The organism is Candidatus Campbellbacteria bacterium (genome assembly GCA_028817035.1).
In the GTDB taxonomy this organism is placed as follows: Bacteria; Patescibacteriota; Minisyncoccia; order Phycocordibacterales; family JABAAK01; genus JAPPQH01.
On sequence record JAPPQH010000005.1, the window covers coordinates 1 to 57671 of the forward strand.

At 41.0% G+C, this 57671-nt stretch carries 55 protein-coding genes, 9 tRNA genes and 1 rRNA gene (1 of these 65 running past the window's edge); 8 read left to right on the forward strand and 57 right to left on the reverse strand.

Translation table 11 applies throughout. The features are described from left to right. Positions 1-80: 80 nt before the first annotated feature. From OXU73_00460 to OXU73_00490, 7 genes are all read right to left on the reverse strand, one after another. Positions 81-153 (reverse strand) — tRNA-Thr (locus tag OXU73_00460). A 28-nt stretch (positions 154-181) separates the two neighbouring features. After that, positions 182-631 (reverse strand): DUF1360 domain-containing protein, encoded by a 450-nt coding sequence (locus tag OXU73_00465; GenBank protein MDD9867799.1) that lies wholly within the window; start codon positions 629-631, stop codon positions 182-184. Between the two features lie 95 nt (positions 632-726). Then, positions 727-1704 carry a hypothetical protein gene (locus OXU73_00470; protein MDD9867800.1) on the reverse strand — a complete coding sequence of 326 codons (978 nt, stop codon included), beginning with the start codon at positions 1702-1704 and terminating at the stop codon, positions 727-729. Between the two features lie 135 nt (positions 1705-1839). After that, complete coding sequence (locus OXU73_00475) at positions 1840-4584, reverse strand: peptidoglycan-binding protein (protein ID MDD9867801.1); 2745 nt, start codon at positions 4582-4584, stop codon at positions 1840-1842. Between the two features lie 222 nt (positions 4585-4806). Beyond that, positions 4807-6459 (reverse strand): CTP synthase, encoded by a 1653-nt coding sequence (locus tag OXU73_00480; protein MDD9867802.1) that lies wholly within the window; start codon positions 6457-6459, stop codon positions 4807-4809. Positions 6460-6466: 7 nt separating this feature from the next. Beyond that, on the reverse strand, positions 6467-7399 hold the full coding sequence (locus OXU73_00485; GenBank protein MDD9867803.1) for a permease-like cell division protein FtsX: 933 nt from the start codon (positions 7397-7399) through the stop codon (positions 6467-6469). A gap of 7 nt (positions 7400-7406) precedes the next feature. Beyond that, a complete protein-coding gene (locus tag OXU73_00490) occupies positions 7407-8090 on the reverse strand; it encodes an ATP-binding cassette domain-containing protein (GenBank protein MDD9867804.1) in 684 nt (227 codons plus the stop codon). Positions 8091-8784: 694 nt separating this feature from the next. On the opposite strand from OXU73_00490, the gene OXU73_00495 reads away from it, so the two are divergent. Next, positions 8785-8858, forward strand: a tRNA-Ile gene (locus OXU73_00495). Between the two features lie 293 nt (positions 8859-9151). Here OXU73_00495 and OXU73_00500 read toward each other — a convergent pair. Further along, the gene (locus tag OXU73_00500; protein ID MDD9867805.1) at positions 9152-9667 is read right to left on the reverse strand and encodes a hypothetical protein; all 516 of its coding nucleotides are present in this window, start codon (positions 9665-9667) and stop codon (positions 9152-9154) included. Between the two features lie 308 nt (positions 9668-9975). Here OXU73_00500 and OXU73_00505 point away from each other — a divergent pair, with 308 nt between their 5' ends. Next, entirely contained in the window at positions 9976-11433 is a 1458-nt protein-coding gene (locus tag OXU73_00505; GenBank protein ID MDD9867806.1) for an FAD-dependent oxidoreductase, read from the forward strand. Positions 11434-11706: 273 nt separating this feature from the next. On the opposite strand, the gene OXU73_00510 is transcribed toward OXU73_00505, so the two are convergent. Then, positions 11707-13163: ribosomal RNA gene (locus tag OXU73_00510) — 16S ribosomal RNA — on the reverse strand. Positions 13164-13429: 266 nt separating this feature from the next. On the opposite strand from OXU73_00510, the gene OXU73_00515 reads away from it, so the two are divergent. Together OXU73_00515 and OXU73_00520 are read left to right on the forward strand one after the other, a co-directional pair. Beyond that, on the forward strand, positions 13430-13765 hold the full coding sequence (locus tag OXU73_00515; GenBank protein ID MDD9867807.1) for a hypothetical protein: 336 nt from the start codon (positions 13430-13432) through the stop codon (positions 13763-13765). 107 nt (positions 13766-13872) lie between these two features. After that, positions 13873-14085: a hypothetical protein gene (locus OXU73_00520; GenBank protein MDD9867808.1), complete on the forward strand. Its 213-nt coding sequence runs from the start codon at positions 13873-13875 to the stop codon at positions 14083-14085. A gap of 304 nt (positions 14086-14389) precedes the next feature. Here OXU73_00520 and ychF read toward each other — a convergent pair whose 3' ends face one another. From ychF to uvrA, 13 genes are all read right to left on the reverse strand, one after another. Continuing rightward, positions 14390-15481 (reverse strand): redox-regulated ATPase YchF, encoded by a 1092-nt coding sequence (gene ychF / locus OXU73_00525; protein MDD9867809.1) that lies wholly within the window; start codon positions 15479-15481, stop codon positions 14390-14392. Between the two features lie 3 nt (positions 15482-15484). Beyond that, on the reverse strand, positions 15485-16069 hold the full coding sequence (locus OXU73_00530; protein MDD9867810.1) for an NAD(P)H-dependent oxidoreductase: 585 nt from the start codon (positions 16067-16069) through the stop codon (positions 15485-15487). Positions 16070-16071: 2 nt separating this feature from the next. Continuing rightward, complete coding sequence (locus tag OXU73_00535; GenBank protein ID MDD9867811.1) at positions 16072-16581, reverse strand: hypothetical protein; 510 nt, start codon at positions 16579-16581, stop codon at positions 16072-16074. A gap of 3 nt (positions 16582-16584) precedes the next feature. Beyond that, positions 16585-16812, reverse strand: a complete 228-nt coding sequence (locus OXU73_00540; protein ID MDD9867812.1) for a hypothetical protein — start codon at positions 16810-16812, stop codon at positions 16585-16587. Between the two features lie 22 nt (positions 16813-16834). Beyond that, positions 16835-16908, reverse strand: a tRNA-Ala gene (locus tag OXU73_00545). A gap of 76 nt (positions 16909-16984) precedes the next feature. After that, positions 16985-17266, reverse strand: a complete 282-nt coding sequence (locus tag OXU73_00550) for a hypothetical protein (protein ID MDD9867813.1) — start codon at positions 17264-17266, stop codon at positions 16985-16987. Between the two features lie 45 nt (positions 17267-17311). Next, positions 17312-17394, reverse strand: a tRNA-Leu gene (locus OXU73_00555). An 80-nt stretch (positions 17395-17474) separates the two neighbouring features. Continuing rightward, positions 17475-17559, reverse strand: a tRNA-OTHER gene (locus OXU73_00560). A 284-nt stretch (positions 17560-17843) separates the two neighbouring features. Beyond that, the gene (locus OXU73_00565) at positions 17844-18338 is read right to left on the reverse strand and encodes a type II secretion system protein (GenBank protein ID MDD9867814.1); all 495 of its coding nucleotides are present in this window, start codon (positions 18336-18338) and stop codon (positions 17844-17846) included. A gap of 50 nt (positions 18339-18388) precedes the next feature. Beyond that, a complete protein-coding gene (locus OXU73_00570; protein ID MDD9867815.1) occupies positions 18389-18958 on the reverse strand; it encodes an exonuclease domain-containing protein in 570 nt (189 codons plus the stop codon). 86 nt (positions 18959-19044) lie between these two features. Then, complete coding sequence (locus OXU73_00575; GenBank protein MDD9867816.1) at positions 19045-19623, reverse strand: hypothetical protein; 579 nt, start codon at positions 19621-19623, stop codon at positions 19045-19047. Positions 19624-19659: 36 nt separating this feature from the next. Beyond that, positions 19660-20874: a UvrB/UvrC motif-containing protein gene (locus OXU73_00580; protein ID MDD9867817.1), complete on the reverse strand. Its 1215-nt coding sequence runs from the start codon at positions 20872-20874 to the stop codon at positions 19660-19662. Positions 20875-20883: 9 nt separating this feature from the next. Then, positions 20884-23472 carry an excinuclease ABC subunit UvrA gene (gene uvrA, locus OXU73_00585; GenBank protein ID MDD9867818.1) on the reverse strand — a complete coding sequence of 863 codons (2589 nt, stop codon included), beginning with the start codon at positions 23470-23472 and terminating at the stop codon, positions 20884-20886. A 147-nt stretch (positions 23473-23619) separates the two neighbouring features. On the opposite strand from uvrA, the gene OXU73_00590 reads away from it, so the two are divergent. After that, positions 23620-23757 (forward strand): hypothetical protein, encoded by a 138-nt coding sequence (locus OXU73_00590; GenBank protein ID MDD9867819.1) that lies wholly within the window; start codon positions 23620-23622, stop codon positions 23755-23757. 209 nt (positions 23758-23966) lie between these two features. Here OXU73_00590 and OXU73_00595 read toward each other — a convergent pair whose 3' ends face one another. From OXU73_00595 to OXU73_00635, 9 genes are all read right to left on the reverse strand, one after another. Then, positions 23967-24317, reverse strand: coding sequence for a hypothetical protein (locus OXU73_00595; protein ID MDD9867820.1), 351 nt, complete (start codon positions 24315-24317; stop codon positions 23967-23969). Positions 24318-24374: 57 nt separating this feature from the next. Next, complete coding sequence (uvrB, locus tag OXU73_00600) at positions 24375-26396, reverse strand: excinuclease ABC subunit UvrB (protein ID MDD9867821.1); 2022 nt, start codon at positions 26394-26396, stop codon at positions 24375-24377. Next, positions 26396-26920 (reverse strand): FKBP-type peptidyl-prolyl cis-trans isomerase, encoded by a 525-nt coding sequence (locus OXU73_00605; protein ID MDD9867822.1) that lies wholly within the window; start codon positions 26918-26920, stop codon positions 26396-26398. The genes uvrB and OXU73_00605 overlap by 1 nt, the downstream gene beginning before the upstream one ends. A 52-nt stretch (positions 26921-26972) precedes the next feature. After that, the gene (gene lysS, locus OXU73_00610; protein ID MDD9867823.1) at positions 26973-28499 is read right to left on the reverse strand and encodes a lysine--tRNA ligase; all 1527 of its coding nucleotides are present in this window, start codon (positions 28497-28499) and stop codon (positions 26973-26975) included. Between the two features lie 32 nt (positions 28500-28531). Next, positions 28532-29674: a DUF3179 domain-containing protein gene (locus OXU73_00615; protein ID MDD9867824.1), complete on the reverse strand. Its 1143-nt coding sequence runs from the start codon at positions 29672-29674 to the stop codon at positions 28532-28534. A 43-nt stretch (positions 29675-29717) separates the two neighbouring features. Then, complete coding sequence (locus OXU73_00620) at positions 29718-32192, reverse strand: ribonucleoside-diphosphate reductase subunit alpha (GenBank protein ID MDD9867825.1); 2475 nt, start codon at positions 32190-32192, stop codon at positions 29718-29720. Between the two features lie 9 nt (positions 32193-32201). Beyond that, positions 32202-33182: a ribonucleotide-diphosphate reductase subunit beta gene (locus OXU73_00625; protein ID MDD9867826.1), complete on the reverse strand. Its 981-nt coding sequence runs from the start codon at positions 33180-33182 to the stop codon at positions 32202-32204. A 154-nt stretch (positions 33183-33336) separates the two neighbouring features. Continuing rightward, entirely contained in the window at positions 33337-33645 is a 309-nt protein-coding gene (locus OXU73_00630) for a hypothetical protein (protein ID MDD9867827.1), read from the reverse strand. Positions 33646-33663: 18 nt separating this feature from the next. After that, entirely contained in the window at positions 33664-34254 is a 591-nt protein-coding gene (locus OXU73_00635) for a redoxin domain-containing protein (GenBank protein MDD9867828.1), read from the reverse strand. Between the two features lie 54 nt (positions 34255-34308). Here OXU73_00635 and OXU73_00640 point away from each other — a divergent pair, with 54 nt between their 5' ends. Continuing rightward, entirely contained in the window at positions 34309-34947 is a 639-nt protein-coding gene (locus OXU73_00640) for a DNA-3-methyladenine glycosylase (protein MDD9867829.1), read from the forward strand. A gap of 585 nt (positions 34948-35532) precedes the next feature. On the opposite strand, the gene OXU73_00645 is transcribed toward OXU73_00640, so the two are convergent. The 9 genes from OXU73_00645 to pilM form a co-directional block, all read right to left on the reverse strand. Continuing rightward, a complete protein-coding gene (locus tag OXU73_00645; GenBank protein ID MDD9867830.1) occupies positions 35533-36021 on the reverse strand; it encodes a hypothetical protein in 489 nt (162 codons plus the stop codon). A 29-nt stretch (positions 36022-36050) separates the two neighbouring features. Continuing rightward, complete coding sequence (locus OXU73_00650; protein MDD9867831.1) at positions 36051-36623, reverse strand: prepilin-type N-terminal cleavage/methylation domain-containing protein; 573 nt, start codon at positions 36621-36623, stop codon at positions 36051-36053. 131 nt (positions 36624-36754) lie between these two features. Continuing rightward, positions 36755-37957, reverse strand: coding sequence for a type II secretion system F family protein (locus OXU73_00655; GenBank protein ID MDD9867832.1), 1203 nt, complete (start codon positions 37955-37957; stop codon positions 36755-36757). A gap of 71 nt (positions 37958-38028) precedes the next feature. Further along, positions 38029-39102, reverse strand: coding sequence for a PilT/PilU family type 4a pilus ATPase (locus OXU73_00660; GenBank protein MDD9867833.1), 1074 nt, complete (start codon positions 39100-39102; stop codon positions 38029-38031). Next, the gene (locus OXU73_00665) at positions 39092-41419 is read right to left on the reverse strand and encodes a GspE/PulE family protein (protein MDD9867834.1); all 2328 of its coding nucleotides are present in this window, start codon (positions 41417-41419) and stop codon (positions 39092-39094) included. Before OXU73_00665 ends, OXU73_00660 begins: the two co-directional genes overlap by 11 nt. Positions 41420-41423: 4 nt before the next feature. Continuing rightward, complete coding sequence (locus OXU73_00670) at positions 41424-41723, reverse strand: hypothetical protein (protein ID MDD9867835.1); 300 nt, start codon at positions 41721-41723, stop codon at positions 41424-41426. Then, positions 41720-42292, reverse strand: coding sequence for a hypothetical protein (locus OXU73_00675; protein ID MDD9867836.1), 573 nt, complete (start codon positions 42290-42292; stop codon positions 41720-41722). Before OXU73_00675 ends, OXU73_00670 begins: the two co-directional genes overlap by 4 nt. Positions 42293-42297: 5 nt before the next feature. After that, positions 42298-43317, reverse strand: coding sequence for a hypothetical protein (locus OXU73_00680; protein MDD9867837.1), 1020 nt, complete (start codon positions 43315-43317; stop codon positions 42298-42300). A gap of 80 nt (positions 43318-43397) precedes the next feature. Continuing rightward, positions 43398-44555: a pilus assembly protein PilM gene (pilM, locus tag OXU73_00685; protein ID MDD9867838.1), complete on the reverse strand. Its 1158-nt coding sequence runs from the start codon at positions 44553-44555 to the stop codon at positions 43398-43400. 35 nt (positions 44556-44590) lie between these two features. On the opposite strand from pilM, the gene OXU73_00690 reads away from it, so the two are divergent. Continuing rightward, positions 44591-45247 (forward strand): phosphoribosyltransferase family protein, encoded by a 657-nt coding sequence (locus OXU73_00690; protein MDD9867839.1) that lies wholly within the window; start codon positions 44591-44593, stop codon positions 45245-45247. Between the two features lie 74 nt (positions 45248-45321). Then, a tRNA-His gene (locus OXU73_00695) sits at positions 45322-45393 on the forward strand. A 233-nt stretch (positions 45394-45626) separates the two neighbouring features. Here OXU73_00695 and OXU73_00700 read toward each other — a convergent pair. The 17 genes from OXU73_00700 to ruvX form a co-directional block, all read right to left on the reverse strand. Then, complete coding sequence (locus OXU73_00700; GenBank protein MDD9867840.1) at positions 45627-47048, reverse strand: hypothetical protein; 1422 nt, start codon at positions 47046-47048, stop codon at positions 45627-45629. Between the two features lie 183 nt (positions 47049-47231). Next, on the reverse strand, positions 47232-47417 hold the full coding sequence (locus tag OXU73_00705) for a hypothetical protein (protein MDD9867841.1): 186 nt from the start codon (positions 47415-47417) through the stop codon (positions 47232-47234). Positions 47418-47525: 108 nt separating this feature from the next. Next, positions 47526-47798 carry a hypothetical protein gene (locus tag OXU73_00710; protein MDD9867842.1) on the reverse strand — a complete coding sequence of 91 codons (273 nt, stop codon included), beginning with the start codon at positions 47796-47798 and terminating at the stop codon, positions 47526-47528. Between the two features lie 119 nt (positions 47799-47917). Further along, positions 47918-48004 (reverse strand) — tRNA-Leu (locus OXU73_00715). A gap of 266 nt (positions 48005-48270) precedes the next feature. Further along, positions 48271-48540: a hypothetical protein gene (locus OXU73_00720; protein ID MDD9867843.1), complete on the reverse strand. Its 270-nt coding sequence runs from the start codon at positions 48538-48540 to the stop codon at positions 48271-48273. A gap of 63 nt (positions 48541-48603) precedes the next feature. Then, positions 48604-48846, reverse strand: coding sequence for a hypothetical protein (locus OXU73_00725; GenBank protein ID MDD9867844.1), 243 nt, complete (start codon positions 48844-48846; stop codon positions 48604-48606). A gap of 24 nt (positions 48847-48870) precedes the next feature. After that, the gene (gene rplS, locus OXU73_00730; protein MDD9867845.1) at positions 48871-49494 is read right to left on the reverse strand and encodes a 50S ribosomal protein L19; all 624 of its coding nucleotides are present in this window, start codon (positions 49492-49494) and stop codon (positions 48871-48873) included. A gap of 48 nt (positions 49495-49542) precedes the next feature. Beyond that, complete coding sequence (locus OXU73_00735) at positions 49543-50268, reverse strand: RNA pseudouridine synthase (protein MDD9867846.1); 726 nt, start codon at positions 50266-50268, stop codon at positions 49543-49545. A 12-nt stretch (positions 50269-50280) separates the two neighbouring features. Then, positions 50281-50355 (reverse strand) — tRNA-Val (locus tag OXU73_00740). A 114-nt stretch (positions 50356-50469) separates the two neighbouring features. Further along, on the reverse strand, positions 50470-51444 hold the full coding sequence (locus OXU73_00745) for an ABC transporter substrate-binding protein (protein MDD9867847.1): 975 nt from the start codon (positions 51442-51444) through the stop codon (positions 50470-50472). A gap of 71 nt (positions 51445-51515) precedes the next feature. Next, positions 51516-52280, reverse strand: a complete 765-nt coding sequence (locus OXU73_00750; GenBank protein MDD9867848.1) for an ABC transporter permease — start codon at positions 52278-52280, stop codon at positions 51516-51518. A 2-nt stretch (positions 52281-52282) separates the two neighbouring features. Beyond that, positions 52283-52975 (reverse strand): ATP-binding cassette domain-containing protein, encoded by a 693-nt coding sequence (locus OXU73_00755; GenBank protein MDD9867849.1) that lies wholly within the window; start codon positions 52973-52975, stop codon positions 52283-52285. A gap of 75 nt (positions 52976-53050) precedes the next feature. Continuing rightward, positions 53051-54094, reverse strand: a complete 1044-nt coding sequence (locus tag OXU73_00760; GenBank protein ID MDD9867850.1) for a mechanosensitive ion channel — start codon at positions 54092-54094, stop codon at positions 53051-53053. Positions 54095-54101: 7 nt separating this feature from the next. Then, a complete protein-coding gene (locus tag OXU73_00765; GenBank protein MDD9867851.1) occupies positions 54102-55055 on the reverse strand; it encodes a calcium/sodium antiporter in 954 nt (317 codons plus the stop codon). 41 nt (positions 55056-55096) lie between these two features. Beyond that, positions 55097-56209, reverse strand: a complete 1113-nt coding sequence (locus tag OXU73_00770) for a hypothetical protein (GenBank protein ID MDD9867852.1) — start codon at positions 56207-56209, stop codon at positions 55097-55099. Positions 56210-56578: 369 nt separating this feature from the next. Next, positions 56579-56665 (reverse strand) — tRNA-Ser (locus tag OXU73_00775). Positions 56666-56805: 140 nt separating this feature from the next. Next, positions 56806-57671: the 3' portion of a Holliday junction resolvase RuvX gene (gene ruvX / locus OXU73_00780; protein MDD9867853.1), read on the reverse strand. Its footprint extends 226 nt past the window's final position; only the last 866 of its 1092 coding nucleotides appear in the window; its start codon lies off the right edge, out of view; it ends in the stop codon at positions 56806-56808.

Consider the following 57671-nt stretch of genomic DNA (forward strand, 5'->3'; position numbering starts at 1 on the left):
TTGCCGAGCCTGCGAGGCAAGTCAAGCGAGTGGCGAAGCCACGAGCGATAATAAATAGAAGCGAACGAAGTGAGCGACTGAGCCACCTGTCGGGATCGAACCGACGACCTTTGCGTTACGAGTGCAATGCTCTACCAACTGAGCTAAGGTGGCAGGTTTTTAATATTATAAATCTTTTTTATTAATCTTTCTTTAGGGCTTTTTGTTTGTTTCGCTCTGCCTTCCAACCAGTCAAATTCGCAAAAAGCTGTATGAGCGTGGCAAGTCCTGCGAGCGCCGCCACATAAAGTAGAAAGGTTGTGAAAGGCGTGAGGTAAAACAAAACCACCGAGACAAGTGTCATCCAAATACCAGCGCACCACGGACAAGAAACTATGTCAGACAAGAGTGTCCATAAACCACCCTTACCGCTGTTTGTGATTATGGAGTTTCTATAAACAGATGTTATGGAGTCATATACAAAAAGCCTTGTGAGTCTGAATGACCCCAAAATTATAATCACCGTTTCAAACAGCGTTGGAGAATACCAAGAGCCGTTTATAGTAACGAGATAAAAAACTATATACGATACGAGTATAAAAACAATGAAAAAAACAAGCGACCACCATCCGTATTTTGAGTCTCTTTTCATACTTTCAATATATGAGAGTTATCAAATTTTGTCAATGTCAAAGAAATCACCCGTCCGAGAGGCTCGGACGGGTGTATGTGCTAAGCAACGAGTTGTTACTCAACAAGGGAAACGGGAACGGAGAGTATGCCTTCAAGAACTTTGCCATCTATGGAGCAGTTGGAGTATTCGACATCATTTTCAAGTGCCACAAACTCAACAACGCCATTCATGTAGATTTCGATTTCCTTGATTCCAGAAGCAATCATCCTTGGGACGATATCATTGGTACTACCACCAAGGACTCCATATCCTCCTAAGCCCTTCTTTTCCCAGCATTTGTTGTCGATGAGGTTCTTCAGCTCCTTTGCTTGGTTTTCAAAACCATTCTCTTTGCCGATACGACCTCCATTTTTGTGTACAGAAGTGCAGCAGTCAGCATCCGTTATGACTACCTGACCATTTGCGTGGAACCAACAACCCATGTATCCTTCCTTCAAGAGCAGTTCCGCCAAGCGATATGCTTCTTCCAGCATTTCTTCTTCAGACAAAGGGTTTTTCTTCCATTTCCCAGCCATCAGAAGTTTGTGGATTTTCTTCATCTTGGCTCTGTTTTTTCTTTCGCTCTCTGCCTCTTTGTACATAGCCTCAGTCGGGTCCACTCCATGCTTCTTGCAAAAGGCGATTATCTCGGATTCTTCCATCTTAACAATCGGCAAGGTTTTCAGCGGAATGATTTCCACTTCATCCGACTCAGAACCCTCGCTGATGGCAGCATGCCCAAAGTGTGTTTTTGTGTCTTCCTTGCCACTACCCTCAATGACTTGCTTGTTGGTTTTGTTGGACTGGTCTACCGAATCAGAGGGTGTAGAAAACATGACCTGTATGGACAGTTGCTTTTTGTGCCATTCAGAATCCTTATCCGTAAGATACCGTTTGACGACATCCCCTCCGTGACCATGCTTTTTGAAGAAAGCACTGAGTTGTTCTTGTGTCATCTTGATTGTTCCTGGTGCAGAACATAACATCATAACAAACACCTCCTTTTTTCTAAGAACAATTCCTCTGAACAATTCAAAGGATTCCAACCTCATTATACCAAAAAATTTCCAGAAGTAAACAAGCAAAGACCCCGCGGAGAACGGGGTCTTTGCTTTTTAACGCGCGTTTGTTTTGGGGAGAAACCAAGGTGGCCACACATGGCTCCTCCTCTTCCCTATCTTTCTTGTTTATTTAACAAGAAAGTATTCTTGCGCTGCTCGGTCAATTAATTCGTTTAATCTCTCAAGCAGACTTTTGTTTTCGCTAAGTCCAACTCGCCTTACTCCTCCGCCCACGATCTTTTTAGACCGAGTTGTAGAGCTTGTTTTACTTTTGCGTTTGTTTTTGACTTTTTCGTCTGCGGAAGAATCACCGAAGTGTTTCTTGTACACTTTGTCAAAGTGTTTTGCAGATATAGGACCGAATACTCCTGTTGAAGGAATACCGAACCTTTTTTGACATTTGACTAATGCTCTCTTTGTGAGTGGACCAAAGTATGTGGTTTCCTCACCTTCTGAGCCGTATCCTTCCTCTGCAACCGTACAACCTTCAATGTTGAGTAGTTGCTGTAGAAGTTTGACATCTTCGCCATAGACACCTTCAAGCAAGCAACGATCAAATACTTCTGAGTGTGGGAATTCATCCCTAACTACTGGGGTAGATGGTCTGCTTGGTGTAAGTGGTCTTGGTTTAACGACTTGAGGGGGAACTACTGGTGCTACAGGAGTTGAATAATCCATGCGAGGTGCACAAATCCAGTTGAATGGATTTGGTACATCTTCTTGCACACAGTCGTGTCCTCTTCCGCCTCCGCCTCGTCTGGTTGGTCTCCTATCATCACCTCCTCCTGTGACTATTCCGACATTAATTCCTGGAGTAGATGTTGTAGGATTTGGATCTGGATTTGGGTTTGGGTTTGGGTTAGGATTTGGGTTGGGATTTGGGTTTGGCGTAACTCCGCCTCCGCCGCCTCCGCCGCCGCCTCCACCTCCGCCACCTCCACCTCCTCCGGTAGAAGCTTGGATTGTGCTTGTGACTGGCGTTGAGACATTGTTTGCAGCTGAGTTGTCAGTTGCTCTGGCACAGATTTGTTGTTCTGACGATGTTCTTGTAACAGTAACAGTTGCAGTCCTTGTGGTACTTGCTGAAGTGCCTGAAAGACCTGAAACTGCTGTGTAACCTGTTGTTCCACAACTTGCTGATGAAGCAATAACTTTGTACTCTGCTGACAAAACACCGCTTGTATCTGTTGCAGTAATCGCTACGCTTGCCTGAGTATTACTTGGCAATGTAACAATTAATCCAACTTGTGGTGCGTCAGTGTCTGCTGTGCCTCCGCCTCCACCTGAAGTAGAAGCTTGGATTGTGCTTGTGACTGGCGTTGAGACATTGTTTGCAGCTGAGTTGTCAGTTGCTCTGGCACAGATTTGTTGTTCTGACGATGTTCTTGTAACAGTAACAGTTGCAGTCCTTGTGGTACTTGCTGAAGTGCCTGAAAGACCTGAAACTGCTGTGTAACCTGTTGTTCCACAACTTGCTGATGAAGCAATAACTTTGTACTCTGCTGACAAAACACCGCTTGTATCTGTTGCAGTAATCGCTACGCTTGCCTGAGTATTACTTGGCAATGTAACAATTAATCCAACTTGTGGTGCGTCAGTGTCTCCACCTGTTCTCGCAGGAACGGGAATGTCGTCAATAGCAGGGTTACCTGCTGCATCAATAGACCTCAAACAAATTTTGCTTATTTGAGCTTGCTGATTAACATCCACCCTTCCAGTTCTTACAGATGTCCCTCTACGAGTTCGGGAATCGTAATTACCAGATAGAGTTATGTCCTGATTGTATGCTAATGAACTTGCAGATGGACATGCCTGACCTTGCGAATTCACTATTGTGTATTTCGCATCTCTGATACCAAATCCGTTGGTATCTGTTACCGTAAATGCCAATCTGGACACACCCGGTGACGGTGATGGAAGTGGGGTGTTATATCCGCCAATTACTGGAGGAGTTGTATCAATTCCTCCCAGTCTTCCTGAGGTCACCCTGTAGTACACATTTCCAGAGTCAGCGGTAAGTCTAAGACAAAAATGCTTGTTGTTGTCATTCTCGCTGTCCTGATGAAGTGTATCAATCTGAGTCTCTCCACCTGACAATGTTGTAACCACTACTCCTACAAATGAGCTGGTTGAGCTACACTGTGAAGTGCTACTAACCAAAGTATAGCCTGCACTGGTTATCCTTTCAGAAAACTCTCCACTATTAATTGTAATCCTAGTCCTGGCTCTTGTACGAGGTGTCTGCGGAAGAACGATGTTTATAACAGTAGCATGTGTTCCACCGTGAATTCTCTGAGAAGGTGGTAATTGAGCAGGTTGTGCTTGCGGAACTGCTGGCTGTTGCTGTGGCTGTTGAACCTGTTGTGCTTGTGGAACTGCTGGCTGTTGAGTAGCAGATGGTGACTGGCTCAATTGAGCAGGCACTTCTGGTGTTTCTTCAGCTGGTTGTTCAGTTTCCTCTGCTGGTTGTTCAGTCTTTTCAGCAACTTTTTCAGTTTCCTCTGCTGGCTGTTCTGCTGGCTGTTCTGTCTCTTCAACCGCCTCTTCGGCTGGCTGTTCAGTTTCCTCTTGATTTACTTGTTCGTTTTCAACGATGTCGTCCGCCTCATCTTCTTGTTCAGTTACACCTTGTGGTGCGTCCTGATTTTCAAGAGAATCCGCATCGTCGTTGTCAATATTAGGTTGTTGATTTGTTTGAGCACGATCGTCCACGCTTCCCACCACAGTCTCTTTTTCTTCAGTTTTTGTTTCTTTAACTTCTGAATTAGGTGCGAGAGGAGCGGGACTTTGTGCCAATGATGGCACGGCTATTGTGAGTGCAATTAATATACCCACAAAAGCAATTGTCGCGCTCTTTAAATTTGCGCTCATAGTAATAATAACTTTGTTTTTCTTAATTGTTAGACAATAAGACAGTGAAAATATAGAACTGTCTTTGAGATCCAATATAAGATCGTAGAATCTCTAAGAAAGACCATTTGGTAAGAACAATAGAAAAAACAAGGTTATTAATTACCTTATTTATGTAAAAGAACAGTGTATCTATATGTTATCATTATTTCATAAAAAAGTCAATAGCCACAGCAAATAGGGCTATTTTTTGGAGGCAGCAGCCCTTATAAAGCCAACAAACAAAGGGTGTGGGTTGATTGGTCTTGCAAGGAATTCTGGGTGATATTGTGTGCCGACAAAAAATGGGTGTATATTTTGATCAAGCGAAAACGCCTCAACGGTGGATTTGTCAGGGGAATACGCAGACATTATGAGCCCTTTATTTTCAAAACGCTTTATATAAGCATTGTTAAATTCATATCTGTGTCTATGTCTTTCAGAGACATATTGCTTTTTGTATAATTTTCTTAAAAGTGTTTTGTCCTTTACATGCATCTTATACGCGCCAAGACGCATGGTTCCGCCATAGTTTTTGTTTTTGATGTTGGACTTCTGTTCCTTCATCGCGTGTATCACTTTATCCCTTGCTTTTTCATTTAACTCCTCTGAAGTCGCGTTTCTGATTCCCAAAACATTGCGTGCAAACTCAATCGCAGCAATCTGCATACCATAACATATTCCAAAATATGGTATTTTATTTTCTCTCGCGTGTTTTATAATTTTTAACTTCCCTTTGACACCGCTATTACCAAAACCGCCAGGAACCAAAATACCATCATAAGAAGAAATCTGTTTTATCACACTGTTGTGATTCGCGCGCTCAAGATATTTTGAATTAAACCAATCAATTTCCACCTTGACACCAACCGCCACACCAGATGATTTGAGTGCATCACCTACTGATATGTATGCATCTGTGAATTTCTCAGTGCTTCCCAAATATTTTCCTATCACTGCGATTTTTACTGACTTCTTTCTTCCCTTTTGAGATGAAACAAATTTTTTCCATCGGTTTATTTCTTTATTCTGCCGCTTCCTTTCCAGACCCAGCGTGTCAATAAGAAGATCATCAACTCCCTCTTCCCTTAGGCTCAAAGGAACCTCATAAATACTTTCTAAATTAGGCGCAGAGATTACGATATCTACATCTATATTAGAAGATCTTGCAATTTTTTCCTTGTGTTTTTTATCTAAATCTTTTTCACTACGCGCGATTACCACATCTGGACGGATACCAAAAGTATTCAAATCTCTTATTGCTCTTTGTGTGGGTCGTGTCTTGATATCACCCAAAATGGAAGGCATAGGCGAGTAAGTGACAAGTATAAATGCTACCTCATCAGGATAATTCACCTGAAAAGACTTTGCCGCTTCAAGATATATCTGATTCTGATAGTCCCCTATCGTTCCGCCAATCTCTACAATCTGGATATCCGCCTTAGACTTGGTGGCAGAACGAACTATCCTCTGATATGCCTCATCAACCAAGTGTGGTATCGCCTCAACACACCGACCCTTGTATCCAAACGCCCTTTCTTTTTCAATTACACTTTTGTAAAGCATCCCGCTTGTGAGATAGTCATCATTTGTATAGTTTTTGTTTGTAAATCTCTCATAGTTACCCATATCTTGATCACACTCAAGACCAGAATCAAGAATAAACAACTCTCCGTGCTCAAGCGGATTCATCGTGCCGGCATCCACATTAAGATATGGATCAATCTTCATAAGATTCACCCTATAGCCACGAGAAGACAGCAAAAGACCTACTGATGATGAAGATATGCCCTTACCAATACCAGACATCACCCCGCCAATAACAAAAATATATCTCGTTGTGTTTTTCTTGGGCATAAAATTTTTATTTTATATATTTCCTTACTGCGATTATGCTTGATATACAGCCGACAATCACGCCTATGAGAAGCAATATACCAAATACAAATAATGAGTTTGTTGAGTAATATGAAACCAACCCCTCACCGCCAAAGAAATTTTGTGTTATCGTGTTTGCCCACAATGAGAAAAAGTAAAGCGCAATCATTGCTATAAACGAACCAAACACTCCATACAACAAACCCTCAATTATAAAAGGACCTTGACTATAAAATCTTCCTGTCCCAACCAACCCCATAACCGCAATTTCATCCTTGCTTGAATACACAGTGAGGCGAACAGTAAGATAATTTATAATCAAAGCAACAATAACAAGTATTAAAATTATTACCGTCATAATAAGGTCGCTTGTGTCTATTATGTTTGAAAGTCGCTGTATCACTATCTGATTCTGATCCTCAAAATAATCTATCTTGTCTATCACCGTTTCCTTGTCGTCTGAGAAAAGATCTTTATTTTGTATGCTCTCAGATATGCTTTCATAATAAGTTATGTCTGTAGCGTGGACATGCAACCTTGCGCGAAGCGGATTTACTTCAAGTTCATCAAGCCCCTGCAAAAGTTCAGCATCATCTGCGTGTTTTCGCCTGTATTCTGCAAGTGCCTCATTTTGTGACACATAAGACACATCGCTAACACCATCCAAACCCTCTGTGAAAGCCTTAAAATCATTTATTACCGCCTCTTCAGTTGCTGGGACAAAATAAACCGTAACATCAACCTTCTCCCTCACCCTCTCCAAAGCATCATTAAAAAGCGTATTGCCAAGAAGGGACAAACCCACCACAAAAAGCATCGTCGCCATAACAAAAACTGAGGAAAGCGAGATGAAAGTGTTTCTGAAAAAATTAACAAACCCGTAATGTATTATTCTTTTTATGTTCGTTGAGAATGACATATATCAATTACACGGAGTATTCACCCTTATTATTATCACGGACAACTGAGCCATCTTCAAGTGTTATCACGCGACCGCCAACACTTTTTACAACCCCCTTGTCATGCGAGGTCAGAATTATTGTATGACCAAGTTTGTTTATTTGTTTAAGTATATCAATAACCTCATAAGAGTTCAGCGGATCTAAATTACCAGTCGGCTCATCAGCGATTATTATCTCTGGCCGCATCACTATCGCCCTTGCGATTGCCACTCTTTGCTGTTCCCCACCAGAGAGTTGTCGCGGAAAGCTATCTGATTTTTCTGACAGATTAACAAGTTGTAAAACATAAGGGACATCCTCTTCTATTATCTCATCAGGGACACCACACGCCTCCATCACAAATGCGACATTTTCAAACACCGTTTTGTTTTTAAGCAGACGAAAATCTTGGAATATGGCACCAATCTGCCTCCTGTAATCTATAAGTTCCCCTTTTGAAAGATTGTGTATATCAATTTCATCTACAAACACCTCACCAAAAGTTGGCTCCTCCTCCGTCAGCAAAAGTTTCAGGAGAGTTGTCTTGCCCGATCCAGAATAACCAGTCAATGTTATAAATTCATTATTACCCACCCTGAAAGAAACATTGTGAAGGGCGTTTGTATTGTCATATTCTTTTGTTACTCCTTTGAATTCTATTTTTGCCATTTCAAGTATTTTAACCTATTTTATATAGATATGTAAATAAAAACACTCCGCCATTACTGGTAAGGAGTGTTTGTAGCCAAAAATTGACTATTTTTTGGAAAATATGGGGTCCTCTACCTTGGTTAAGAGCGACGTGTTGGGTTTTACGCTACCTTTCCTTTCATTCTGTGAAAAAAAAGAACTTTCGGCAAAGAACCCCACACAAATAGGATATATTATGCCCTTGGGTTTGTCAATTTATTAAAATTGTGTGGGTAGATGTGGGGTCCTCTACCTTTAAAACCCTCACGGGCTCACAACAACTTTCAGACATCGGCAGAGAACCCCACAACAATAAAGGTATATTATGCCCTTGGTCTTGTCAATTTATTAAAATATAGAAAGTGTGCAGGACCTTCTATAGCCTCGTCCTTAGTCGGATGGGTTTGCGGGATGAAACCACCCGACGCACAATAAAAAATCCTGCACGAATAAAAGTGTATTAAACTTTTTTTAATTTGTCAAATTTATTGAAATTGTGTAAATAGAAAATATGGGGTCTCCTACTTTACCGGTTGGCAGAGACGAAATCGGTAAAGCAAAAGACCCCATAAGTAGATGGTATGGCTTACTTTTTAATTTGTCAAACTGATAAAATAAAGACAGATTTTGGTTTTGTACCAGAAACCAATTCTATGCTATCCTTGTAAGTGAAGCGAATGTAGCTCAGTTGGTTAGAGCACTCCACTGATAATGGAGAGGTCGTAGGTTCAAATCCTACCATTCGCACAAACATTTCGCTTAACACACAAAATAAAAGGAGTTCTGGCTCGCTACCGACAGAACCAATCGCGATAGCGATTTGGGTTTTGCGAAGCAAAACTTGGCGGGTGGAGCAGCGAGCGACAGCGAGCGCCGGAACCAAAACAAAAATGTATAATTTCTTTAACATTTTTGTTTTGGTTTGGTACCGTCAAGTGAGATTCCTACCATTCGCACAAACATTTCGCTCTTGTAAAGATTAACGCCCCGAACGAAATTAATCGTTCGGGGCGTGTGGATTGCTCGCCACAACCTTCTCCTCACTTGGGATCCAGTTCTGTGGGATCGCTACCGCCTTCTGCAAGCGGAGGTCCTGCTTGGGGGGTTGTTTCACCAAAATCTAACCCAAAGTCTGTAGGCACAATTGTCCCGTCATGCATTTGTCCTTCTTCATCTCCATTATTTTTCTTTTCCATAAAGTTGATGAAAAAATTGCTCGCACAAAACAAAAGTGCCCCATCAATGAGCGCGAGACCCGACAAAAAAAGCAAGGAGTCATCGTCTTTGAAGAAAGCCCATAAAAGACCAGCGATAAAAGCAAGGAAAGCTGTAAGAAAGCAAAAGTAGGTTAGATGCTCTACAGTTTGCTTAATCACTGTCTCTTCATATGAATCATGGATACACAAACCAAGACGAACAAGGATGTATACACAAAGAGACATTACAAACGCCAAGCTGATTGATGAAATAAAAGGCAAAAGCAGAATTGCTCCACATGCAACCACAGTTGACGGAAGCAACAACGGAAGCAGAAAAGCTTGTTTTTGTTCCAACATATCGTTTTCCTCCTAAAAAGATCACCATTATTACTATACACTATAATTTCCACTTTGACAAAAAGCGAAATTATGCCAAAATGAGATTGGTGAACCTATGGTTCATTGTTCCTCACACACCCCCATCCAAGACCAACGAACACCATGTTGCATCGTGAGCTATATGCCTGCGTTGCGAACATGGTGTTCTTTATTTTTGTCACATCACCAATCCTATCCTACGCATTGACAAACCTTTTAAATTCCCTAATAATCAACATAGGGAATTTTCCCATAAACTGATCTTTGAAACAAAGGAGGAAAAGAGTATGGGTAACCAAAAGAAGAAGATCTACGACATGATTGTCGTGGGAGGAGGAAGTGGCGGCATCGCAGGTGCCATTCGGGCAGGACAACTTGGCAAAAATGTATTGTTGGTAGAGTCAGCAATCTTGGGTGGCACATGTGTCAACCTGGGTTGTGTGCCAAAGAAACTGCTTTTCTCTGCTGCAGACTTTATGTCGTCCGTGAAAAACGCTGAGGAGTTTTTCTCGGTTGAGGAAATCATTTTCAGACAGGAAATTTTCAAGAGCAAATCAAGGAATTATATAGGACGACTGGGTAATGATGTATACCCTCAAAAACTCAACGAGGCAGGGGTTGAGGTTGTTGAAAGTCGAGCACAAAGCATCAGATTGCTCGCCAACAGAAATGGAGTGGAAGTGACGACAGACACACAAAAGAACTTTCACGGCAAAAAAGTCCTCATAGCCACTGGTAGTAAGCCCTATGTTCCCAAAATCAAGGGTGCAGAGCTGGGTATTACCAGTGATGATTTTTGGTTCCTTGAGAAACTCCCCGAAAGCGTTGCGATAGTTGGTGGTGGTTACATAGCCACTGAATTCGCAAACATTCTTCATCGGCTTGGTGTCAAGGTAACCATGCTTATCCGCGGAGAAAATATTTTGCGCGGATTTGATGAGGATATCGTCAGGTTTGTTTCCGAAGAGATGTCTAGTTCAGGCATAACGATCGTCAACAAAGCGAATATCAAGTCGCTGGAAAGGACGAACGGAAAAATCTCTATATGGAACGGACCGACCCCTCTCAATGGGTTTGAAACAGTCATCTGGGCAACCGGACGCATCCCCAACGCAAACTTTGAGGGAATCAAACTCCCTCTGGACGACAAAGGCAAGATACTTGTTGGAAAAGGCAACCAAAAGGTTTTGGGGTCCGAGCGTGTCTATGCCGTGGGAGATGTGTGTAATCGCGGCATGGATTTAACGCCATCTGCCATACATGACGCGAGGCTTCTTATGGAGCTACTCTTCGGCAAGAAAAAGCTTCCCCCTACCGATGCCTTCTCATCCTGTTCAAGCAGTGTTCCAACTGTTGTCTTCAGCACACCGACAATTTGTGCTGTAGGCATAACCGAAAAGGAAGCGAGGGAAAGGTATGGAGAAGCGGTGAATGTGGTTAAGGTCGAGTTTAACAGTCTTGACGGAGCACTTGGAGAAAAGAAGGTGCGCAACACCTACAAGGCTGTTATTGTCGATGAGGAAGGTAGCCCTGAAAATCCTGGGAGCCACATCATAGTCGGTATCCACTTGGCAGGTGGCAAGTATGTTGCGGAAGTGGCACAGCTAATCCCCCTGCTTTTGGAGAAAAAGCTGCAAGACATCAAGCCTGCCCTTGACCACTTGGTCCATCCGACTGCTACAGAGGAGTTGGCAGGAATGATCGTGCGTTACATCTACGAAAAACTTCCTGCTAAGGTCTGCTGAAAGCGAATCGGATGATCTTTATTACTGCCCGCACTCACAGTGCGGGCATTTTTTATAAAAACAAAAAAGATATGCGGCTAAGCATATCTTTTTTGACATATTTTTTTCAATACAAAATACAAAACATCAGTTTATGTTTTCTTTTGTTCCGTCCAACCGCCGATAACGTTATTTCGGAAAAACGGGCACATATTTTGAGACATTAGTGCCATTGTCTCAGCGATTTCTCGCTGATCAACCTATTCACTTACGCGAAAAATTGCGTAAGAAAATTCAGGATATGTTCCACGAACAGCTTCCGCTACCCGTGCCTTGTTACGCCTTAGCCCTTGTTACTGAATTCACCTTAGACCCATAAAATGGGGCGTCGGGTGCTCCCAGCTTCCCTGACTTGGCGGGCGGTGAGTACAAGACTCGAGAACGTATTCACCGCGGCATGATGATCCGCGATTACTAGCGATTCCAGCTTCATGAGGTCGAATTGCAGACCTCAATCCGGACTGAGATTGTTTTATAGGGATTGGCTCCAGCTTGCGCTTTGGCATCCCGCTGTAACAACCATTGAACCGCGTGAGCAGCCCAAGACATCAAGGGACATGCTGATCTGGCGTCATCCTCTCCTTCCTCCCCCGTGAGGGGGCAGTCTCGCCTGACATATATAACAGACAACGAGGGTTGCGCTCGTTAACCCACTTAAGGGAACAGCTCAAGCCACGAGCTGACGACGACCATGCATCACCTGCCTACCCGCCCGAAGGAAATATCCCTTTCAGGATATCGTCGTGTAGGTACTAGTCTTGGTAAGGTTTTTCGATTAGCATCGAATTAAGCCACACGGTGCACCGCTTGTGCGAGTCCCCGTCTATTCCTTTGAGTTTCAAGCTTGCGCTCGTACTACCCAGGCGGTTCACTTAACGCGTTAGCTTCGCCTCTCAAGGGGTCGATTCCTCAATAAGCCAGTGAACATCGTTTACAGCGTGGACTACTGGGGTATCTAATCCCATTCGATACCCACGCTTTCGTGCACTCAGCGTCGGGATTGCGCTAGTATGTTGCTTTCGCTTTTGGTGTTCCTCATAATATCAACGGATTCCACCCCTACACTATGAGTTCCACATACCTCTCGCATCCCCAAGTTATACCGTTTTCACTGCGGACATTCGGTTGGGCCGAATGATTTAACAGCAAACTAATATAACCGCCTACGCACCCTTTACGCCCAGTGATTCCGGGTAACGCTTGGGGCTTCTGTATTACCGCGCCTGCTGGCACAGAATTAGGCGCCCCTTATTCGTAAGGTACCGTCAATAAACTTCTTCCCTTACAAAAGATTTTTACACACCGAAGTGCTTCTTCAATCACGCGATGTCGCTCCGTCAGGCTTTCGCCCATTGCGGAAGATTCTCGACTGCGGCCTCCCGTAGGAGTATGGCCCGTGTCTCAGTGCCATCGGCGGGGGTCAGGTTCTCACCTCCCCTAAACGTCATAGCCTTGGTAAGCCATTACCTCACCAACAAGCTGATATTGAGCAGGCCCATCCTGAAGCGATAAATCTTTACTCCAAAGAGACTATCGGGAATTATCCTTTCTTTCAAAAGGTTATGCCCGACTTCAGTGTAGGTTACCTACTTGCTACTGCCTCGTTCGCCGTGGGTCTAAACCCACTCGACTTGCATGCCTTATCCACATCGCCAGCGTTCACCCTGAGCTAGGATCAAACTCTTAGTATTGAATAACGGTTGAGCGGAACAAAAGAAAACACAAATTATTATTTGAGCTCTTTAAGACTGGTTGCATTTTGTATTGAACAAAAATATGTTAAAGATCTTCCCTGCTCTCCTACAAAGAAAGCAAGGACTTTCATTGTATCACTTCATCCATAAGTATGCAACCCTATGATATGGGATATCTTTTGACATAGAACAACCAATGGTGTATATAACTTTTAGGTTCTTTTTAGGAAAAACAAAGGAGGTATCCAAGATGACCACGCAAAATGCTGGGCATCAAGGATGCCCAGGCGGAGAGAAGAAAGAAGAGGAAGGAAAGAAGGGTGTGTGGTGCTATTGTAAGAAGTGTAAAGGATGGAGGGAGCACTGCGCACATGGTCTTTGTAAGCTTTGCTACAATAAGCAACGGAAGGCGAGAGAGTTCCTATGCCCAGGGTGTAAAAGATGGAGGGAATACTGCGCACACGGTTTCTGCAAGAGTTGCTACAACAAGCAATGTTGTAAGGCGAGAGAGTTCCTATGCCCAGGATGTGAAAGATGGAGGGAATACTGCGCACACGGTTTCTGCAAGAGTTGCTACAACAAGAAACGGAAGGCGATAGAGCTCCTATGTCTAGGGTGTGAAGAACAGAGGGAGCACTGCGCACACAAACTCTGTCGTCGGTGTTACAAAAAAGTTCGGCGCCTAGCCAAAAAAGAAGGGCTGACAGTGAAAAAATTTTTGGCAAAGGAAGGAGCGAAGATATTACCATTTGCACCTTCACCGCCACGACCAAAGTCATCAAAAGCGAAAAAGGGTAACAAGCTTTTGACAAAAAAAGAAATGTCGTTGCCAAAAGAACAAAGGGTGAAACTCATCAAAGAAAGAAGGCTATCTCTCATCAAAAATGCTGTTGAGAGGTATCAATTGCCAAAATATTAACACCCAGAAATCATTATGGAAGATGATTTCTGGGTGCTTTTTTCCCCAACTCTGCCTCCAACTCCGCGACCCTGCGAGCAAAACCAAGCGAGTGGCGGAGCCACGAGCGATAATGAATAATGAATAAGGAGGGGCTCGCGGAGCGAGCCCCGGGGGGTTGACAAATCTTGCGACTTGGTATACCATATATATTGAGGGTCGGAGAGTTCTCCAACCTTTCGGGATGGGGGACTAAAAATCCCGTTAAAAGTCCCCTAGCGGGTGTGTGGAGACTAGCAACCTCTCCACCACCCGCTTAATCTTTTTATATCTTAAACAAAACGATATCACCGTCTTGAACCACATAGTCCTTCCCTTCTGTTCGGGCAAGTCCATTTTCTCTCGCCACTGCCAAAGAACCACACTTTACAAAATCATCATAGCCAACGACTTCTGCTCTTATAAATTTTTCTTCAAAATCAGTATGTATCGCACTGCCCGCCTTCGGCGCTTTGCTTCCCTTTTTTATAGTCCAAGCACGGGTTTCTTTTTCTCCCACCGTAAAAAAAGTTATCAATCCAAGTAATTTATAGCACTCGCTTATAAGAGAATCCAGAGAGTCAACTTTTATTCCCACTTCTTTACAGAAAAGTTCCCTCTCTTCTTGGCTCACCTGTGACAAACTATTTTCTGCAAATACATCAAGTATTATCGCTTTTATATTCCGCTGTTCAATTATCTCGCATGCATATTGGTATGATTCATTGCTCTGCTCCACATTCTCACCTGCCATCTCAACATTAAATATGTATAGCATTGGTTTTATGCTTAGAAAACCAAGATTGTTCAGCGCGGTCTTTTCATCTTCTTCAAAATCACCTTCCAAAAGTGGTTTTTCTTTTTCAAGGTATCCGATTGCTTTTGTGATAAGTGCCAGTTCTTTTTTCGCTTCAGGGTCTTTTTTTGCATCTTTTTTCAGTTTTTCAGCGCGTCTGTTTGATATCCCTAAATCATAAAGTATGAGTTCAAGCGATATTGTTTCTATGTCTCTTTTTGGATTGGGCGCACCATCAACATGGACTATCTTTGAGTTTTTGAAAAGTCGAACCACCTGAACTATCGCATCAACCTCTCTTATGTTTGAGAGAAATTCATTGCCAAGACCTTCACCTGACGAAGCGCCTTTGACCAAACCTGCGATATCAACATACTGAACCACCGCTGGTATTTTCTCTTTTGAATTTGCAAGCTCAGACAGCCTTTCAAGTCGCTTGTCAGGAACAGGAACTATTCCGACAGATGGCTTTATCGTGCAGAACGGATAATTTTCTGCAGGGACGGATTGACCTGTTAGTGTGTTGAAGAGTGTTGATTTACCTACATTGGGCAGACCCACTATGCCGAGAGTTAATGACATAATTTAACAAGCTTTTTTACCTAAACTTTCTATCTTTTCCAGCCAACTCTTCCTCACTGTTTCATCTACTTTTTCTGCTGGTCCAAAAGTACTGACTTTAACAGGGCTAAAACCACTAAAACCTAAAATGCCTCTTGATATTTCATTTGTAAAATCTCCATACTTCCAAAACAAGCGCCACGGAGCGTCCGTCCCTGCGATAATTATCACCCTTGCGCTCTTGCCTGCAAGAAGTTTTTTTAATGACTTTGTTTTCTTGTCAAAGTTAAAAGCAAAGCCAGGCAAAAAAGCACGGTCAAAAACTCCCTTTAATAATGCGGGCATCGTAGACCACCAGTTTGGATAAAGAATCACGATATGATCTGCCCATTTTATATTTCCCTGAAACTCCAGCAAGTCTGGTTCAAGCGGTTGTATTTCCCTATAGCCATTATGGAGTATGGGGTCAAACTTCATATCTCCTATATTCATTCTTTTGATACTATGCCCTGCTTTTTTCGCAGCGTTTTCATATGTATCAGCACACGCTGATGAGAAAGAGCCTTTTACTGAATTGCCGAGGAACACAAAAATCTTTTTTTTCTCCATATCTATTTGTTTATTTGGGTTTGGGTTGTTACTGGCTTGTAGAAAGAATTATACAAAAAACCAGACAAGGATATGACTATCAAATACATGCCCAACACACTGACAAAATCATCAGAGCTTGTTATTGGAACATAATATATTCTTGAAAAAACAACATAAAAAAGATAAGTATACCAAGAAGCAAACATAAGCGGTGGTCCAAACCACATGGGTATCCTGTGCGCTGTCATCAAGACCGCATTAGAGATTATCACCAACATTATGAGAGCACGAAACCAAACGGAATAGTCTGAAAAGTCGGTGAGGAAAAGGAGGAGTATGAGAATTATGCTTAATGAGAACATCGCCAAGCGCAAAACAAAATATATGCTACCCATTATCCTCCTTTCAGATTTTTCTATGACTCCATCTTGAATTGATGCGAAATATGACAAAACCGCAAAAGTAGATACGCCAGCACCCAAACTAATCATCAGAGATTCTAAAAATATGAGTAGTGTGATATCAAACATGGTTTATTTCATTGTATCAATTATCTTCTGGCGATACTGCTTCATAACGGCGATTGAGGCGAGTGTTTCGTCCTGCCCTTCTTTTTTGCGCTTTTCTATCTGGTCGTTTATCTCTTTGAACAACTGAGGATTTTTCTCTATCAACCTTTCAACAAACTCCCTCTGTTCTGGTGGTAGTTTTTTGAGTTTTGACTCCATCGCCTTCCTGTAAAAAAAATCTTTAATTCCCATATATCTATAATACCTTAATTTGTGGACCCGACAGGAATCGAACCTGCGACCTCCGGAGTGCAAAACCGGTGCTCTAGCCAACTGAGCTACGGGCCCATTAGGTAATTATTAATTCTATCACAATATTCTTTTTCGTGTACAAAAAGATATGGCGACCAGCGGTCGCCATATGTCAGTTAAGAGAATAAGGGGCTTCGGGTATGATGATTATACCATTGCCGTTTTTGGTCCCTACCATCTCCTCTATCCGATTACGATCTTTCTCGTATAGGTGAGCAAGCAATTTCTCCTGCCACTCCCCTATTTCTCGCTGTCTTTCTGGCGACAGAGTCGCTGGGTCTGACAGCCCGAGAGACTGATAAAATTCCTTGAGAGCCTTGAGAGATAGAGCCTTTGTGTCATTATTTTCCACCTTCAACCACCTCGCTGTGTAAGGAACATTTGAAACAACCAAGTTAATTATACATAAAGAAAAAAGTTGTTGCAATAATTTTTGTAGTGGGCAAGGAGGGACTTGAACCCTCACTGGATAAATCCAACTGCGTCCTAAGCGCAGCGCGTCTGCCATTCCGCCACTTGCCCATCTATAAAATGATACATCAAAATATACCAAAAATAAAAGGCCGTTTACATTTATTACGCGTAAACGACCTTTGGGATCGAGGAGCTGATAGGAATCGAACCTATGCCTCCAATAACCAGCTTGTAGCTAGGCATTGTCGCTCTGGCCTACTAAGCTACAGCCCCTTTGAAAGGTACGCGAGGTTGGCGCCTAAAATCAAGCATCATACTAACCATGCCATGATGCTCAACAAGGCAGCAGATCACATCCTAATAACGCCTTGGAAAAAGGAGGTGGCGCATAGAGATAGGATGTGAAATCAGGCATCAAGGGTGGATACCTGCATCAGCCTCGCGTTTAACCGAAAAGATCATCCCACCCCAACATTCAGTTTCATATAAAAATAAAAATGTTGCAATTGTTAATTTCTTTGATTAAATGTGGAAAAGGTAGAAAAATTCAAAGAATTTCAAGGATTTTTATTTTTACAGCCTTGAAACTCTGTAGGCCAACCAGCGCCACTCACACTTCCAGAAAAATTGGTATCATCAACGCAATAATGATTATCGCCTGAAGGAAATTTTAATCGTAGGGTCCATCCTGATTCTGTTGATTCACAATTTAATTTCTCTGAAGTTGTCCCAACGGTTATTTTCGTTATGCTGAAACTGCCGCCAAAGGTAGGGACGATCATGCCGTTGTCATAAAGTTCATTTTTTATATCGTTCACGACTTTTTCAAGTTTTTTGTTTTTTGTCCTATCGCAAAATGTTGCATAGTGAGTATTCCTCGCAAAATGAACAGCCGACTCTTCTCTCAAAGATTCTGCGCTAATTTCTGCTGCCTGTCTTTTTCGGCTATCAACGACATCACCAAAAGAAAGTAATATGATAGAAGCAAAAATACCAATTATTGCCACAACGATCAAAACCTCTCCTAAAGAAAAACCATTATTATTTAACATATCTTATATTATAAGATATAAAAAATGAGAAATAAAGCAAAAGCCAATTTTTACCTTTTATTGATATATTCCAATATAGCCCTATAAGTAGAGAGATGAAGCCTCGCATCATACATCGCGTTATGAAGCATATCCTCATCCCCTTCTATCCCCAACCTCTCTCTCAGTTTAGAAAAACCAGTCTCGCCAAAAAGACCCATACCAAAAGAACTTAAATCTATCGTTCTGTATGAGAAAGGAAACCTTTTATCTTTTGCATATCTTCCCCATAGTGATTTCAGCATAAGATTATCAAAATATGCATTTGCCGCAAGAATTAATAATTCTGTCTGGGCATCGTAGTTATTGTTTATATTTTTTTCCATTTCCTCTATGAATTTGTTTGGGTCAACCCCATGCGTTTCTGCCTCCTCTCTGCTTATCTTGTGTATCTCTTCAGACTCTTCATCCCAAGAGAACTCATCTGCAAGAAAGTTTACATTCCACGAACACTCACAGAGTTCGTTTAAATCTTTGTCACAAAAAATAGCGCCACATTGTATAACCTGAGAGGTGTCAAAATCAACACCACTTGTCTCTGTATCAAGGGCAACTATTCCAATTTTTTGGTTCTCTTCCATTAAACTATTGTAATAGATTATAGCAAAATAGAAAAACGCCCAACCAGCTCTGCGAGTGGTTGGGCGCGTTTGAGGAGTTGGATTTATTAGGGATATGCTGTCACCAAGCCACACATCCACAAAATACCACGTAAGACATCCGTTTTCCTCTCAAAGTCACGATGAAGCTCTTCAATTTTTTCTTTTTTGTAGCCTGATTCTTTCGCGTGAACTAAACTGAGTGCCGCACGAAGAACACGCGCACCACCGTAGACATTGGCATTGACCTTGCCTTGGTTTTCTGGGCTTAGCAAATCTCTTGTATGCTTGAGGCTACTAACGATCATATACTTGCATTCTTTGCTAAGCTTACCAACGATGCCGTCAATATCAACGACAAGAGCACCGCCTCTCTGCTCATGAAGTAGGACCACGGTTGGTTTTTCCGATTTAACGGTATGGCAAATACCATTGATATCTACGCAACCAGGATTATGATTTAAGGCAATGTGCCTACAATCAAAATTAGTCCCAACTTTGCCCATCTTAGAAATCGCCTCTTTCAAAAGACCAAATTCTGATTCGGGCTGGCAAGAAACAGAAACGACAACAATCTTTCTTTTCACAACACTTCCTCCTAAAACTTGAAAGAACCTTCGAGCAGTTTGGTTTGCTCTTAAAAACATAATAAGACGGCAGACAAAGTTTGTCAATTTTCTTGACTAAATAAGAGACCTACGCATCTTTTTTCTATGCTTTGCTATTGAAAATCTGTGCGCTTCTGAATTTGCGAGCAGTATTTCCCTTTCTGCTTTAATTGTAATTTTCTTTGGACCAAGTATGTTTTTCGGTCTGTGATGATCGTCTTTTACAACACTTACAACGGACACCCCTATTCCCATATTTTTGATGGTTCTTTTTGCAGAGTTAAGATGTGTTTTTCCACCATCAACGACGACAAGAGATGGGTATTGCCATTCTGGGTGATTGAATCTTCTTTTAAGTATTTCATTTAATGAGTTTATATCATCACCTCCCTTTGCATTTTTTATATTAAACTGTCTGTATTTTGATTTTTGCGCCTCGCTGTTTTCAATCACGGACATCACGCCTACTGCACCCTTGCCAGATGTGTGTGCGATATCAAAACCCTCTATTCTGTTTTTGTTGTCTGTCGTTTCTCGCTTGATAAGTGTTATGTCCTGTATATGTGTTAGTGCGGATATTCTATCTCTCACTTCTTTTGCTTTCTCAAACTTCTCTTTTTTTGCATAATCTTTCATCTTTTTCTCCAAAGATTTTATTAGCATTTTTTTCTTGCCGTCAAACAACATTTTTATCTCTTTGATCCTCGCCATATATTCTTTTTTGTTCATATCACCATAACAGACACCGGGGCAAAGACCCAACTGCGCACTAAAACACTTTTTTCCTCCCTTCTCTTTCGGCTTGCACTTGTCGCGGAACGGAAAAAGTTTTCTGACAATCTTTAACGCTTCAGTCAAAACACCCGACTGCGTGAAAGGTCCAAACACATAAAGTATTGATTTTGGCGAAAATTTTCTTTCAAGGTCATTTACACGGGCTTTCAATACACGCGGGTATTCTTCTTTTGTTATGACGACAACGCTAAAACTTTTATCATCTTTCTCTTTTGAGTTGTATTTTGGTTTGTGTTTTTTTATAAGGTTTGCCTCCATTATCACGGCTTCAAGAAGTGAGTCCGTTTCAAAGACTTTTATCTTTTTTGCTTTTTTGAGCGCATCAACTATGACGGGTCCTCGTGTTGCGCCCAAATCTTTTGAAAAATAACTCCGAATTCTGTCTCTCAATGATGTCGCACGACCTATGTAAAGATATTTCTTGTTTTCACCGACAAAAACATAAACACCTGATTTGTCGGGTAGGGATGAGAATTTTACCTGCGACTTTTCCATATCAACCAATTATTTCAGCGCCTTTTTAAGATATTTCCCTGTGTGCGTTTTCTCTGCTGCGATTTTCTCTGGCGTCCCACAAGCAACAATCTTGCCGCCCTTGTTACCCCCTTCTGGTCCTATATCAATCACATAGTCTGCGTTTTTTATAACATCAAGGTTGTGTTCAATGACGACAACGGTATTCCCCATATTAACTAACTGATGAAGTATTTGTGTCAACATTCTCACATCTTCATAATGAAGCCCGACCGTTGGCTCGTCTAAAAGATATATTGTCCGCGTGGTGTGTTTTCGGTAAAGTTCTGACGATATCTTTACTCTCTGCGCTTCACCGCCAGACAGTGTTGTCGCTGATTGTCCGAGTGATATGTATCCAAGCCCAACTTCTTTCATAGTCCTGAGCCGTTCTTCTATTTGGGGTATGTCTTTGAAAAATTCGTGTGCTTGATTGACCGACATAGACAAAACTTCATATATGTTTTTCTTCTTGTATCGCACAGAAAGAACTTCTTTTGTAAATCTTTTGCCGTGACACACATCACACTCCACATAAACAGTCGGCAGAAAGTGCATCTCTACCTGAATAAATCCGTTTCCCTGACAGTTCTCACACCTTCCACCGCGAACATTAAAAGAGAATTTCCCACTTTTCCACCCTCGCGCTCTGGCATCCTCTGTGCTTGCAAATATCTCACGAATCGGACCAAACGCGCCTATGTATGTCGCTGGGACAGAGCGAGGCGTTCTGCCTATGGGCGATTGATCAAGCAACACCACCCTACTCAATTTCTCAGTCCCTTCAAATTTCTTAACATTGTTTAGGTTGGCACTTCTTTTTTTACGCACCAACGAAAGTTCAAGGTTCTTGTGTAAAATCTCATACATAAATGTTGACTTGCCCGACCCAGAAACACCGGTTATGCATATAAACTTGCTGAGGGGAACATTTACTTTCATATTTTTTATATTAAAAGCGTTTGCGCCCTCTATTTTTATAACCCCCATATCCCCCATCCGTCTTTTTTCAGGGACGGGAATTTTTTTCTCACCTCTTAAATAATCAAGCGTTATAGATTTTATCTTCTTGTCCCTTCTTGGTGAAAGCAGTTTTGACATATAGTCAGAAACCATTATGTTTCCACCGTGTTCGCCCGCACCAGGACCTATGTCTACGAGGTAGTCGGCTGATAAAATTGTGTCCTCATCATGCTCAACCACTATGATTGTGTTTCCTAAGTCACGGAGATGTAGCAGAGTTTTTATAAGACGGGCATTATCTCTTTGGTGTAGTCCAATCGTGGGCTCATCAAGAACATACAAAGCACCGACCAAGCGCGACCCTATCTGCGATGCAAGGCGTATCCTCTGCGCCTCACCTCCCGACAATGTCCCCGCCTTCCTATCAAGCGTCAAGTAGTCAAGACCGACATCAATCATAAAATTGAGCCGAGAAATTATCTCGTGTATCACATTTTCTGCTATCTCTCTTTCTTTCTTGGTTAATTTTATATCTCCAAAAAAGTTATACGCTTCTTCTATAGACATTGAGACGATATCTGCTATATTCTTCCCATTTGCGCTCCCTATGAAAACAAAAAACGCCTCTTCCCTCAGCCGATTACCATTACACTGGGAACACACCCTATTAAAAAACAAATCTTCTATTCCTATGCCGTTACACTTCGGACAAGCGCCATAAGGCGAATTAAAAGAAAACAGTCGCGGCTCAATTTCAGGAAAAGAAAAGCCGTCATAGGGACATATAAACTTTGAAGAAATCAACTCCTCTCCGCCCTCTGAATACACTATCTTCACAAGACCATCTGCCTCATGCAACGATCTCTCAACCGCATCAGAAAGTCGCTCCTCCATATCTTTAGACATTTTTTTGAACTCATTTGTAGAAAAAGTATCAACCACCGCATCTATGCTGTGTCTTTTGTGGCGATGTAGCTTTATCCTTGAACGAAGGGATGCCTCTTTTCCATCTACGCGGACTTTTTCATAACCCCTCCCCAAAAGGTCGTAGAGAAGTTGGTAGTATTCACCCTTGCGACCGATAACAACAGGTGCGGTTATTGTTATTTTGTCAGCGCCTTGTTTTGTTTTGCTCGTTGGTTTTTTTTCTTTTATGCGTTTTATTATTCTTTCAACAATCTCTTCGTGAGAGAGTCGCCGTATGGGGCGACTGCACTTGGGACAATACAACCTCCCAACCCGCGCAAACAAAACGCGAAGGTAGTCATAAATCTCTGTTATTGTCGCGACTGTTGAGCGTGGGTTTCTTGAGCGGGTTTTCTGATCAATAGATATCGCTGGCGAGAGTCCTGTAATCTCCTCAACATCTGGCTTTTGCATTTGTCTCAAAAACTGTCTTGCGTAGGTGGAGAGGGACTCAACATACCTTCTCTGCCCTTCTGCAAAAATCGTATCAAAAGCAAGAGATGATTTGCCCGACCCCGACAAACCTGTAAAGGCAATCATTGAATTTCTTGGCATCTTTACATTTATATTTTTAAGGTTGTGCGTCTTTGCATGACGAACAACTATCTCCTCTATTCCGCGGATATGCCCTTTGTTGTCTTTTTTTTGCATAAGTTATAATTTTACCAAAAATGAAGGAAAAAGTGAATACCCCATAACTACCCCTCCCTTGTTAACGGACTGAAAATGTGATACTATTAAAGTATCAATCAAGGAATTGATTGATTTCACCCCTGGCACGAAAAAAAGGAGATTGTTATGGGTAAGAGAACCATAGTGACGAAAGGTAAGAGAACCATAGTGACGATGGGAGGGCGGCCTGTTGCGACAAAGAGCGATTTCGCCAAGTTGTTCATCACGGACAAAGACCCTTCTGTCGGATGGAGACCGTGGTAACGACATCCGTCTGAACCACATCACCCACCCAACCTTTTCAAAACAAAGGAGGATATGCCATGAATATTGGTTGGCAGCCATTCGTCAGGAAGTGGTAACAGCACTCGCTTGAGTCATCAGCCCCGCGCAAAGCGCGGGGCTATCTTTTTGTCAATCACAAAAAGAAAAACCCCTCAGGGTTTTTCTTTTTATTTCAGCGCAAGCACTGTTTATATTCTTTTCCCTCCAAAGAAAGATGCGATGTAAATGATGACCAAGAATGGAACGATACCGCCTAACAACACTCCCACTATTCCAAGCAATCCACCAACGATAGACAATATCAACGCCACAGGCAAAGCTATGACTGCGCCGACATTCAGACTAATCATTGATTTTTCTTTCCTAATCATATAAACAACAAATAAACCTGCAACCAGTCCGATGATAAAGAACGACCCATAGCCAACAAATGAAGAATCTGCAGGCAATGTATTAAATCTAAAATAGAATGTTCCCGTCTGAATGACAAGAAATATCAAACCATACAAGACTGACCACCAATAAGAAGTTTTTGTCATATATACTTTATTGTTATAATGAAGTAAACCACCCTTACCTCTACTATACCACAAAATTTACTTTTTATCTCCCTTTAATTCCCTTATTTCATCCCTTATTATCGCTGCGGTTTCAAAGTCAAGTATCTTAACTGCCTCTTCCATACTCTTCTTTTTGTCTTTCAGAAACTTCTTTGGGTTTTTGTCATATTTTTCCCTATCAAAAACAAGGAGTGATTTGACTGTTTTTTTGTGCCTGGTGCTTATCTGGCTTGTTATATCTTTTATCTCCTTTCTTACGGTCTTTGGGGTTATGTTGTGCTTTTTGTTATATGCGATCTGTATTTTTCTCCTACGGTTGGTCTCTGTGATGGCGTTTTTAAGTGCTGCTGTCTCCTTGTCTGCATACAAAAGAACACGGCTTGAAACATTCCTTGCTGCTCGCCCGATTGTCTGTATCAGAGAGGTGGTAGACCGCAAAAACCCTTCCTTGTCTGCGTCAAAGATGCCGACCAGTTCAACTTCAGGAAGGTCAAGCCCTTCACGCAACAAATTCACGCCAACAAGGACATCAAACTCCCCTTTTCTAAACTCTGTGAGTATTTCTATTCTCTGTATTGTCTTTATGTCGCTGTGTAGATATTTTGTCTTCACTCCCTGTTCTGTAAGATATGAAGAGAGGTCTTCTGCCATTTTCTTTGTGAGAACAGTTGCAAGAACACGCCCTTTCTTTTTTATCACTCCTTTTGCTTCTTTTATAAAATGTTGAACCTGACCTTTGTATTTACCACTTTCAGTAACAGGATTAACCGATATCTCTGGGTCTACAAGTCCTGTGGGACGGATAATCTGTTCAATCACATTCTTTTTACTTTTTTCCAGTTCATATTCGGCTGGTGTTGCAGATGTGTATACAATCTGCCCAACTCTTTCACGAAATTCATCAAACTTTAGCGGTCTGTTGTCACAAGCAGATGGCAAACGGAAGCCGTATTTAACCAAAGTTTTCTTTCTTGATCTGTCGCCAGCATACATGCCTGCTATCTGTGGCGTTGTCACATGCGACTCATCTATAACCGTAAGGAAGTCAGGTGTGCCATCTTTTTTCTTTGGAAAATAAGACAAAAGCGTAAAGGGTGGTTCTCCTTTTTTCCGTCTGTCAAAAAATCTTGAGTAGTTTTCTATGCCCGAACAATATCCAACTTCAAGGATGAGGGATATGTCGTTTTGTGTTCGTCTTTTTAATCGTTCTGCTTCAAGGTTCATCCCTGCTTTCTGCAACGCTTTGATGGATTCTACCAATTCTTTTTTTATCTCTTTGACAACCAAAACCCTCTCTTCCTTTGAGGACACGAAGTGCTTTGCTGGAAATATAAAAAGTGTCTTTAGTTTTTCAAGCACTTGCCGTGTTATCGCATCAAGAACGACTATCTCCGAGATGCCGTCTGTTTCAAGCGATACACGATAAATAACCTCTTCACTGCTCGGCATCACCTCAATGGCGTTGCCCACTGCACGAAATGTCCCTGAACGCAAATCACCAGAAACTCTCTCAAAATAAACATTTATCAAGCGTCTCACAAAATCCCTTCTGTCTGTTTTCTCTCCCACTTTTACAGACAGATTGCTTTTTTCATATTCTTCAGGGTTTCCAAGACCATAAATGCAGGACACAGAGGCGACAACAATCACATCTCTCCTCGTAAGCAGTGCCTGAGTTGTGGCATGTCTCAATCTGTCAATCTCCTGATTTATTTTCGCATCTTTTTCAATGTATGTATCCGTTGTCGGAACATACGCCTCTGGCTGATAATAATCATAATAGGAGACAAAATAAGAAACAGCATTGTTGGGAAAAAACTCCCTATACTCCTGTGTAAGTTGTGCTGCGAGGGTTTTGTTATGCGCGATTACAAGGGTTGGTAGGTTAAGTTTTGATATTACATTTGCTACTGTAAATGTTTTTCCAGAACCAGTAACGCCAAGAAGTGTTTGGTCTCTGTTTCCTTTCTTTATGGACTCCACAAGAGAGCGTATTGCTTTTGGCTGATCACCTGATGGTGCAAATGGAGACTTTAGAAGAAATTTTTCCTCTGCCATTACTCTTCATCTAAGATTTCAATCAGAAAGATCTCAAAATACAGCGTTGAATTTCTTAGTGGATAGTAAGGAGAGTCTTCTGGAACAGAAGCATATGCAAGTTCAGGGGGTATCTTTACCAATCTTGTTCCACCTTCTCTCATTCCCAAAACAGCGATTTGGAAACCAGGGATGATAGGGCCTTCTCCCAATTTAAATTTAAGGGGTTCGTTATTGTTACCCAAGAGAGAAGAATCAAATACGCTACCGTCTTCAAACACTCCTGTGTAGTGAACTCTTACTGTGTCCCCTGCTGTTGGCGATCTGCCCTCTCCTTCTCTTTGATCAAACACAGCGAATCCAGAAGGGTCTTCTGATGGAAGTCGGTTCAGTGTGGAAGGTATGTAAGATTTTTCGTTTTCATTGTTTACATCACTCACTTGTGGGTTAGTGCCCTGCAAATTGAAATAACCAAATATGAAAAGCAAAAAGCCAATGACTATTATTGCTATTACGGTTTCTGTCTTATTTATTTTAGTTGCCATAAGATACGATTTTAATGTTTATAAGTTTCATATTATAGAATACCACAAAATTTTATTTGTCTTTTTTGGGGGCAAGGAGAGGAAATAGTATTGTTTCTTTAAGGTTTTTCGTGCCCGTCAAAACAGCGACAAAACGCGATATTCCAAGCCCAAAGCCCACCATAGGCGGCATGCCGTGTTCCATGGCGGTCAAAAATTCCTCGTTCAGCCGTTCCGCTTCATTATCACCCCCCTTTCTTGCGCGTTCCTGCTTCATCAATGCCTCCCTCTGAACAACGGGGTCTATCAACTCAGAGTATGCTTTTACAAGTTCAACTCCTCCCACAACAATCTGGTAGCTATCCGCCACTTTCTCATTCTTATCGTTTGGTCGTGCAAGTGGAAACATATCAACTGGGTATTGGGTTACAAATGTTGGTTCAATTATATTTGGTCTTACTGTTTTTTTGTATAGTATATCAAGCAGAGCACCACTTGTTTTTCCTTTTATCTCTTTTTCACTTACACCTGTCGCGACTATTTTTTTTCTCAACTCGTCCTCGCTTGTGTCTGAATCAACGCCTTCTTTCTTCATTAAATCAAGAAATGCTATTTTTCTAAACGGAGGATCAAGTGAAACTGTCTTCGCTTCCCCACTCTCAGAAAACACAATACCTGTTTTTTTGCCAACTGTTGATAGCGCTGCTTGTGACAGCATATCTTCTGCCCACTCCATGCTTTCTTCAATAGATTTATAAGCACAATAAAATTCAAGCGACTGATATTCCTGCAAGTGCTCGGCATCAATGCCTTCGTTCCTAAAAACTGGTCCGATTTCAAAGACCCTTTCCTTTCCCCCTGCGACTGCCATCTTGAGATCCAATTCGCTTGCAATTCTCAAGTAAAGATCAACATCAAGGTAATTGTGATGTGTGACAAACGATTCTGCGTTTGCACCTCCTGGAAGATTCTGCAAAACACGAGTTGTAACTTCAACAAAGTCCCTTTCTTTCAGCCAATTTCTTAAAAAATCAACCATCTCTATCGCAACCCTCATCGTCTCTCTTGATTTTTCATTTAATATCAAATCAAGATATCTTTTTCTATAACGCAGTTCTGTGTCCTCTATACCAAAATGTTCTGAGGGCATCGGGTTTATCGCCTTACTCAACAGCTCAATCTCTGCAACACAAAGCGCAAGCTTGTCCTGTTTTGTCATAAACGGTTCACCAACAACACCGACAAAGTCCCCCATATCAAGCATATCCACAACAAAAGAGAATTTTTCTGCGCCCAAAATATCTTCCTTGATAAATACCTGTAGTTCGCCACGCATATCCTGAATATTTACAAAAAGAATTTTTCCGTGATTGCGAATTGCTAAAATTCTTCCAGCCGTTCTTATGTCTTTTTTTGTGGAAGTAAATACATCCTCTGACTCTCTTAATTTATTCTCTTTTGCATAAAACATAACTTCATCAGTGAAATGCGTTTTTGCAAAATTAGATTTATAGGGGTTGTCCCCTTTTGATTTTAATTCTTGGGCTTTTTTTATTCGTGTTTCCCTTTCATTCTCTATTGGCTCTATCGTATCGTTCATTGATTTGAGTATAACATAAAGTATTTTTTATTTTATTGGAAAAATGCTGGATAAACAAAACCAAAGGCAGCCATTGACGGAACTTCTTCTGATGTTCCGTCATAGAAAAAGCGGACTGTTTCAAGCTCACCATCCCATACTGCCCTTACTTGCCTATCACCCAACGCAAACAATTGCTCACCCGCGCTCTCAATCTCCTTGCGAACAGCGACAAAAGAATTACCGCCAAACCTGTCAAATACATTATCAACCGCCTCAAAAACGACAAAGGTTATTTCTTTTACGCTGACCTCTCTTGATTCTTGATTGCGTGCAGGAAAGATTGTAAGAGCAATTTTGGATAATAGTGTAGAGAGAAACCTGCCAAATACATTATCAACCGACTCAAAAACGACAAAGTTTGTTTCTTTTACGCTGACCTCTCTTGATTCTTGATTGCGTACAGGAAAGATTAAAAGATCATTTGTGTAATAAGTTCCATAGGGATATGACGAATAATTCCTTCTATGACCTGTTTTTGTGGAGAGTATCTTTGTGTCTGGGTATTTCTCCACCCACTTCCCAAGCTCTGTTCTATACGCTGGTATCCGTTCAAGGACATCATTTGTTTTTTCACCGAGAGCGCCTATGCCCCACGGCTGAACCCATAGTGAGTCCGTCTTTCTGTCATACATAACAAGGCATGAGTGGTATAACTTTCCCGACACACCAAATGTCGTTTCTTCTCCGTCAATCATCCTTATAAAAACAGAGTTTGTCTCGCAGAGCGGACAATAGCTTACCGCGATGGGAAGACCGCCTATTGTGTCATTTACTATTTCATGCCAGTTGAGGATGCCGTATGGATACGCCTTCGCCTCACCGTTATGAAACACACCTATTATAAGTTCATCATCGCCAAAAGGCGTTGTGTCTTTGTTATCAAACTGCGGAGAGTCCATTGATGGTATCCCGTCTTTTGGCGGACCACCTGACAAAAGAGAACGCCTGTCTATGCGACCTTCGGTCTCTGTGATGTTCTTAAAGTCCTCGTCATATTTTTCAAGTAATGGATTGTTGGTTATGGTAAAAAACCCCCAAGCCCGTGCAGTAGAAAGTTTTACATCTTCCCAAAAATAAACCACCGCACCTAAAATTACAGCAACAAAAATATATATGACAAATTTATTACCCATAAAACCACTTTATAACTTTCTGCACTGAATTACAAGGTGGGGATTAACTGCCACAAGACAAGCAAGTATTTGGCGGACTTGTTGGGTCATCATCCGATGAAACAATAGGGGTTGTTATTTTCTGTCTTGAAGGTTCTTTTTCTTCAATAAGCGCTTTTTGCGAGTCGTTTGATGGAGAAATGTTTGTGTTGATAAGTCGGTCTTCTTTTCTCTCCACGCCTTCCTGTTCTTCACTATTTTTATTCTGCTTGATTTCCTGTTTGACGGTGAACTTGATGGCGTCAGCAGATGCACGGGTTCTGAAATAATACATGCCGGTTTTCAATCCTTTCTTCCATGCATAAAAATGCATAGATGTCATTTTGTTAAATGCGGGCTCTGCGACAAACACACTCATTGATTGAGATTGGTCTATAAACGGTCCCCTGTCAGCTGCCATATCAATAACCGATCTCATAGAAATTTCCCACGCTGTTTTGTAAACACTTTTTATACTTTCTGGAAGATAATCAATTTCTTGGACTGAACCATTGTGACGCATAAGGTCTTGTCGCATATTTTCACTCCACAATCCTCTATCAATCAATTCCTTCATCAAATGTTTATTAACAACAACAAATTCCCCCGCGAGAGTTCTGCGAACATATAGGTTGGAGGTTTGCGGCTCAAAAGATTCTATGTTTCCAAGTATCTGTGCTGTAGATGCGGTCGGCATGGTCGCAACCAAAAGAGAGTTGCGTACTCCGTGTTTCTTTATTGATTCGCGTAGTTTGCCCCAATCCCACATTCCAGAAAGATCTTCATCAGTCAGTCCCCACATCTGATATTGGAATATGCCCTTTGATATAGGCGAACCCTTGTAAGTTTTGTAAGGACCCTCTTTTTTCGCCAACTCGTTGGAAGCCGTAAGAGCACTAAAATATATCGTTTCAAAAATTTCTTGGTTCAGCTGCCTCGCCTCAGGGGAATCATAAGAAACATTCATCATCATAAACACATCAGAAAGACCCTGCACACCTATTCCTATAGGTCTATGTCTTAAGTTTGAACGCTCTGCTTCTTTGACGGGATAAAAGTTTTTGTCTATCACTTGGTTCAAGTTCCTTGCTACCTTTTGAACAATCTCAGAAAGTTTCTTGTAGTTAAAAGACCTATCTTCCACAAACTTAGGCAACGCGATGGATGCGAGGTTACACACCGCGACTTCATCGGGTGAAGTGTACTCCACAATTTCTACACATAGGTTTGATGACCTTATTGTTCCCAAATTTTTCTGATTAGATTTTCTGTTTACTGCATCTTTGTAAAGAATGTATGGGACTCCTGTTTCAATCTGGGAATCAAGTATCTTTAACCAAAGACTTCTCGCAGAGATTGTTTTACGACCCTTGCCCGCTTGTTCATACTCTTTGTATTTTGCTTCAAACTCCTCACCATACAAATCACAAAGACCAGGACACTCATTAGGACACATGAGAGTCCAGTTCTCATCATTTTCAACCCTACTCATAAACAAGTCCGGAATCCAAAGAGCCATAAACAAATCCCGTGCTCGCAATTCCTCTGCGCCGTGATTCTTGCGCAAATCAAGAAACGCCTCAACATCCGAGTGCCACGGCTCAAGGTAAACAGATATAGAACCATTTCTTTTTCCTCCTTGATTAACATATAGCGCGGTCTCATTAAACACTTTTAGCATAGGGACAATTCCATTTGAAACACCGTTTGTTCCAGCGATATGACTTTGTGACGAACGGACATTCTGAACTGAAAGACCAATGCCGCCTCCCCACTTGGATATAAGCGCACATCTTCTCAATGTTTCATATATACCTTCTATACTGTCACCTGCCATAGAAAGCAAGAAACAGGAAGACATTTGTGGCGTGTTTGTCCCTGCATTAAACAAAGTTGGTGTCGCGTGAGTAAACACACCAGTTGACATCAGCTCGTATGTTTTTAATACCTCCTCTATATCAGGTGCATTCACGCCTATTGCAACGCGCATAAACAAATGTTGCGGTCGTTCTATTATTTTGCCATCAACCTTAAACAAATAAGCGTTCATAAGCGTTTTCAAACCAAAATAGTCAAACATATTGTCTCTCTCATAATCAATAGCAGATTCTATTCTCTTTTGGTGTTTTTTTGCAAAGGCAACAAAATCGTCCGACACGAGGGGTGCTTTTTTACCGGTTTTGCTTGCTATATGTTCGTTAAGAAGAACGGCTGTTTTAAGAAATTCATCACCTGTATTTTTATGTAAGTTTGAGACCATTATCCGTGCAGCAAATCGTCCGTAGTCAGGGTGCTCTGTTGAGAGTGCTGCCGCAATCTCAGAAGAAAGAAAATCAATCTCACTTGTCTTCATTCCCGTCTTAAAAGATTCAATTGATTTCTGCGCAACCAAAACTGGATCAACTATTTTTGAGAGACCTTTGGAAAGTTTTTCCAACCTTGTTTTTATTTTATCAAATTTTACACTCTCCCTCTTCCCATCTCTATTTATTACATACATAGTCATAAGCTAAAAATTATTAGTTTCTTTAAAAGCGTCTTCTCGCCCCCCCGACAAGACACCCGATTTTTGATAATCCCCCACTCTTTTTTCAAAGAAGTTTGTCTTGCCCGAAAGTGAAATCATATCCATAAATGGAAATGGATTGGAAACATTGAACACCGGTTGACAGTTAAGCGATACGAGCAAGTGGTCAGCAACATACTCAAGATATTTTTCCATCAAACCCGCATTCATTCCGATAAGTTTAACAGGTAGTGCTTCAAGGATAAATTTCTTTTCAATAACAAGAGCATCTGCAATTATTTCTTTTATTCTGTTTTCCTCCAATTTATTTACAATGTGGTTGTTGTAAAGGTGTACTGCAAAGTCGCGGTGCATACCTTCGTCTCTTGAGATAAGTTCATTTGAAAAAGTAAGTCCTGGCATAACACCTTTGCTCTTCAACCAAAAGAGTGCACAAAAACTTCCAGAGAAAAATATTCCTTCAACTGCAGCAAAAGCAATCAATCGTTCTGCAAAACTATTAGAATCAACCCACCTAAGTGCCCAATTACCTTTTTCTCCCACACTCGGCATCGTTTTCAAGGCATTAAATATTTTTTCTTGTTCTGCTACATCATCTATGTAAGTTGCGATCAGTTGTGAGTACATTTCGGAATGAATGTTTTCCATCATCACCTGAAACCCATAAAAAAATCTTGCTTCTGGATATTGAACTTCCTTTAAGAAATTTTCTGCAATGTTTTCGTTGACTATCCCGTCACTTGCAGCAAAAAAACCGAGGATATATTTAATGAAATGTCTTTCGTCATCAGTTAATTTCTTCCAGTGTGGTAAATCAGGAGCCAATTGTACTTCTGACACAGTCCAAAAGTTTGCTTCTGCCTTTTTATACCACTCCCAAATGTCGTTATGTTTAATTGGAAATAAAACAAACCTATTGTCGTTCTTTCTTAGTATTGGTTCTTCATTAAGATTTGTTTTCATAGTTAACTTCAAGAATGTATTTATATATTACACCAAAAAAAATGGTTTTATATTTTTGTCGCAGAGGAATTTGTGGGTAAAGTTGGGAAAACCAGCAACCTCGCTTAAAAATTTATCAATTCCCAAGACAAAAAATTACAGCGCAACCGCCTTGCTATTGACGAGATTTCTTTTTTATGCTGAAGATATTTTTCTGCTCAATCCAAACACCTATTGAATAGTATATGAGAAAGTTTATAGTCGCACCCATGAATACTATGATGTAAAAAATTGTAGGATCTGAAGAATAAACTGGCATCGTGGGAATACTTACAACAAGAGAAACAATAAACTGCGACAGTGGATACCCCGCAAGCAACGCAAGCAATATGGAAGTCGGCGCGTATGCAAGGGCAATAGACAAAATAAACCAAATAATTACACACCAAGCGATAGGTCTTCTAAGAAGTTTTATATATCTCATTCAATTGTATTTTATTCTTTATATCTTCCCTACCAAGTTCTCTCCAGGCTCAAGCTTGTCTTTTCCAGGTTCCCAACTTGCAGGACAAACTTTCTTTCCACCTGTTTTTTCTACTTCAATGGCTGCACGCAACTTACGAAGAAGTTCTTTAGCAGAACGACCTATTGAATTGTCGTTTATCTCTACACTCTTTACAATTCCATCTTTGTTCAAAAGATATGTTCCGCGCAAAGTAACACCTTCATCATCAATATAAATACCAAAACTTTTGGCAATTTTTCCCGTTGCGTCAGATCCCATAGGAAACCCAACTTTTGAAACAGCAGGAGATGTGTCGTGCCACGCTTTGTGAGCAAACGCTGTATCGGTTGAGAAAGAAATTACTTCTGCTCCCTCTTTCTTAAACTCTTCATAGTATTGCGCCATCTCTTCAAGTTCAGTGGGACATATAAATGTAAAGTCGGCAGGATAAAAGAATAGTATTAACCATTTTCCTCTAAAATCAGAGAATTTTTTTCTTTCTATCTTTCCATTTTGATATAAATCAAAACTGCAGTCAGGTACTTCTTTGGAAACACCTATTATTTTATTATTTATGTTATCTTCCATATTGGTTTGAAAATCAAATTTTATTTGTTATCATTTGTAATAAATACACATTATATGTTACACAAAATACATAATTATATCAACACCGATATTTCGTTAAATCATAAATTTTTCAAAAACAAGGGTGCCGTTCGTGTTGCCCGCGCTCTCTTGGGCAAGGCAATCATAATTCACAGGTTGGAGGGTGTGAGTCCAATTGGAAAGACCGAATACGACCTTGCCGAGCTTGCGAGGCAAGTCAAGCGAGTGGCGGAGCCGCGAGCGATAATAAATAAGGTAGCAATAATAACAGAAACAGAGGCATATACACAAAAGGATGAGGCATCGCATTCTTTTCGTGGAAAAACTGAAAGAAACAAAAGCATGTTTCTCAGAGCTGGCTATTCATATGTATATCTCATATATGGCGTCCATCACTGCCTTAATATAGTAGCCGAGAAAGAAGGGGTCGGATCTGCCGTTTTGATAAGAGGGGTGATTCTGAAAGAAGGAGAAAAAGAAAGGAAAATAGCAGGACCTGGCAGGGTCTGTAAGGAACTTAAAATCAGCAGAAAACACGATGGAATTGATTTGCTTGATATACAAAGCCCTATATTTATAGCAGATGTTGGAATATCAGCGAAAAATATCAAAAGATCGGAAAGAATCGGCATCTCAAAAGGAAAAGAGAAGAAATGGAGATTCATCGCCTAAGGGTTGATAATAGTGGGATAATAGGGGGTTGACAGATGGTTGGCTTGGGTGTAAGATACTAAACAGATGGGGATTGGAAATCGCCCAAAAATGCGATTCTCCAACAAACCCAACCGATCTCTAAACTCCAAATACAACCAGTTGCTCTGAAGGGCGGTGTTTATGTTGTATTTGTCTCAGTAGAACTGAAGGCTTGTCGTTTACAGCGGCAACCTTCGGTAAATTAGCGACAGCCCTTAGTGGTTGTTTCTTGAGGTCCCCAGTAAGCAAAACTTCTGGGTAGGAATGCAGTTAAATCCAAGACTCTACTGAGGCTGAACGATGGAGAAAAGTTGAAAATCCCAACACGGTCGCAGGAGGACTGGGATATCACAATTTCTTCAAAGGACAGTGAAACTGCAGGCAGCGCGCCAATAACACTTTGTGTTAGGTGCGCTGCTTTTATTTTTATTATGCGAAAATGGGGGTGCGGTGAGCAAGTGGAAACAAGCAAAACACCCGCGGGGGCGGGTGTTTTGCTTGCGGGGTGGAGCCACGCATCTGTGCGGGGCGGAGCCGCGCACTTTTTTCCATCTTTTAGATGTTTTATTGTGGGCAGGCGGTTAGGTTTGTTGTGGCAAACCTGTACTTTCTGCCTATTCTCTGCTGATCTATCGGTATGATACCAGATATTTCAGTGTATTCTCTTGATGTGCCGAGAGAATCGGTGCACCACCAAGTTGGATTTTCTCCTTCAAGTTCAAAGAGGGCGACCCATTCGTTTTGTGTGGAGTTGCAGACGATTTTGTCGTCTTTGTTTCCTGTTCTTTTCTGGACTAAGTCCAGAGCTTCTTTAATGGTTTCGCTTGTCTCTTCACTTAATGAACCTCTGTTTCTGCCGTCTTCTACCACATTGCAAAAGTTTGTGTAGTTACCGTTTTCTGACAAGTATGCGACTGATGTGTCGCGGATGCTTGAGAGTTCTATTTTTGCTACTGATTGATTTGCGACTATCCTTTCGGGACTTGTCGGCAAAAGCAACCAGATGATGAAAAGTAGAACGAGGACAATAACAAGCAACAAAACTTTTTTCATTTGCTATGTGGTTAAGCGTTGGTTCTTAATTAGTTATTCTCGCAAGTAAAATCTCCTGAGGTTGTTCTCTTAATAGCCGCATATCCAGACACAGTTGATGCGTTATCATAGTTCCACTCACCACCAGTAGCACTTCCATCGGTTCCGGTAATTTCTTTTGATCGTCCAGCAGAATCAACACAATACCAATTCTCACCATTTGTTGCATCAACATCCTCTAACCTAAAAGCAGCAACCCAAGCATCTTTGTTTGATGCACAAAGAATTCTATTGTTGCCACGGGTGCTGAAACGTTCGCTTATTGACACTATTATTGTCTCTGCACTTTCTGATGCTTTCTTCACCTTTTCGTCACTACTGGCAGAATTGGTGAGAAGAGTTCCACTGTCAGTATTACAAAAAGTTGCAAAGCTGCCACTATTAGCATCCTTATACTCTACACCAACAGTTCTAAGTTGTCCCAACTCCAGTTGTGATACATTAGTGTTTGCTGTGTCCTCAGTCGTTGAAAGGGAAACCAAAACAACGGATGACAAGACACCAATGATAGCAACCACAATAAGCAATTCAATAAGAGTAAATCCTTTATTCATTATTTTCATAATAATTTACAATTTTTAATTAATATATTAATAAACACCTAAAAGGTATTAATTTTAATTATATAGATAAAATAAGGATTTTATCATTTATTATGCATTAAGGTTGGTGATAAAGAAAAGGCGGAAAATCCTTAAAATTGGCTTGAAATTGTGTATATCGGCAGGAGGACAGATGCCATCAGAATTGAGACGGCGAGCCCCAAAAACACTATAAGCAGTGGTTCTATGAGTTTTAAGGTGGCGTCTACATAGTCCTTTAACTCATTTTCATAGAAATTCGCCGCTGATGCCATCATACTGCTCAGTTCTCCTGTCTCCTCACCGACACGGGACATCTGAGACATAAGCGGAGGTATCAAGTCGGAGTGTGTGTCCAACACGCTGGCAAAGGATGATCCACCTTTTATCTTTTTTGATGCATCAATGAGCATTTTTTCATATATGACATTGTCCACGACTTTTGCCGTAACTTCTGTGGCACGAAGGAGCTGAACACCACTTGTTAACATAAGGGAGATGTTGTTCGCTATGCGAGAGAGGTAGAGGTTTCTATACAACCTCCCTATTATGGGGGTTGAGAGTTTGAGAAAGTCAAAAAACTTTTTTCCCTGTTTGGTTCTGCTATATTGGAATATTCCACCCAACAAAATAAGTATGAAAATAAAGAGCAAGAGAGAATTTCCTGCGACGAAATCACTTATAGCCAACATTATGGAGGTTATAAAAGGAAGTTCGGCTCCTGAATCTACGAGGATGGTCGCTATCTGCGGTATGACGAAACCAAACATAATCCACATAACTCCAACAAAAGTTAGTATGACAAAAGCGGGATAAATAAGTGCACCTTTTATTTTTCTTGTCACATCATATGACCTCTCTAAGTAGTCCGCGAGCCGAAGAAAAGATGTGTTTAATGTTCCTGCTTCCTCACCGACGGCGACCATGTTAACATAAAAAGGTGAAAATGCTTCTTCGTGTTCTGCGAGTGAGTTTGCTATTGGGACACCTTTTTTTATACTCTCAGAAACTTGGGTCAGTATGTCCGCTAATGCGGGGTTGCTGACCTGAGATGTCATAAGAACGAACGCACGGTAGGCAGGGACACGCGCTTCAAAGAGGGTTGCGATCTGTCTTGAGAAAAGAACTATGTCTTTGTTTTTAACTCTCTTTTTGATTATATCAACGCCCCAAACTGATTTCTTTTCTTCTTTCAGAGATATGATTGTTATTCCTCTGCTTTGCAGTGTTGTTATCGCAGAGTTTTTGTTGACTGCTTCTACCATTCCCTTTGCTTGAACTCCGTCTTTATTTATTCCTGTGTATTCAAAAATCATATTTGTTTTTTAGTTTTTAGTGTTGGTTTTTGTTTTTTGTTGGTTGTTTGCTGTTTGCCGATGGATTATGGTTATGACAAGAAATAACCAAGCGACTTGGAGTCCGTTGCCATTTGGAGAGCCATTTCGTTGCTTATTTCCCCTTCTTTTACAAGGTTTGCGAGGGATTGGTCAAGCTGTATCATCCCTTCGTGTAGGTGGCTTTGTATTATTGAGGAGATGTCAGAGAGCCGATTTTCCCTGATTATGTTTGCTATCGCGGGGTTGTTGAGCAGAACCTCATAAGCGGGGACAAGTCCGCCGCCGACCCTTGTGACGAGGCGGATGGAGAATATGCCGAGTAGTGAGTATGAGAGTTGTTCTCTTATCTGCTCTTTGTCGTTGTGAGGGAATGAGCCTACTATTCTGTTTATGGTGTCTGCTGCGCCGTTGGTGTGGAGTGTTGAGAGGACTAAGTGACCTGTTTCTGATGCTCTTATGGCTGTTGTTATGGTTTCTTTTGTTCTCATCTCACCGACCATCATCACATCCACATCTGCTCTCAGTGCGGTGTTTAGTCCGTCTTCAAAGTTTTTTACATCTGTTGGGACTTCGCGCTGTGTGATTATACTTTTTTTGGATGAGAGGATGTATTCAATGGGGTCTTCAATAGTCATTATGTGTCTTGAGTGGCTTTGGTTTGTGTCTTCAAGCATTGAAAAAATTGTTGTTGTCTTTCCGTGACCTACTGGACCGACAACAAGGAAGAATCCTTGCGACCTGCCGACAACATCTCTAAGGACGGAAGGCAGGGATATTTCTTCTAAGCGGGGGATGAAGGTTGATATGTAGCGGAGGTTTATGGCTATTGAGCCTTTTGTGAAGTAGGCGCTGCCACGGAAACGGGCGGAGGTTTGGTCTATGGTGTGTGTGTGTGAAAACTGTAGAAACTTTTGTATTGAAAGCTTTTCTAATTGTTCAGCGGTTAGGAGCTCGGAGAGGAAGTTGTTCATATCTTCGTCTGAGAGTTCTTTTTTGTTTGGTATTGAGATAAGTTTTCTGAATACACGGATTGACGGAACAACATTTGGCAAAAGGTGTATGTCTGACCCTTCTTGGTCTATCAAAAGTTCAATGTATTCTCTTAGTTCTGTTTTATAGTCCATAGTTTGTGTTGTTATTAAATCCGTTTGGGTTTGGTGTTGGTGTTGTTGTTGGGCTTTTTGGTGTGGCGTTGTTTGGCGTGTTTCGTGCGTTTGGGTCGGTGTATTTTCCGTTTGCTGTGGCTTGTTCTTCCTCTTCAAGATCTTTACCCATTTTTACCCTTTTGTCTAAATCAACTGCTGGTGCTATGCTTTCGTCACCATTTTCACCTTCTTTCTCGCCTACTTTTGTTTCCTGCCCTATTGTGTTTATCTCAGTATATGGGATGGTGCCTTGTGCTGCTTTTCTTATGGCGTCTTCATACATTGTAAGCATTCCCTTTTTGCGAACCAACTCATACACTTTGAGTTCTGAGGGCTTTCCAAAGATAAGTTCTTCAACTTGATCATCAACTAAAAAGCCTTCTAAAACAGCGACACGACCTTTCATCCCTGTGGGACATTTTGGTGTTGGTTGGGCTTGGTATAGTTTATCAATCTTTGGAGCCCTGTCTGAAAATTCTTCTGGTAGGTCTTCAAACACGCTTTCAAGTTGTTGTTTCATTTTTGCGTGTGGGACAAACTCCTTGCCAACTCCGTCACAAAGACGGCGGACAAGTCGCTGACCGAAGACGGCTGTTAGTGCGGGTGCGATGAGGTATGGGTCGACGCCCATGTCAATCAGTCGTGGGATGACACCGACCGCAGAGTTGGTGTGTATGGTAGAGAAAACTTGGTGGCCTGTGAGTGCCGCTTGAACGGCAAGTGCTGCGGTTTCTTTATCACGAATCTCACCAACGAAGATGACATCTGGGTCGCCGCGGAGTATGCTTCTAAGCCCGTTAGCAAATGTGTATCCTATCTCTGGTCTTATCTCTGACTGGTTTATTCCCTCAATGTTGTATTCAACTGGGTTTTCAAGTGAGACGATATTTTTTTTCTCTCTGTCTAACTGCGTTAAGATGGAATACATCGTGGTGGTTTTTCCAGAACCAGTTGGTCCTGATGAAAGGATCATTCCGTATGGTTTTGCTATCGCCTCTTTTACAATGTCAATGTGATCTTTCTCAAACCCTATGTCTTCATAAGAGAGAGAGTCGCGGCTACTATCAAGCAACCGAAGGACAACCTTCTCCCCTTCTGGTGTCGGAAGTGTCGCAACACGAAAGTCAATTTTTTTGTTTTTTATCCCTGCGGTAAAACGACCGTCTTGTGGGATTCTTTTTTCATCAAGTCGGATTCTTGACCTTATCTTTAGCTGCGCTGTCAGTGCGCTGTGGACATTTCGCGGAAGTGAAAACGCGCGTGCCAAAACACCATCCACGCGGTAACGGATTATGAGTTTCTCGCGATACGGTTCAACATGAATATCAGATGCGTTAATGTCTACACCGCGTATTAGGAGGTTGTTAACCATTTTTGTTATTGGTGCGTCTTGTCTTATCACCGCGTTTTCTGAAGCGACTTTGCTGTCTTGATCAATGGAAGAAAAAGTAACCTCTTCTTCTGTGGTTGTTGCGTAGTCATCGCTTTTTTGGTACTCAGACAATGCGTCTTGAACTGCGCTTGTTGTTTCGCTGTATTGTTTCAAAATCGCCTCAAGGACATCTTCATTTATTTTCACCAGTTGAAAGTCAATGTTCTCGTGGGTGGAGATGAAGTTAAGGGCATCAATCGCCTCAATGTTCTTTGGGTCGGTGGTGCCCACAACGAGAACATTGTCGTCCTTCATCTCCAGAGGGACAATCCTGTAATACTTTGCTGAAGCTTCTGGGATGAATTTTAGGATGGGTGGGTCTACCTGATATTTATTGCCATTTGATGCGTAATTATTTTTTGGGGGTTGTTGTTGTGGTTGTTGTGGTGCTTGTGGTTGTTGTGCGGCGGTTGTTGGCTGTGGGGTTTTTGTTGGCTGTGCGACTTTTGTTGCCGACTCTTGTGGTGCTTGCGGTGCTTGTGGTGCTTGCGCGATTTTTTCTTTTTTTAATTCTTTTGCTTTATTTATATTTACAGAAGGATCTACCGGCTCTTTTGGTAGCCTGCTGGATAAAACTGATGGTTGTTTTTGTTGTGTTGGCTGTGCTTGTGGTTGCGCTTGTGGCTGCCCTTCTTGTGAGTTCTGGAATTTTTTTGCCAAACCACCGCCTACGCTATATGCTGTGGTTTCGTTTTCGCTTGTGTCTGTGTCTGTGGGTGTCGCTGTTGCTGTTGCTGTGGCTGTGGCTGTGTTTGTGCCTGCGCTCAATACATCATCATCTGTGGCGACAACACCCTGTGAGTTGTTAAGGGTGTCGTCCTGTTTTATTACATCTGATTTTTTTGTTTTTCCAAATAGTGCCATAGTATTATCTGAAAGGATTTTCTTTACCTTGTGTTGATGGCGTTATGGGTATTGAAAAGTCCTCTCGCGACTGTGAAGAGAAGCTTGTTATAAACTCTGTGTCTATTTTTATATCTCCTATACTATTTATCAAAACAAGCAATTCATCTGCATCGCTTACTGCCTGTGTTGTGGTTGTTTCGCCTTCAGCAACTTCTTCAACGGGTGGCGAAACAACTACACTCAAAAAGTAATACACCACGAGTGTTATAACTACGAAATATGCCAACTCTTTTATTAAAATTCTTATAGTTTCTGTGTTCATGATGCAAAATATAATTTAAAGGATATGGAAAACTGCTGTCGCGTATTTTCAACTTCCTGTCCGTCCTCACCAGAACCACCGCCACCGCCTCCAGATGTTGTGATGGATTGAATCGCGATACTCCTAACACTTCTCTCTATGTCTATCAAAAATTCTTTCATCTCAAAGTATTCCGCCTCAAATGTAAAACTCATATTCACCACCGCAACAGAATTATCTGAAGATTCGTTCCCTACTGATAAGTTTACACCATACGGACTAAGTCTTATTAACCTTCCGTTTCTTGTTATCAGTGATTCAATCTCACGAGCAAAACCAAGCAGGGATTCTGCAGAATATTTAGGAAGTGCGTTGTTTATGAGGGTCTTTGTTGCAGAAGGTATGCCTTGATATTCCCTGTTTAGAGAATCCCTCTGCTCTTGCAATTCTTGCGTTCTGGTAAAGGCGTTGTTAAGGGATGTCTGTGTCTGCTTCGTCCCCTCAACTGCAAGCCATACCGACTGAGACAGGTAGAAATAAACTAAACCTGCTACGATGATGAACAATACTGGTGTGATTATCTGTCTCATAATAATTAAGGCGAATTAGTGGGCGGTGCCGTTGTGGTGGCATCTGGCGTTGGAGGTGTTGTGGCGCCTGGCACTTGTCGTGTAGGGAGCCCTTGTTGTGCGGGGTTGGTTGGTTGTGAATTTTGTGGGGTTGTTTGTTGCTGTTGTTGTGGTTGTTGTTGTGGTTGTTGTTGTGCCGGATTTGCTGCCGGATTTATCGCTGGGTTTGCTGCTGGTTGCTGACCAAAAAAACTCGCGGGGTCAATATCAACGCCACCCTGCTCAGGGACAACGCCACTGCCTTGCTCATTATTATTGCCGTCAATAATAATGGCGGATTGTGGTGAGGAAGGGTCTTGTGTGTTTTCTTGTATAGTGTTAGGAATTACAGCATCGCGAGTTGCTTCTTTTTTTATTAAATCTTTACCAATGTTGCCCGAAACACTAAAGACATAATTGCTTGCTTGATCCCTTGGAGAAAAACTCACCTGTGAAACATTCAAAGAAGAGAAAAGTGTGTCGGACTTGAAGGCTCTTATTTGGTTTATTATGTCATTCAACGACACCAACTCTCCAGAAAAAGTTAAAGAATAACTATCATCATTTTCTGTTATGCTTATGTTGTAAATTGTTGCATCCGACAACAAAACTTTTTCAAACCGACCAAAAAATCCGTTAAAAGAAATACGCGAAGTCTCAATCTGTTTCAACGCATTCACATTGTTATGAAAACCATCAATCTCCTTTATCAACTCTGGATTAAAGTAATCTTTCGCATCAACAAGTTGTTGTTGCAATGATTCAATCTGCCTGCCAAGATACCAGTTGTATGCATGCCCTGCACCATACCAACCAAGCGAAGACAAAAGAAGTAAGAAAGACAAAATATAAAATATGGAAATCTTTTTCTCTGGCTTTTGGCTGTAAACACTATCCAAATCAGGACGGCTGCTTTGGTCCTGTCTTTGTTGCTGCAGTTGTTGCGGCTGATTATCCTGATTTACTGTCGGACTTTTCGTGAAATTATTGGCAAATTGAGGAATCATAGTTATGTTTTCTTATTATAACACCTACAAAACAACAAACACCTTTTTATAAAGGGTTTTATTGTGGTTTATTGTGGTTTTTATCTGTCCTCTTCACCCAAAGAACGAAGAGCCGAACCGATGGCGACAGAAAACTCAGGGCCTATGCGTTTTACGGAATTAGCAAGATATTTGGGGGTTTTAATAGAGAAAAATGGGGATGCCATTTCAATATCCACATTTATATTCTCTTTTGCAAGGTCCAAAAAGCCCTCAAGGATGGAGCCGCCGCCCGTCAAAACAACCTTTCCCACATTTTTTCTATACTTATTTTGGAAAGTACCCAATGAGCTGTTTATCTCACCAATGATATCTTTAACCACAAGCCCCTGCGCTCTGCGGGCGTTCTCATCACTAATAGACAAACCCTCTGCCCTTTTGACTGCCTCTGCCTCGCTAAAAGTAAAGTTCAAACTCTTTGCAAGAGCAAGGGTGATGTCCTGCCCTCCCTTGTTTATGAAGTGGGAACGAAGGATAACACCATTTTCAACTATGTAAAACTTTGTTGTGTTCGCGCCCATATCAATTATGAGTGTGGGGAAAAAATTTCTTGGCAACACCGAACGGAGAACACTAAATATCTCTATCTCAAAAAAGTTTATATTCAAATTAGACGACTGTGCCACATTTTTATATTTTGATAACTGATCGTTGTGTATCGCAACCAAAAGAACTTTCGCCTTGTCTTCTTTCTTTGGCGCATCTTTTGGTTTTTGTTCAGTATCAACTAATTCATCCCCCTCTTCCTTCGGTTCAAAAAGTGCTTGCGCTTTTGACAAAACATTTTCAGGAACAATAAACCAATCAATAGAAACCTCTTCAATGGGGATGGGAATGTATTTACGCACCTCGTAAGGAATTATTTGCGCCAGTTTTTTCTCTGCAACATTTGGAACTTCAATAAGTGAAATCAAACTCGCAGAAAAAGGTATGGAAAGACCAGCAGACCTTGTTGACACACCTGACTCTTTTAAAAGATCGGTGAACACTTCAAGCAAAATTTTATCCGACACATTGTCTATGGAACAACCCACCTCTTTTTTTACATAAGGACCTATCGCAAGAGAGCCGTATGTCTCAAGTTCCACAACGCCCTTGTCTTTTTTTAACTGGACAATTTTTATAGAAGAGGAGCCGATATCAACTCCCACAACGGATTTAGCATTGCTTTTGAAAAATTTTGAAAAAATAGATACCATTGATAATATAGATTCTGAAAAGAACTCTACAATCAATGATAATTATAACACGGACCATCGCCTTCTTTGCAAAATTATTCAAAGAAACCGCAGATATAATAGCGCCACCCAAGAAAAACACTTTTATTTTGGAGAGTAAGAGTGGCAAGATTCTTGTGCCCAAACAAACGATAAGCATACACAACGGACACAGAGCACTCACCCACTATGACGACAAGAATATGAAATTGTTGCTACACGCCTTGAAATATGAAAAAAATTTGGCTGCTGCAGGGGCGTTGGGGCAGATTTTGCTTGATATTTTGTTGGAAGAAATAGCGGAGGCACAGATGTTTTTACCACCAGAATCCATTTTGGTAACGCACATACCCGCAGATCAGAGGAGGTTGAGAAAAAGAGGATACGACCACTTGGAACTCATCTCAAAAGAACTGGAGAAAAATGATGTATCGGTTAAGGAATTGTTGCGCAAGATAAAAAGCACCGCAAGGCAGACAAAACTAACCGCGAAGGAGAGGAAGTCTAACCTTCGTGGCGCGTTTGAGGTCACGGAAAGTCTCGCAGGAAAATACATTATCGTTTTTGACGACATAACCACAACAGGAGCAACCCTAAACGAAGCGAGGAAAACACTAAAAAAGAGCGGCGCGAAAAAAGTCAGCACCATCGCCATCTGCCGCGCTGGGTTTTGATAAAGCCCAAGATGTGGACACGAATGGATCACGCTGGAAGTTTTCCCACAAATAATATAAAATGATATGGCATGGTGTCTATGGTGTAATGGTTAGCACTCGGGCTTGTGGAGCCTGCAGTGAGGGTTCGAATCCCTTTAGACACCCTTGAAATCAATTACAAATACCCTTGTGGTATTTGTAATTGGTTTTTGGTCTAAGCGGGAATTCTCACGGACGGGGTTGCAGGGGGTTTCCGAACCCCCTGCAGGGGTCAGCGAAACAAAACAATGTCTTTGTTTTGTTGAGCGCATAGGGGTGCACCCCTATGGCGCAGACAACACGAAGTGTTGTCGAGCAGTGAGTGTTCCCTTTAGACACCCCGATAAAACATATTTAATTATTTCTTAATCACATTAAGAAATCTGTACTTGCCATATGAAAGAAATTGCCGAAGTCCTGGATATTCAATAGATTCATATTTCCACCCTTTCTCAAAATCAACAAGGTATAAGCTACCGTGAAAACGTTTGGTAAAAACTAAGTATCTTAGTTTTCCATTTTCAAAAATTGGTTTTGAGTATTCTATATAATCTGGTATGTAATCCCCTCGCCATTCTCCATCAATTATCATTATGTTGTCATATAAGGAACGGCTGTCTGTCTTGAGTGGATGTTTTGTTTTATAAGCATAATGGCCGTCTTCATATATACAAACTATTGTTTTATTATCACAAAATGGAAATGAGTTTATTGCATTTTCATCATATGAGAAAAATGATCTGATTACATTTATGGTAATATCGTCTACCTTCCCTCCATTTTTTACAAGGTCAGCATTGAGTTCAACTAGTCTAGATAATTTTCTTTTGTAGTCAAATTTTAAAAGATAAAAATCACCATCAACATAATCCAAATCAATAATATTTGTGTATTCATTATCGCCATATTTCAGATATCCCAAGCCTAGACCCTCAAGGTTATCATAATTTTCTTGTCGAAATATTCTAACAATAGTATTATTATCATCTAAAAAGAAGTCTGTCACTGGCAATTTTTCATGTACTACCACGGTCGTTCCGTCTGTTATATCATATATATAAAATTTTTGTCCTTCCTCCTTTTGATAAATCACTACGCCCTTGATTTTCTTAAATATGTAGTTAGTAAAAGATGGTGCTGGTCGCAATCTATCTATTTTTTTGTCTGACAAGGGGACCCCCAAATATTCTGCTAGATAACGTTCTCCGACATCTATTTCTTTTATGTATTCTTTTGTACTCGCTATTTGTTTATTATTTAGGAAAAGCCCTCTTTCTTCACAGCCGTTTGTCCCAATAGAATCATAGTATTTGACTTTAACGCATTTCTCATAAATTACATTTTCTTCATCATACCAAAACTCATTTGGTGAAGTTGTTGATACAAAATAATTTCCATTATGTTTTATACACCATGAATTCTCTATGTGGTTACCATTTTCTGCTTTTTTGATTATCTCCTTACCACACCCTATATCACGACCTTCGCCAAAGCTATTAATTAATGAAATATATTCTTGAGAGTTTGGAATTGGTAATAAATTTGTCCACCCCTCTTCGCTTTCACCCACAACCTCGCTATTTATATTTACTTGATTATAGACTGCATCACCACCCTCCACACCAAGCAAAACACCATATTTACTAAAAAATTCTATTCGTGGCACAAGAAAGAAAATAAAGACAAAAACTAGCAATAAAAGTATTAGAAGTGTTTTTAATACTGACTTCTTATTTTTATTGATATTTTGAAGTATTCCCTTGATGTTCATCTTTGACATGGTCTATTTATCCCACCCACTAAACAACAAAAGCAGTATATCACACACCCAATTTTTCTGAAATTTAACAAGCATCTAATGAAACAAGTCCTGTTTTTAAGTGATTTTGTTGGAAAACTTGCAATATATCACTTCTCCCCAATCTCTCACACCAAATAAAAATAAATTATTCCCTGTTATTTTCTATAGCCTGTGTTCTTCAACAACACAGATTGGGTAGCCACCAGGGTTTGACCCTCCGCCAAGGTCAAGACAAATGTCAAAATATATTGCCTTGTGCCACTCCATTCCGAGCCAAAAAGCCAATACCAGACCAAGAAAAATTAAAACCGTGGAAATAAGAGTTTTATGTTTTTCCCAAACACTCATACTTTATTCTACCACGCACCGCCCTGCCCTGCAACCGAGAAAATTGGGTCAAAAGAAAAATGATGGCGTGTGGGAAAAAACTACCCCCTAAAAATCTGCTAAAGATTCTTAGGGGGTGGTGGGGTTGGAAGTTTCAAAGGTGATGCCAAACATTTCTTCAAGGCATTGTTTGGCATTGAAAAGCGTGCTTGCGCTAAAGGTTTGGGTTGGCTTTCCGTCATTCCCCACAATCACCACCTCAAAACTATTTCCCTTTTTGAAAATATCAGCAAACTTTTTCTCTTCTTTCGATCCGTCAGTTTTACAGAGATAAACAACCCATTCGGGACAATCCCCATAAATACCAAGTCGTCCTTCAGAATCCACGATGGCGACCTCCATATTATTTGTTAAAAGGACATGAACCGACTGGCTCAGAACTAATTTAATTATACCTCAAAAAGGGTCGCAGAGTGTGGAGGCGAGCGACAATAAAAAGTCGCCACCTCGGTGGCGGAACTTGGTGCTCAGGAGAGGACTTGAACCTCCACGGGATTGCTCCCACACGCCCCTCAAGCGTGCGCGTCTACCAGTTCCGCCACCTGAGCATATAGATATATCTTATATCATTTTGGGAATTTTGAGAAATGGGGTGGAAGCAAGCGAAATAGGTTGTAAAGGCATAAGTCCGACCGCAACGAGCCTGCGAGTTGCGTCAAGCGAGGCGGTGAAACTGCCGAGCGATAATAAAAAGTCGCCACCTGAGCATATAGATATATTCTATATCATTTTTCTAATCTATGTACTCCAGCCCTCAAGCGTGCGCGTCTACCCAGCGAGCCTGCGAGTTGCGTCAAGCGAACGGAGTGGGCGACTAAAATATATACTCTATTCCTTGCAATAGGTAAAAACTTACATACGGAACAAACAAGACAAAGAGGATAATCAGAAGCACATTATACACTTGTTTATCAAGGTAGCCAGCCAACCAACGATACAAATAGACGGCAACGATACCGGCTATCACAACAGAAAGCATGGCTAATGCCCAATGTGAGTAAGTCGCAACAGGAGCACTTATCACATAAATTATGGTGACTATTGCTATTACAACGGTTCCTGTTTTTGGGTTGATATTATTCATACAAATTATAGATTATCATTCTGAAAATGCACTATATAATTATTTGACTATATCAGAACTAATTTAATTATACCTCAATTTTATAAGGGTAACAATCGCAATGGTTCCCCACACGATTTCAAGCGTAAAAGATGGGAATGCTTCTCTATGAAAAGCGTTTATTCCAATACCAATCGCACCAACTAAATTCATAAGTTGATAGACACTTTTATCAGATTGGACTTTTTTAGAAGAAACAAGATAATACGCTAATAGGATTAAAAATGCTCCAATCCATCCAACTATGTCTACCCAGAGCTCAATCATGCTGTTCTTTGCTGACTTTCATGTTTATTTATTCTCCTCTTGTTTCACTTCTTCTTTCTCTTCCTGTTTTACCTCTTCCTTTGTTTCCTGTTTTACTTCTGTGCTCTGCTCCACTTTTTGCTCTTCCGTTTTCGCTTCTGCTTCTGCCTCTGCTTTTTTCACTTCCTCTTCTTTTTGTTTTGCAGCTTCTGCCTCTGCTGCTTCCTGCTTTGCTTTCGCTTCTTCTTCCTGTTTCGCTTTTTGGGCTGCGTTTTTCTTTATCTCCTCTTCACTGCTTGTTGCTTCATTAATATTCTCTGAACGGCGCAATTTTTGACGAATCACCTTAGGTGATTTTTCTCTTACAAAATAAAGTTTTGAGTGTCGGACTTTTGCACGCCGAACAATTTCTATTTTATCTATCATTGGAGAGTAAAGCGGAAAAACCTTTTCAACACCAAAGGCATCATTGATACGCCTGACTGTAAAAGTTGCACCTGATTCTTTTCCGTGCTTTCTGGCGATAACCAGACCCTCAAAGACCTGTATGCGTATGCGATCTTTTTCTGGAACTCTCTGATGAACGCGCACAGTGTCGCCCGCCCGCAAAGAAAGGCTGCGGCGGCTTTCAATATCAACTGGAGAATGGACTACACTTGAAAATTTCATATTAAGAATAATAGCACAAACAGATATTTTTGAAAAGGGCAAGAAATCTTACAAAACATTAAGCGCTTTTTCAAAATCTTTTGGTGTAGGTGCCTTAAATGTGGTGGGTTCGGCGCTTGAGGACGGCAGACGAACAGTTATTGAGTGGGCGTGAAGTGCGAGACGGTCAAATCCCAAGATGCAGTCAAGCCCAGAGGCATATCTTTTGTCACAAACTATGGGGTGACCGATTGACTTCATATGAACCCTTATCTGATGAGTCCGACCTGTTTTTGGAAACAAAGAGATAAATGACGCTTCTTTTGATGCAGACAAGACAACATATTCCGTTATCGCTTCACGCCCACTCTCACTTGCCCGTGCAACTGTTTTTTTTCTTATATCTTTTTTGTCTGTGATGATGTCACGCGAAACAGTCCCTCGTTGTTTTTTAACATTTCCATATACAAATGCTTGATATTCTTTTTTCACTTCCCTGCTCTGAAACTGCCGTTTCAAAAACATAAAACATTCTCTTGTCTTTGCTATCACGAGGACACCCGATGTCTCACGGTCAAGACGATGGACTATCCCTGGTCGTAAAATTTCTTTTCCTTCTTTTGTAATGAATGGTTCGCCCACTTCAATAATATCGGGATACTTATCAAGAACCCAATCAGCGATGGTCTCTTCATCAGACGCTCTGCCCTTGTGCACCAAACAATGCGCGGGCTTGTTTATCACAACCACATCCTTATCTTCGTGGAGAATTATGAAATCTGACTTTTTGTCCATTTAATTTTTATGTGGGCGATGGAGGGTTCGAACCTCCGACCTTTCGGGTGTAAACCGAATGCTCTAAACCAACTGAGCTAATCGCCCCCATGGGTGTTTACCATTATAACCAAATTTATCAGAATTTTTCACTATAGGCAACTTAAACCCCCGATGAAATCGGGGGTTTAACCATACTTACTTACAAAATTTCCAAAAAATTTAAGGAAGTATATCTCTTGTTGTGAATACAGTATCGCCCAACAAACCTAATTCTTTATAGGTATCAATGGTTTCCTGCCATCCCCTTTCATTTTGATCTCCGTAGTTGCCGTCAATCAACTTATCACACACACGCTCCCAACTATTAGCAACATAATTTGGGTCTTTCTCTGGAAATTCTTCTAAGAATGAAGCGACTGCGTCATCTTTATTCCGACATCCATCCCTGTAAGCACGCACTACTGCTCTTGACACATCTCTTATGAGTTCTTGCTCTGTTTCATAAGCGCTCCTTGATGTTACGATGTTTAGACCATATCCAGTAACACCATATTCAGCCAACAAAATCTCATATACTTCATTATCAAGCGCGAGCTGCACCGGACTTAACTCGGTGTAGTTCAAAGAAGCATCTATCGTGTCAGATAGAACTAAGGGAATGTCTGCACCAGTAAGTGAGACAATCTCAACATCATCATCATTAATGCCGTTGATTTTCATAAATGCCTTCAGTTCGTCCTTTGTTATGCTGTTTGGATAAACCCCAATTCTTTTTCCTTTCAAGTCTTCAGGTGCTTCTATACCCTTTGATCCCAAACCAAACAAGGTCGTTGGTATTTTCGGATATAAAACACCGAGCGAAACAATCTCTGCGCCGTTGCTGTTTGCTATGACTGTTGCACCGCCAGATGCCGTCCCTATTTTGTATTTACCAGCAGCAACCGAAGAGGTAACATTGTGAGCACCCCATGAGGTTATGATGTCAACATCAAGTCCCAATCTCTCAAATAAACCGCTTGAACGGGCATAATAAACGCCAAGGTAGGTTGGTTCTGCCTGCCAGTCAATAATGAACTCAAACGGTGTGAGCTGTGCGCTACCAACATTTTCATCGTCAGAAGAATTTCTAAACCCATATACCACTACTATGAGTATTATCACCAACAAAACAAGTAATAATATTTTTCCTTTCATAATTTAATGTTTTTAATGTCTATTAATATATATATATATATATTAAAATGCTAAGAATATCAAGTAGCCCATTACTGCTCGTGTCTAAAGCGTTTTAACACCACTTCCTGTAAAAACTTTATAAAAGTCAATAAAATCAAGCCTATAAAGGAAAGAATAACAAGAGAGGCAAAAGTTCTATCTAAGCGAAAATCAGAACCAGATGAGATGATCACATGACCAAGACCTGTGCCTCCACCGAAAAACTCAGCGAGAATTGCCGCTATGAGAGCAAAAGGTGCGATTATTTTTAATGAGCCAGCAATATTGTAGATTGAATTAGGTATGCGACAATATAAAAATTCTTGCCATTTGGTGAAGCCGTGATTTCTCATAAGCTCAATATAATCTTGACGAGTATTTAATAAGTTCGTCATAACAATTATTACAAACGGAAAAAACGGAAGTAAGAACGCGTTTATAATCTTTGATATACTTCCAAACCCAAACCAAACAATAAACAACGGAATGAGTGATTCTCTTGGGAAACTTTGGAATATGACTATATAAGGCTCAAATATATAAAGCAAAATCTTTGAATACGCAATTAAAAATCCAGTTATGGTTCCAGCCACTATGCCAATCAATCCTCCCACTCCAGCGTGGAACAATGTTTCAAGCGTTGGCTGAACAAAAAATTCTCTTTCATTCCACAGGGTTGAAAAAACATCAAGCGGTGCAGGGAGAATAAATTTAGGAAAATCCCAAATTATTATTACCAACTGCCAAACTGCCAGTAATAAGAGTACCGATATTGTGTAGTGGATTATGCTTTTTAATATATAAAATAATTTCATAATCATTCTTCTAATATGCTACTTTTAATCTGTTCTACAGAGTCGCTTTCGTCTGATTGAACAATACGACGAATACGAGATGGTTTGTTTTTACCTAATACAACAGATCGTTTGGAATACAAGGTGGCATCATATAGGTCGTGCGTAACAAACAAGACCACTGCGCTGTGTGATTCTGCAAATTTGAAAAGTTTTGTTGCTATTTCATCTTTTACTCGCCAATCAAGCCCATTAAATGGCTCATCCAACGACAAAATCTTTGGCTCGTTTATCACTGACTGTGATATTGAGGCACGACATCTCTCCCCACCAGAGAGTTCGTGTGGGTATTTGTCTTTGATGTGGTAGGCAGAAAATTCATTTAGTATATGGTTGATGTCAATTGACTTTATGCCACAGAGTTTAACCACGAGAGATAGGTTTTGCTCAACAGTGAGCCAGTGTAAAAGCGGAAAGTTTTGTAGCGTTCGTGATGTGTTTTTGTTCAGCCACTCTTTAGTCCGAGCTTCACCATCAACAAACAACTCACCCTCAAGGATGGGCGTTGTCCCAGATATTGTTTTAAGTATTGTTGTTTTGCCACACCCCGATGGTCCAATTATAGAAACTACTTCTTTTTGGTTTGCTTCAAAATTAATAGGTTTGGTGACGGGCTTGCCTGCATATCCAAAAACACCATCTTTTATTTTTAACATAAGCTTTATCTTATATTTTTTATTGTATCACAAAGATGGGTGAGATTGGATGGGATTTGGATGGGATAATGAGCCTTATTTTGAAACAGGATAGACGGATGTTGCGAGTTTAATTTTATTGGATTCAAGTGATTTGAGAATTGCCACATTGACTGCCTCTGCGAGACTTACCCTGTTTGAGAGGTTTTTGTTGTTTATCTTGTATGAGACAGAGATCAATATGCCGTGCAGGTCAATGTCAGATATTCCCGCAGATATGAAGTCAACGCCATCAATTGCATCTATACTCTCCCCTAAAATCTTGCTTATATTCTCCAATTTTTTTGTCTGAGTGGTTGCTGAGCCGACATAAAAAGCAACAGTAATTTTTCTGTCTTTTGGATTTCTTGAGTTCTCTGTTGCGTTACCGGTTATGTCGCTGTTTGGTATGATTACTTCTTTACCTTGGCTGTCTCTTATAACTGTTGCGCGGAGCCCAATTCTCTCCACCACTCCATCATGTTTTCCTGTTTTTACATAATCGCCAACTTCCATTATATTGTCTGCGTAGATTGTGAAGGTGCTGAACAAATCCTCAAAAACTTTTCTTAGGGAAAGCGCTATCGCCAAACCACCGACACCAAGACCAGCGACAAGTGATGTTATGTTTACTCCGAGGTTGGAGAGGATGAGAAGGACCGCGATAATCCATATCAATATGGTCGTTGTCGCATCCATAAACTTTCCAATCGCTGTAACTCCCTTCTGTTTACTTTTCATCAGTGTTTTGTGTATTGTGTGAGTTACAATCAATCTCAAGCCACCAATCATCCTATACACAACCCATATCCAAAGCACTCCAAAAACAATCGTGCCGAGCAGGTCGGGAAGTGTCAGTAAGTTAAGCGCGATGATTGCTGCGACGACATAATAAAAATCTGACTTGAAAGATTCGGCTGCGTGAAGCATAACTCTACACACTGACTCTTCATCTTTTGAAACCATTTTTTCAAGAAACCTGATTATGTAAACGCGAAAAATTATCCCTGCGATGCTCACAACGATGAACACCACAAAGGCAGTAGTTAACTGCTCAACTGTGTTTCCGAGTATGATGCCTTGTGCTATTATTTCTTCCATATTGTGATTAAAATAATTCAAATAGGTTTCCTATAAAAATAATATAAAGTGCGATATAGAGCAACCCCTCCCAAGTGCGGATAACCCGTGCAAAAACCGTGATGGCTATCAAAATTGACGAAACAGCAAGGAACGGCATACCGATTGACAGTGCCTGTCCGTCAATGGGAAGTGTTGAAAAAAGACCTGCCAGACCTGCTATTATGAGGGAATTAAAGATATTTGAGCCAAAAATATTGCCGAGAATTATCTCTATATTCTTCTTCCTTGCTGCCTGTATGGAGACGCTTAATTCTGGAAGTGAGGTTCCTATGGCGATGGCTGTTATCGCAATCAACTCTTCCCCAACGCCGATAGTGCTGGACAAGAAAACAGCAGAACGGATCAGATAGATTGACGACACTCCAACGATGAGACCGCCACTTATCAGTTTTACCAAGTTGTATATATTGTCTTCTCTGCTTGTCCGCGGAACATTTTTTTTGTTGTCTTCATTTTTTTGTTCGGGCTGATTTATGAGTGTGTAAATGATATACACGATACCAGAGATAAACAAAACAATCGCTTCTTGGAACACTATCTCTCTGTCTATTATGACGGCAAGAAAGATAACTGTTGCTGTTATAAATATTGGGACTTCTTCTCTTGAAAGGCGTTTTGAAATGTAAATCCTTATTGAGAAGATTGCTGCTATTCCTATTATAAGTAATATGTTCGCAACATTTGAACCAATGACAAGTGATGGGACAAGTGATGGAGAGCCCTGCACAACTGCAGATATCGCACTTGAAAGTTCTGGCAGTGAGGTTCCAAAACCAAGCACAAACACACCAAGCACAAAGGGGCGCAACCCAAGAGCATAGCCAAGTTTTTCAGTTCCATCCAAAAACAAATCTGATCCTTTTACAAGAAGAAGAATTGTGAGAACAAAAACAAATATCCAAAAGACAATATCTAACATAAAAACATTGTACCACACGGAGCGATTGGTAATTCCTTATGCTATGGAAGTAATTCTAAAAGAAAAATTTTGCCTTCAGTTCGCAAAAGAGGGGTTTGGGGAAATCTGTCTGTTCCAAGATATGTCACATTGTTTATTCCAAAATGTTTCATACTTTCAATGCTGAAAGTGTGCCCGTCAACTCTGAAATCTTCTTGGGTTGTCTTTGTCAAAGCGTTTAATGCTGCTGCCCTGTCTATTTCATGTTGAGACATTCTTGTGGTTTTTGAAAAATAATTTGAAACATCAGAATTAACGCCAATCTTTTTATAAAAAGCGACTTCGTTTTTCAGATCTTGTTTGTATTCTGCGACCTTCTTTTTTAATTCTTCTTCAATATTAACATTATCAAGCTTAAGTTCTTCCACAATCTGCTTTCGCACAACTTCGCGAAACCTTCTGATTGCCTCTTCCTCTGAAATTCCATCAAGCTGACCTAACACATTGCCATGCCACCCTATTTGTGCCCCTGCTTCAATATACTTGTTGTCACCTGCTGGAAATATGTAATTCGCGCAAGATGAAAAGCAGAGGGTTCGCACTCGGACATCTATCTCGTTATCATATACCCAATGACCCATATATTTTCCGTGTTTTGTGTTGCCGCCATCGGAGTTTATTATGAGTGTTTTTATTCTTTTGTTATGTCTGTTAATTGCATCTGCAAAATCAGCATATGACTTTCTGTCAATAGGTCCTATAAATTCTATGGTGTCGTTGCGAACTGAAATTTTTGCTTTGTTATGAATTATGCCGTGCCTGTCTACCCAATGACCTTCACCCTCTTCTAATATGACAGTTGGTCTGTCTTTTGATTGTGTCGGTGGGACCCTGCTTGCGACATAAGAATCTGGGACGGGCTTGCTCGTGGTGATGGGTGTTTTTGGTTTTGGTGTAGGTTGTGTCGGTGCGGGTGTTGTTGGTGCGATGTCTATTGGTGGAGGTGGTGGTGGAGTGTCGCCAACATAAATAATGTTTCCCTCGCTGTCGTATTCTATGTATTTTGAATCATCAAAGTTCAACAAGACCTCTTTATAAAACAAACCAGCGACAAAGGATAAGATTATAAATACTACAAATAAGATTATAATTGTGATAATTAACCCTTTTTTCATATTTAATTACACTTTAATTATATCATTTTGTGGTTTTTGGGAAATGGGGTGGGAACACTCACAGTCGCTTCGCTCCTTTCTATTTATTATCGCTCGTGGCTTCGCCACTCGCTTGATTTTGCTCGCAGGCTCGCAAAGGTCATACTCACACACTCCAATCTATTTTGTTCGCTGTGCGCAAGGCACATCTTTTATTATTTATGCGGAAGGGGTGGGATTTTTCACTTGCTTCGCAAGTGAAACTGTTTTCTAAACTCGCTGTCGCTCGTTAAGAAAAAAGCGCCGAACCTATAGCCCTATCGGGCTCGTTCGAACCCACCCCATATAAAAAATAAAAGATGGTAATAAAACCATCTTTTATTTTGTATGCGGAAGGGGTGGGATTCGAACCCACGGTGCCCTTGCGGACACTCCGGTTTTCAAGACCGGTGCAATCGGCCACTCTGCCACCCTTCCAATAAATAATTGTACATTACATACACCTATATACAAAATGGCGGCACATATAGCGGCACACATAACGGCACATATGGCAGCACACATAACAGCAATCACGACAGCAACTCCCAATCAACACAACACCCCAGCGCCAAACATCAGCTGTGATAAACATAAAACACTGCACCCAAAACAATCAGCAAGATAATCGCAAAATAAATGTGATTCCTATATTTTTTATCCATGACATCAAAAATAGCAGTCCCAAAAAGGCTCGCACAAAAAGCGACAAGTAAAAATCGGGTTGCCCTTCCTATAAGCGAACCAATGAAAAATGCAATTAATGATATGCCCAAAAAACCACCGATGATCGCAAAGACCTTGTAAGGTATGGGAGTAAATGCCACTATGATTGTAAGAAATATGATGCTTGTCGTGTATTGTTCCACTTGCGCAAAATATTCATCAAAAGAATCTAAACCTGCCGCAAAATCCTGAAACAAAAAACCAATACCATAACTCGCCAGACCTCCAAGAACAGAACCTATCGTTGTAATAATCGCAAGCAAGAACCACGACTTCCTGCTTGAAAGAACCATCGGCACAAGAAAAAAATCGGGCGGGACAGGAAAGAAAATTGCTTCAAGAAAAGAGATGAGACCGAGGACAGACCTACCAATAAAATTGTCAGCGCTCCGCGCAAGGTAATTTTTTAATACACCAATCTTTTCAGCAAACTTGCTTTTTTGTGTCTGCTCGCCGCTCGCCACACCACCACTTCGCACAACACCATCACTTCGCACAACACCGCCACTTCGCACAACACCATCACTTCGTGAAACACCGCCACCCCTCTCATCCTTTTTCCTTTTGTGACTCATACGATCCAGATAACTCTGCAGAATTATTGTCGCAGCCCGTGCATCAATATCAACATCACTATCAACCCTCTTCGCCTCTGCCGTTGTGTACCACTCTGGCTCAAAAACAACAGGCACACCACAAAAATCATTTATCTCCTTCG

What these genes read in the sequence shown, in the direction of transcription:
- OXU73_00465 (MDD9867799.1), bottom strand. Translation starts at nt 631, where the DNA reads ATGAAAAGAGACTCAAAATACGGATGGTGGTCGCTTGTTTTTTTCATT.
- OXU73_00470 (MDD9867800.1), bottom strand. Translation starts at nt 1,704, where the DNA reads ATGAGGTTGGAATCCTTTGAATTGTTCAGAGGAATTGTTCTTAGAAAA.
- OXU73_00475 (MDD9867801.1), bottom strand. Translation starts at nt 4,584, where the DNA reads ATGAGCGCAAATTTAAAGAGCGCGACAATTGCTTTTGTGGGTATATTA.
- OXU73_00480 (MDD9867802.1), bottom strand. Translation starts at nt 6,459, where the DNA reads ATGCCCAAGAAAAACACAACGAGATATATTTTTGTTATTGGCGGGGTG.
- OXU73_00485 (MDD9867803.1), bottom strand. Translation starts at nt 7,399, where the DNA reads ATGTCATTCTCAACGAACATAAAAAGAATAATACATTACGGGTTTGTT.
- OXU73_00490 (MDD9867804.1), bottom strand. Translation starts at nt 8,090, where the DNA reads ATGGCAAAAATAGAATTCAAAGGAGTAACAAAAGAATATGACAATACA.
- OXU73_00500 (MDD9867805.1), bottom strand. Translation starts at nt 9,667, where the DNA reads ATGTTGGAACAAAAACAAGCTTTTCTGCTTCCGTTGTTGCTTCCGTCA.
- OXU73_00505 (MDD9867806.1), top strand. Translation starts at nt 9,976, where the DNA reads ATGGGTAACCAAAAGAAGAAGATCTACGACATGATTGTCGTGGGAGGA.
- OXU73_00515 (MDD9867807.1), top strand. Translation starts at nt 13,430, where the DNA reads ATGCTGGGCATCAAGGATGCCCAGGCGGAGAGAAGAAAGAAGAGGAAG.
- ychF (MDD9867809.1), bottom strand. Translation starts at nt 15,481, where the DNA reads ATGTCATTAACTCTCGGCATAGTGGGTCTGCCCAATGTAGGTAAATCA.
- OXU73_00530 (MDD9867810.1), bottom strand. Translation starts at nt 16,069, where the DNA reads ATGGAGAAAAAAAAGATTTTTGTGTTCCTCGGCAATTCAGTAAAAGGC.
- OXU73_00535 (MDD9867811.1), bottom strand. Translation starts at nt 16,581, where the DNA reads ATGTTTGATATCACACTACTCATATTTTTAGAATCTCTGATGATTAGT.
- OXU73_00540 (MDD9867812.1), bottom strand. Translation starts at nt 16,812, where the DNA reads ATGGGAATTAAAGATTTTTTTTACAGGAAGGCGATGGAGTCAAAACTC.
- OXU73_00565 (MDD9867814.1), bottom strand. Translation starts at nt 18,338, where the DNA reads ATGTTAAATAATAATGGTTTTTCTTTAGGAGAGGTTTTGATCGTTGTG.
- OXU73_00570 (MDD9867815.1), bottom strand. Translation starts at nt 18,958, where the DNA reads ATGGAAGAGAACCAAAAAATTGGAATAGTTGCCCTTGATACAGAGACA.
- OXU73_00575 (MDD9867816.1), bottom strand. Translation starts at nt 19,623, where the DNA reads ATGTTTTTAAGAGCAAACCAAACTGCTCGAAGGTTCTTTCAAGTTTTA.
- OXU73_00580 (MDD9867817.1), bottom strand. Translation starts at nt 20,874, where the DNA reads ATGGAAAAGTCGCAGGTAAAATTCTCATCCCTACCCGACAAATCAGGT.
- uvrA (MDD9867818.1), bottom strand. Translation starts at nt 23,472, where the DNA reads ATGCAAAAAAAAGACAACAAAGGGCATATCCGCGGAATAGAGGAGATA.
- OXU73_00590 (MDD9867819.1), top strand. Translation starts at nt 23,620, where the DNA reads ATGGGTAAGAGAACCATAGTGACGAAAGGTAAGAGAACCATAGTGACG.
- OXU73_00595 (MDD9867820.1), bottom strand. Translation starts at nt 24,317, where the DNA reads ATGACAAAAACTTCTTATTGGTGGTCAGTCTTGTATGGTTTGATATTT.
- uvrB (MDD9867821.1), bottom strand. Translation starts at nt 26,396, where the DNA reads ATGGCAGAGGAAAAATTTCTTCTAAAGTCTCCATTTGCACCATCAGGT.
- OXU73_00605 (MDD9867822.1), bottom strand. Translation starts at nt 26,920, where the DNA reads ATGGCAACTAAAATAAATAAGACAGAAACCGTAATAGCAATAATAGTC.
- lysS (MDD9867823.1), bottom strand. Translation starts at nt 28,499, where the DNA reads ATGAACGATACGATAGAGCCAATAGAGAATGAAAGGGAAACACGAATA.
- OXU73_00615 (MDD9867824.1), bottom strand. Translation starts at nt 29,674, where the DNA reads ATGGGTAATAAATTTGTCATATATATTTTTGTTGCTGTAATTTTAGGT.
- OXU73_00620 (MDD9867825.1), bottom strand. Translation starts at nt 32,192, where the DNA reads ATGTATGTAATAAATAGAGATGGGAAGAGGGAGAGTGTAAAATTTGAT.
- OXU73_00625 (MDD9867826.1), bottom strand. Translation starts at nt 33,182, where the DNA reads ATGAAAACAAATCTTAATGAAGAACCAATACTAAGAAAGAACGACAAT.
- OXU73_00630 (MDD9867827.1), bottom strand. Translation starts at nt 33,645, where the DNA reads ATGAGATATATAAAACTTCTTAGAAGACCTATCGCTTGGTGTGTAATT.
- OXU73_00635 (MDD9867828.1), bottom strand. Translation starts at nt 34,254, where the DNA reads ATGGAAGATAACATAAATAATAAAATAATAGGTGTTTCCAAAGAAGTA.
- OXU73_00640 (MDD9867829.1), top strand. Translation starts at nt 34,309, where the DNA reads ATGTTACACAAAATACATAATTATATCAACACCGATATTTCGTTAAAT.
- OXU73_00645 (MDD9867830.1), bottom strand. Translation starts at nt 36,021, where the DNA reads ATGAAAAAAGTTTTGTTGCTTGTTATTGTCCTCGTTCTACTTTTCATC.
- OXU73_00650 (MDD9867831.1), bottom strand. Translation starts at nt 36,623, where the DNA reads ATGAAAATAATGAATAAAGGATTTACTCTTATTGAATTGCTTATTGTG.
- OXU73_00655 (MDD9867832.1), bottom strand. Translation starts at nt 37,957, where the DNA reads ATGATTTTTGAATACACAGGAATAAATAAAGACGGAGTTCAAGCAAAG.
- OXU73_00660 (MDD9867833.1), bottom strand. Translation starts at nt 39,102, where the DNA reads ATGGACTATAAAACAGAACTAAGAGAATACATTGAACTTTTGATAGAC.
- OXU73_00665 (MDD9867834.1), bottom strand. Translation starts at nt 41,419, where the DNA reads ATGGCACTATTTGGAAAAACAAAAAAATCAGATGTAATAAAACAGGAC.
- OXU73_00670 (MDD9867835.1), bottom strand. Translation starts at nt 41,723, where the DNA reads ATGAACACAGAAACTATAAGAATTTTAATAAAAGAGTTGGCATATTTC.
- OXU73_00675 (MDD9867836.1), bottom strand. Translation starts at nt 42,292, where the DNA reads ATGAGACAGATAATCACACCAGTATTGTTCATCATCGTAGCAGGTTTA.
- OXU73_00680 (MDD9867837.1), bottom strand. Translation starts at nt 43,317, where the DNA reads ATGATTCCTCAATTTGCCAATAATTTCACGAAAAGTCCGACAGTAAAT.
- pilM (MDD9867838.1), bottom strand. Translation starts at nt 44,555, where the DNA reads ATGGTATCTATTTTTTCAAAATTTTTCAAAAGCAATGCTAAATCCGTT.
- OXU73_00690 (MDD9867839.1), top strand. Translation starts at nt 44,591, where the DNA reads ATGATAATTATAACACGGACCATCGCCTTCTTTGCAAAATTATTCAAA.
- OXU73_00700 (MDD9867840.1), bottom strand. Translation starts at nt 47,048, where the DNA reads ATGTCAAAGATGAACATCAAGGGAATACTTCAAAATATCAATAAAAAT.
- OXU73_00705 (MDD9867841.1), bottom strand. Translation starts at nt 47,417, where the DNA reads ATGAGTGTTTGGGAAAAACATAAAACTCTTATTTCCACGGTTTTAATT.
- OXU73_00710 (MDD9867842.1), bottom strand. Translation starts at nt 47,798, where the DNA reads ATGGAGGTCGCCATCGTGGATTCTGAAGGACGACTTGGTATTTATGGG.
- OXU73_00720 (MDD9867843.1), bottom strand. Translation starts at nt 48,540, where the DNA reads ATGAATAATATCAACCCAAAAACAGGAACCGTTGTAATAGCAATAGTC.
- OXU73_00725 (MDD9867844.1), bottom strand. Translation starts at nt 48,846, where the DNA reads ATGATTGAGCTCTGGGTAGACATAGTTGGATGGATTGGAGCATTTTTA.
- rplS (MDD9867845.1), bottom strand. Translation starts at nt 49,494, where the DNA reads ATGAAATTTTCAAGTGTAGTCCATTCTCCAGTTGATATTGAAAGCCGC.
- OXU73_00735 (MDD9867846.1), bottom strand. Translation starts at nt 50,268, where the DNA reads ATGGACAAAAAGTCAGATTTCATAATTCTCCACGAAGATAAGGATGTG.
- OXU73_00745 (MDD9867847.1), bottom strand. Translation starts at nt 51,444, where the DNA reads ATGAAAGGAAAAATATTATTACTTGTTTTGTTGGTGATAATACTCATA.
- OXU73_00750 (MDD9867848.1), bottom strand. Translation starts at nt 52,280, where the DNA reads ATGAAATTATTTTATATATTAAAAAGCATAATCCACTACACAATATCG.
- OXU73_00755 (MDD9867849.1), bottom strand. Translation starts at nt 52,975, where the DNA reads ATGTTAAAAATAAAAGATGGTGTTTTTGGATATGCAGGCAAGCCCGTC.
- OXU73_00760 (MDD9867850.1), bottom strand. Translation starts at nt 54,094, where the DNA reads ATGGAAGAAATAATAGCACAAGGCATCATACTCGGAAACACAGTTGAG.
- OXU73_00765 (MDD9867851.1), bottom strand. Translation starts at nt 55,055, where the DNA reads ATGTTAGATATTGTCTTTTGGATATTTGTTTTTGTTCTCACAATTCTT.
- OXU73_00770 (MDD9867852.1), bottom strand. Translation starts at nt 56,209, where the DNA reads ATGAAAAAAGGGTTAATTATCACAATTATAATCTTATTTGTAGTATTT.